Source organism: Marinomonas spartinae (genome assembly GCF_900089775.1).
GTDB classification, from domain to species: Bacteria; Pseudomonadota; Gammaproteobacteria; order Pseudomonadales; family Marinomonadaceae; genus Marinomonas; species Marinomonas spartinae.
The window spans coordinates 115,343-173,013 of sequence record NZ_FLOB01000008.1; the positions used below are offsets into that span (position 1 = coordinate 115,343).

Sequence of the window (57,671 nt, forward strand, 5' to 3'; positions counted from 1 at the left end):
CTAGATTGCCCCTCAACATCCGACACTTCAGATAATACTTCTGCCTCGGACGCAGCTGATTCTGCGGCGGCTTCTAATTTTTCCTTACCAATGTGTTCAATAGCCGCCATACTAGAATCAAGTACGCGCTTAATATTAGACGTCGGCTGAGGGCTACCAGTCACCCTATCCATCACATCACTAAGAATAGAGAAGTGCTCTATTGCTTTTTCGACATCGTTTTTTAGATTAGTAAAAAAGTCGACACTCGTTTCAAGAGCACTCTTTTCAACATCCTCATAGTCAACTGCACCTTGAGCTATTTTTTTTTCGCGCTTATCCTCAGCCATCCTAGAAATATCATAGGCTTGTTGGTACTCCCAAAAGGTAAAGGGGCCATAGTTAATTCCTTCTGTAATAGGAATATTTTTTATTGGCATAACCAACGCACCCTCTTGGGCGATACCATTTAGACCAACCAAAGCGGATAACTTTTCAGATAGCTCTTCACCCTCTTCCAACGTGGGAAAAAGATCCAAGAAATGCTCATCAATGAGAGTGTGGGCAATTTCAAAACCCAAAGCAAGACCTTTAAAGCCCTCTAGACGACATAAAGACTCGATAAGCCAAGCGATGTATTCAATGTCCTTGCTCTCGTTTTTTATTGCTTCCTTACATTGCTCAAAAAGAGGCTGCCACTCCCGAGTTAACAAAGAAAACCCTTCTTCATCGACCAAGGCGTTCCGCTCAGCGGCTCTAAGCTGGTTTCGTAAATCTTTTAATGTGTAGTACGTAGAATTCGGAGAAATATCGGCACGTGGATCAGAGCCTGCAAACTGATCCTCTAAAATCGGAGAAGTACATTCTTCTAGTGTTAACATTCCATCGTCCTGCTCTAGTAGCATTTAATAATTAATACGAATTTTACTAGTCCCTCATCCCCTTTACAAGACAAGCGAAAGTAAAGCTTATACGAAATGTAAGCGACTAAAAAAAGTCAAGCTCAACAAAGAATTAATTAACAAAAAAAGCGAAATAGCATTATCTTTCTTACTTTTTCACTTTACTTTATCAAACATGAAATATAAAAAATAGAGACATATCTCTACAGTATGCCTGTCTTTATAAGCTCCACCTAAAAAACCACATGGGTATTAAGGTAGACGATTTAATTGGCGACCAAATAAAGGCACTGTTTTCTCACTTAGCGAATCAAACTCATCATCCATAACAGGCTTATCCACCCCATTATAAACAACAACAATACAGGTAACGTTGTCTTTAGCCCCCCTTACTAAGGATGAATGCATAAGCGCAAGCCCTGTATCTATAACACTCTGCCCATCAAGCATGGAGCAAATCTCTTGATCAGATAACTCCCCAGTAAGACCATCGGAACACAACAAAAACATATCTTCGCTGCGAACTTCACGCTTTATGACATCAATATTAATATCGTCCGCCACCCCAACTGCTCGAGTAATAACATTCGACAATGGGTGAGAGCCCATTTCACTTTTGCTAATAACGCCTTGGGCAACTAATTCATTCACTTGACTATGATCGCTAGATATTTGAGTAAAATCACCATCACGAAGTAAATAAGCACGACTATCACCAGCCCAAACAACAAAGAACTCATCATTTTTGATAAACAAAATAACAATCGTACTGCCTGCTATTTTCCCTCCTAAATGATAATGGCTATATTGTTTTAGATCATAATTCGCTTTCTTCACAGCCGAAACAATATGATCAACGGTTAACTCTTCATAAGTATAATTTAATACTTTCGCCCTGATTGCATCGACAACCAATTGACTGGCATAGTCACCCGCTTCATGCCCGCCCATTCCATCAGCGACTACCCATAAATTATGACTAGAAATTTCCGCAAATGAGTCTTCATTTAGCTGTCTTACTACTCCCCTATGGGAGATCGCATAACTAGTATTAGTTCTTGTCATTATCCCTAACCTGCACGTGATTCCATTGCCACTGCTGCCATCTACCGTCAAACATAGCCGCGGCCTGATTAACAGAAGGCAACCCTGAAGTAATAATGACAGAGGGACTCAAGAGACATGAGCCATGAGTCCACCAAATACTATAGCTGCCGTATTTTTTATATAATAAGGCGTGCAACATATCTTGCATTGCCCCACCACCAAGCTCTGTTCCTGAAAACTCAAACACCTGGGCGGTTTTATTTTCATCTGGAGAAGTAAAATACTTATAGCGCTTTGATACATCCGCTATTGGCTTAACAGCCTTCTCAACCTCTTTCCTCCAACTAAATAGATCAACCGAATCCTCTAAAACAGCAAGAACCGCATCCTCGTATTCAAGACACAGAGCATCAGATTCCATAACCTCAACGGGTAAATTATCTGTATCCGCCACCAGTGTAAAAGGGTACGGCCTTCCTACAACATCCATGCTAGGCATCACCGTCCCCATTTTGGCGCTATCCCCTGCTATACCGGGAGACATACCAAAATGCCATACTGGACCCGTTAAGAATTTATCCTTCCAAGAATCTCCCATCCTCTCTTTACTAACAGAAAGAACAGCCTGCAACCAACGGTCCCACACTTCCTGAAAGTCGGTATCGACATTATCTTGAAGAAAGTCCCCTACACTGGGTAACTTTCCAAGATAACCAAAACTCACAACTTGTTCGGACATGTAAAACTCTCTAACGAATCATTCCAAAAAGGATTTCTTACGGAGTTAGGCAATAACTTAACCACCGCACTGTTACCCTCAACATCAAAATGCATGCTTAAGTCCTTGGCAGTCTTCGCCCGTTTTCTTTGTAAGGCATCCAGCATTCTGAAAAGTGACCACTCCCCATCATAGTTTTGACTAATTAAACGACCACCACCAATCAAACTAAACTCAACTTTTGTTCCTGCAAGTGGTTTAGGCCCAGGCCAAGACATACTTGTCACACGCTGTGGCCCGTGGCGATAAACAAGAGACTGACCATTAACGTCTAACTTAATACTCGAAACACTTCGATCAAGCTCTTCAGGCTTCAACCCAAAGCCAATATCCAAAGCGCCACTTCCGTTATCGAAGAATGCTTTACGTATTCTGTAGGCCTCATGAAACATCGTCAAAGTAGAAAGACTCATACCAATATCTCTCTTAAATGACCACCTTGTGCTACCCATATTCACACTTGGCGCCACATAGGTTGTAAAGAACTTATCCAGTGTCCCCCCTGGGCCAAAGAAATGGGCAAAGTCCTTCAAGCTGATTTCTTGCTTGCTATTTTTAGCAACAGGATAACGTCCAGCTATGGCTGCCCTGTATTCAGGCAAAACATCATTGCGCCACATTTTATTGATGACTCGGTCTGCATTTAGCTTAACAATATCTGACGTGTCGCCAGCAACACTTTTAAGCCAATCAGAGAATGGGGCAACAATATCACTAGATGACAACTGATTAATAAAATCAGGTTCACCTTTCCCTTTTAACTGCTCCTTAATGGAAGCGGTCATATCATCACTTTGGCTAATTTTATTAAGATAAACATTTAGTGATTTAAGATCGGATTGGACCTTATCAAGTTTTGCGGGATCCAAGCCTAATATCCCCTGGAACGCCTCTTCAACTTCATGACCAGGAAGAAGTTTTTTCGATCCAGGCTGTGTTGCCTCAGGCAAAAACTTATTAATTCGCTCCGCTTTTTCTGCTATGGCAGCATTTGCAGCCCCAGCCAGACCAGCGGCTTTTTTAAGTGCACCATTTGTTTGGCTTTCAGGGGCATTCGTTAAAGCGACATTCCTTTGAACCACTGAAATGATGTTTTTAATCGGTGCCTCTGGACCAGATAAAGCATCCGTTACCTTAATACCTTCAGAAACCGAATTAAAATCCTTAACTTTCAAATTATCCAAAAAGCTTTTCCAATAATAGATGTAATCTTGAAAATAACGTCTTTCAAGCTCTTTTTCTACCTGCTGTTTTGACACATCGTATGTACCAGCAGCCTCTTTACCATATACCCAGTTACTGGAAATCAAAGTCCCTAGCATCTTACTTTTTTCAACATTGAATATGCCGTAAAAGCCATTATAGGTGTACAAACCTGGAATTGTATTAGACGCCTCAGAAGGGTCCTTCAACTCAAACGCATCAGCCGTTTTAGCACTGATAACGTCAGTCAGCCTGAACGGAGGAATACTGCTATTCATATAGTCCGCCCTTAATCGTTGATAGGCTCTTTCTGCCACGGGCAACTTGGTTAAAGCCAGTCGAGCAGCATGTACTGCATCACTATCCATTTGTGTCTGATCTAATTTAATAGACAATAAGGTTGCTAAGTGATGATGTAAATCTGCTCTGATTTGGACATTTTTATCCCCCGGTAATTTACGATCGAAGTAAGCATCAAACCAAGCCTCAACATCACTCGCATCAAAATGATCAGGCATATAAAGCATTAAATAGGTTCTAAGGGTTTCATAAAGATAACTTAGATGCTCTGCATTGTTTTTCATCTCAGACAAAAGCACCTTAACCATATAAGGTTCTAGATACGCTTTAAGTGAACGCTCGTAGGCACTCATCGAGGTTTGTTTTAGGTTAGAAATTTTGTCCAGCCCAACACCTACCAGCGAACCTTGATCTTCTGCTCCGGGTTTGATAGCAGGCAGATCCCGCAAGGCATTGAGACGATCATTTAATACAACTAAATTATTGGTATCAAAAACCCCAGAGTCCACTTTCTTATACTGTGTTACTAGCTTGTCAGTTTGATCTATTAATTTGGAGTTCGACGAATAACTACCATACGCAAGAAAGCCAAAACCCAGCAAACCAACGCACCCTAAAGACACGCCGGCCACCCTAAGCCACTTATTCTGCTTATCGTGATATTTATTAGTACTCGCTAAGTTTTGTTCAGGAAAAACAACACTTTCCAAAACCTTTTTAATAAAGAAGCTTCTAGATTTATTGATATGGCCGCCATTGGCGACTTTTTTGTCACTGAGAAAACTAGAAGGATCTCCTTCTTGAGTTGCACTTGTTAAATAAACGCCGCGAAATACCGGAGGCTGCTCATAAGTATTGGGAGTAAAAATCTCTTTCAAAAAAGAGTACGATACCTCTTGTAGAAACCTAAGCTGATGAGGGAACTCAAAGACTTTAGCTCGTACTGACTCATCCCGTTCATTAATTAACCTACGATTTAACATCTCAGCCAGGTTAGCAATCAAACCATGAAATTCTTTATTAAACTGCTCTATTTGGGTGCCATTTTTTGAATCCATTGGGAAGGTCACCCCCCAAATTTGGTTACTCTCTTCTTCCGTCAACTCGTTAAAAAAATCACGAAAACCATCAATAAGATCGGCTTTTGATAGAATGACATAAACGGGAAAGGTCATACCAAGCTGATTCTGCAGCTCCTGCAAACGTTGCTTAATGGCTCTGGCATGGAGATTCCTTTCCGTTTTGGTTTGCCCCATCAGCTCAGAAATACCCATACTAATAACTACACCATTAATCGGTCTTAATGGGCGATACTTTCTCAAAAGACCAAGAAAGCCTTGCCAAGCTTTCGAATCATGCTTGGCGTGACTATCCTGAGTGGTATAACGGCCTGCCGTATCAATCAAGACAGCTTTATTTGTAAACCACCAGTCGCAGTTACGTGTTCCACCCACACCTTTAATTAAATCAACGCCTAGCTTATCTTTTAATGGATAATCTAACCCAGAGTTATTGATGATTGTGGTTTTACCCGCCCCTGGTGGGCCAATCATAATATACCAAGGTAACTGATATATATTTTTACCTTTAAACAACTTAACGTCTTTTAGAAGCGCAATAGCATCCGACATACGGTTTTTCAGCGTATTGATCTCTTCGTTTATATCGTCATTATCAACACTGTCATCTATCAGCTCTTCTGCCATGTTGGTATTACGCTTACTCTGCTTAGACAGCTGATAAATCTTCGTCACCGCAACACCAAGAACAATGCATAATATTAGAATGACTCGCGCTAAAATACTTTTAAGCGGAACAAAACCAGCAATGGCGATAAGAGGGCCACCGAACCAAATCAAAAGAAACAAACATAAAAACCCAATAATAAGCATCGCTGTTCTTGAGGTTAATATGTAAGAGAGTTTCTTACATCTTTTTATAAAACTCATTTCAACTCCATTTAGAAAAGTAAGTCAATTTCTACTCTGCGATTCATTGCTCGGGATTTACTATCAGTATTAGGTGCTATAGGATCTGCAGCTCCCCTTCCCTCTGGCCAGAGGCGGCCACTTAAATTGGTATTTTTCGCCATCGCATTTGCCACTTCATTTGCTCTAGCAAGAGATAACAACCAATTCGAAGGATATTCTGCTGTCTTTATCGGAGTATCATCTGTGTAACCTGTAATAAGAATACGGCCTTTGGTACCCTCTAAGCTAAGTGCTAGCTTTTGCAAAATAGGCACTACTGAAGGCAGCAAAGAAGCTTCGCCAGGTTTAAACAAATCTCTGTTGTTTATTGTCAAACGAATTCGGTCACTCTTTTTCTGAATACTAATAATGCCCTTTTGAATTTCTGTTTGCAGTAACTGCTCAAGAACCAAAAGCTGCTTATCTTTTTTATCGACCGTTTTTTGTAAGTCAATGGGATGTATTGAAGCCAAAGAGCTATCTACTTTCGAGAGCTGATCATTAAGTTGCGTATTCAAAAAAAGATACAAAGCTAAACCAAGCGCACCAAGAATAGAAAAAACCACCCAGAGAGGGGTTTTCTGTCTTAACTCTCCGCCATTAGCAACTTTTCGCTCCCAATCAGGAGATAGAACGTTTTTTACTGGGCCATCTAATTGATTTAAAACGTTATAAGCCCTATTTCGATAGTCCTCCACACCACCGCTTTGATGATTACCTACTCTAAATTTACCTTTAAAGCCAAGGTTTAAACAATGGTACTGGAGTTCCAAGAAGTCTCGATTATGTTCAGGATAACGAAGCGACTCATCAATTAAAGTATAAAAATACTCTCCGCCAAATGTTTCCTTATGAAAAATAGAGAGCAAACTCTCTTTAGCCCATTCCATTGAGCTCCAGCGGGAGTTTAGTACACTCTCATCTAATAATGCACAAAGACAATAACGTGCATTAAAAATCGTTTTATCTGGAATGCCTGCATCACGAGCCTCAAATTCGAAAGACTTAACCGCATCGGTACACCGATGCTTAAAGCCCGACAAATCAGGCAGGCTTTCAGCCTGATTTACAAAAATAGCCAGTGACAAACAGTCCGACGCAGCCTCTAAGAGGCTGTTTTTGAAAATCGAAACTTTTGGCCCGCTTTGTTTTTGCAACGGAATTGCATTTGATGATATTTGTGTTTTATCAGAGTTATCATCTGTAGAGCCACTGTTTTCAGCATCTCGACCAAGGCGACCAGGTCTAGGCTTTATTTTAGTCTCATCCACTGAAACACACTCCTACTAATAATTAAGTTCTTACTGCCCAAAGCGTAATTTGTAAATCAGGATAGTTACCTGAAATATGCAAAGCGATACCACCACTACTAGACAAACTATCCCATTGATCACCTTGCTTATTTAACTCAAAATAGTGGTAACCAGCATGATATGGCACTTGTCGTGGTGCTGTTGGTAATGTGCTAACTGATATTCCTGGCAGCTGATTATTAACAAGGTTTCTGATTGTTTCTACACTACCAATTTTGATCTGAGACGGCAAAGATCGCCTTAATTCCTCGTGAGGAACGCTGGCTTTTACGGCAAGAATAAACTGACCACTTTTTAGCACCTCTTTGTCTTTTAGTGCACCAAAAGAAATACCATATTTGCTTTTTTCTAGCTTAATCTCTGTGGCAGTTTGCTCTATGACTTGGCTTAAGGATTGATATAAGAAGTTAGTGACCTCTGAAAATATCAACATCAAATTGAGATGATCATATTTAGGTAACTTCGGCACTAGTTTATTCGCTGAGCTAAAGGTTGCTAACTCACCAGACAGCTCAATCAATCTAGAATAAAGGTTATAAGGATGAATATTTTCAACAGCCAACAAACTGTTAAAAATAGCATCATACTTATTCAAAGTTTGCAACATAATAAAATCGGAAACGGAGGTGCTACCAGCATAACCTTGAGATAATCGACCTGCAATATTCTCAGCGCGTTGCTTAATTAAAGCAGAAACTTCCCTTACAATACTAAAAACTGGCTTACAGTGTCCAATATTTAAATGTGGCGGAATATACTTGCTATCTAAACGAATAGCTCCCTCATTACTAACCTCTATAATACGAGCAACTGGCAGAACAACATAGCCAGATACATCATCAGAGCTCAGCATTAGACGGCAATTTAGCTTAGAAATTTGAATCACTTCATCTGAATCACGCCCTAAACAGTCATCAGAAACCGTCAAATCCTCTAATTTAAAACGAGTCACCTGAGAGTCATCAATAGAAGAGACATTAACACTATTATTTTTGTAAGAGGGAACCGCCAAATAAACAAGCTGGTCGACTACATCTTTACCAACAATTAATGGATCAGGAATAAATGCATTGTCTAAGAAACTCAACGGCGTCAGATCCGGCATAATGCCTTTAAAGCCGTCTAAGCAAAACTGCCCTGTATTAAGAAGGCTTACATCAATACTTTGATCCATCATCCCCCAAGCATAATTGACATTCATACCAAGCAGATCTTTCATAGTATTGGCTAAATGTTTATCAGACTGTTGAAAATGCTGAGGTCTCAAGAACATGCCTTCAGTCCAGGCAACGGGAGAAAAATTATTCATATAAATCCTTTTATTCCTCTTTCAAATAGGTTGCGATAGACTCAACATTGACTCGCACATCATCATAGCCAGTTGGATCTGCTTTGACGACACCTCGCCATTTTGCTTTATCAATATCTCTATACGCGACGATTATACCTATAAAGCGTGTGTTTTGATTTAACTTCATTTTGTAATCAAGCTTCTGACCTGGTTGCAGTTCAATTTCATCTTTCTTAAGCAGGTCTGGACCAAGTACCTTTTCTGCATCACCGTAAAGACTAAAGAAGTCCTGTGTATCAAAAACTGCCTTAGAGCTTAATTCGAAAACCCTTATAACCACAGGCGAAGGCCTACCATTTATGTCTGGGTTGACATTTTTTGCAACATTAATTTCTAAATCAGTTGACGGTGGCACAATGTAATTAACAGTTGAGCAGCCCGTTAGGAACAAAAACAGAACAGCTAAAAACATGTATGGCAACTTGATCATTTTCACTTGAGGAAATCCTTTTTTAATTTTGTTTATTAACGTAGTTATCGTATGCACTTAAAAACTCATCAGAAAGCGCCATGACGCCTTTCTGATTCACTTCTTTAGAATATTCTTCAAATAATTCCTGATACAGTTTCCAGCTTATCGCCCCAGAACTTTTCGGCATAAACTTTAACAAGGAATTATTCTCATCTGCTTTTTTACTGACCATCTCAGGCGATAAAAGCTTCAATAGAGCCTCTAAGGAACCAGAAGCGGCAGCTAATATAGCGCCTTCATGCGTATGTAAATCATCAAAACTTTCTTTTATTGACGCAGTAGCTCCGAGAAAACTCCCGCTTTTACGCGTGTATAGATTCTGGATCGCATCATCAATCGTGGCAGAAAACTTCAACGGATTATTTTGCTCCACCTGAAACATCGTACGATTAATCTTCATCTGGTTCTTCATGTTAGCGCGTTGTCTTAACGAATTTATTACACCCATCAAAAGCGCATTCAAACCAACTCCCATCTCGAACCACTGTTTTTCTGTTTCGAGTTCATCTCTAACCGCTGATGAAACCCCTAACCCTTCTAGAAATGCCTGCATATGAGCTTGCTGGTTACTGTTTTGAGGCAATTCATGTCTAATGGGAGTGGTTGTAGTTTGACCACACTCTTTGGATGCTTCTTTTTGGGGCTGCACCTCTGGAGCTTGAGCTGTAGGCGACGTTGCGCTTTCCTTAGGTGGAACAAAAGATGGTTGCGGTTGCGGTTGCGGTTGCGGTTGCGGTTGCGGTTGCGGAGCCATTTGATGATCATTAGCAAACGGATCCAAACTAGTGTTATCGGAAAAAGAAAATGCATCCCAATCTTCGGGAATGAAATTAACATTAGATGAGGTATTATCTACAGAGTCAGCTGTATCAGCAGGTGCCATCTTTGGCGGGATCATCGATTCGTCGAGAATATCCTCACGAGCATAAGCTGGCGCAGGCTCAATTGCAGGGACAGCATCAAAAGAGGAAAAAGAATTTACAGCAGACTCAGTTTGCGCTGGGCTTTCTGCAGGAACATTAGGCTGACCAGCCTCAGATAAATCTTGTTGAGCACCCTGTAATGAGGCTTCAATCTGAAAATCACCCACATTGAAAGTGTCACCATCCACTAACTTATGTTTATTTCCCTTTCCTAAAGGCGACACACTATGATTAATGAACAACCCATTGGTTGAATAATCGTAGACATAGAATAGACCGCCCTCATTAACGACCTCACCATGTTTATTAGAGATTACTTTTTCAGGGTCAGGCAAATGCCAATCACATTCACGAGCACGTCCAAAAGTTAACGAATCCTCAGTAGACTTGGTCGCCTCTATTTCTGGTGAGAGACGATGATAACTAGTAATTTTTAATAAAACTTCCATTCTAATAGTTTCCTTGTATCTACATCCTCAAAATCATAAATGACTTTGCTGCTCACCTCAACAAGAAAGAAAACGGTCGGACGACCTGACTGTGAGGCAACTTCCCACTCTAATCAGCTATTATCAAGGCCTCAGAGCAAATTCCTCTCTTGATGATACCACTATATTTTTTATCCGTTTGTTCAGGTTTTACCCAGTTTAGCCATTATACCGCTTACTATTTACTTAACATCAATAGCAAAAGCTCCCCTCATACATCCTGCTCACTTTCGTAGCGACATACACTGAACCAACAGAAAAGCGTATCTCAATTCAGCTAAGAATAACGCTGAATGACACTAAAAAGAACCTCTTTTCTCTCTGAAAAGTGCACAATAAATGACTCTTACAACATTAAGCATTAAGAGTTTCCATTGTTTGGCCTAGCAGTGGTGTCCATTGCTAAAAATCTTTTTTTTTGTAAAAATGCACTTCCTGTGCAATGGATCCAAAGACAGTATTTGTCCTGGAGCAATATTAATTTGATAATGTGTTTGTTGTAACTAAAGGACTTCAGGATGAGCATTAATGATGATAAAACACAGATAGTATCGGTTAATTCATCAAAAGCAAATATTAGCCATTTCAACAATCAAGACTTTATTGGCAAATTGCTATCTAATAGATATTTAATCGTCGAGCTTATTGGGCAAGGCGGCATGAGCTATATCTATCGAGCCAGAGATACGTTTTTAGAGCACAATTCATTATCTGATTACCCGATCGTCATCAAAATTCTAAGACCAGAATTCTCTCAATCTCCAGAAGCAATTCGATTGCTAAAAGAAGAAGCCGCCCAGACGCAGCCGCTATCTCACCCCAATATTATTAAAGTATTCACTACCAGCACAGAAGACAATACTCATTATATTGTAATGGAATGGGTTAATGGAGAAACGTTAGAACAGCTCATCAAACGCAATAAGCCAACAGGCATTAAATTTAAAACCGCCTATCCAATCATAAAACAGCTCATCAGCGCCTTAGATTATGCGCATAGCCACGGAGTGATACATAACGACCTCAAACCATCCAATATTATTATTACTGGATCCGGGGAGTTAAAAATACTGGATTTTGGAATTGCAAAACAACTTACTAACAATGATGCTTATGCCTTTAGCAAGAAGAATGACAATGAAGTCATTGGTGGCTACACCCCCTCTTATGCCAGCCCAGAGCAGCTTAATGGCTACTCTGCCGATGTAAAAGACGATTTTTTCTCGTTGGGATGCATTATCTATGAGGTTTTAAGCAGCCGACACCCGTATGAAAGAAAAGCATCAAATACTCTTAATGAGAACACCAAAGCTAAGAAGCCTAAAAATAGCCCTTTCTTTTATTGGCGGGCCTTGAAATCAGCCGTTTCATTAAAAGCCGATAAGCGACAAAACATACTACAACGATTAAGCTGTCAACCTTTTCAAGGTTTAACAACAATAGCTACGTCTATACTTATAGTACTCGCCCTTCTCGTTGCTGCCTCCTACGCTTATCAGAATATTCATGCAGCTAATTCGCAGCTTATCGCAGAAAAAAATAATGCCGTTGCGATGAATAATCAAATAACTCAATGGATGTCGTGGGATGCACAAAGAACATTAAATTATTTTAATCAAATCCCCCCCCAATTTAACACAATAAAGCAGGGGCTTTTGAAGATACACCAACAAGAAATCATCCAAATATTTGATGATAGAATTGCCAATGTTAAAAACATAGAAGGGAAGATAAAAAACTACCCCGCCATCTCTAAAATTTATCAGCAGGCTTTAACCTATTACCCGGACTCTAGAGTATTACATACCCAATACAACAATATGCAAGTTGAGCGTCAATCAATTAGCATGGACATCATCACTCGCATTAACAACATGCTTAACCAACAACGTTATTTTGAAAAGGATCAAAATAATATTTTAGTGCTACTTCACAAATTAAGCATTATCGGTGGTGAAAATACATTCACACCAACTAAACAGCAAACTAAAACATTCAAAGCGGCTCTTAAAAAGGCCCAAGCGTCAGGCAATAAAACTCAAACCAAAACACTTATGAGCATTGATAAAGCCCTATTTAATAAGAGTGACTCATAGTGAACAAGTCAGCTAAGCTTAAAGCTTAGCTGACGACTCAACCCTATTTCACAGATGCTAACAAGGCGACCAACAATCGCCAAAACTCTCCTACTGAGGCAATCTCCATTCGCTCAGCTGGAGAGTGAGCACCACGAATATTTGGCCCGAAAGAGACCATTTCCATACCCGAATATTTCGCTCCAATAACACCACATTCCAAACCTGCATGAATAACTTTCACGTTAGCTTCTTTGCCTGTTATTTCTTTATGCACTTCGAGAAAGTGCTTCAATAAACCGGATTGGGGATCAGGGCGCCAGCCTGGGTAAGCATTTTCTAACGCTACGTCAGCGCCAATTAGATTAAATATTGACTTCGCGGTTTGAGCATGGTGTTCAACAGCGGAATCCAGAAGAGAGCGAACAAGTAAACAAGCATCGAAACATTTACTTCCATCGACATCGTTTTTCAGATTAATGACCCCAAAGTTACAAGACGTTTCCGTCACACCAGGCAGTTCTGTGCTCATACGATTAACGCCATTAGGAGCACAGTTAAGCGCATTAATGAGTGCAACCTGATCATCAGAAAACAACTCATTCTCTACCGCTGCCGAGCTAACAAAAACTTCTAATTTTGGCTCAGTCGAGGCAAACTCCGCTTTCATATCATTCGACACTTTACTAATAAGACGCTGAATAGCTGACTGTTCACTTGGTCGGTAGTTGATAGTAAAAGAGGAATCTCGGGGAATAGCATTACGCAATGTCCCTCCCGTAAAACCAGTTAATCCAAAGTGATTAACCTCTTTCAGAGCATTTAATAAGCGCCCTGCTAGTACATTGGCATTAGCCCGCCCTTTATGGATATCCAAACCTGAATGTCCACCACGTAGGCCAGTGATGGATATCGTCATGGCTTTTGCACCCTCACTAGCAGCTTGGGCCTGATATCGTTTAGAAACATTGATATCAACACCGCCAGCGCAGCCTATGTATACATCACCACTATCTTCTGAATCTAAGTTTAGGAGAATCTTGCCATTTAAAATACTCTCCTCTAATTCCAATGCGCCACGTAAACTGGTTTCTTCCTCTATTGTAAATAGAGCTTCAATCGGGCCATGTTGAATGTCAGACGATTCCAATACGGCCAATGCAGCCGCAACACCGATACCATTATCGGCACCAAGAGTCGTGCCTGTGGCATGCACCCACCCATCGACCACTCGAACTACAATGGGATCTTTTTCAAAGTCGTGTTCAACATCAGCACTTTTTTGCGAGACCATGTCGAGGTGACCTTGAAGAATCACTGTCTCGGCGCCTTCCATCCCTTCTGTCGCAGCCTTACGAATCAGCAAGTTCCCAGCCGTATCAACATAAGTGATTAAGCCAATGCTGTGCGCCCAATCAATTAGGTGTTGGCGGATAGAAGCTTCGTGGTAAGAAGGTCTTGGAGTGTTACATAACGTCTGAAAATGCCTCCAAATCGCTTTTGGTTCGAGTGTGGTTAGAATCTCGTTCATGATCTCTCTTATATTATTAAGTCGTTATCTTTGTTGAGGGGGTAAGGAAATGAGATGAATACCTCCTAATATCGATATTTATGCCTCAAAACTCGTCCTTGAGCACAACAAGCTAAAGAGAAAATTAGGAGTGAAACGACACATTTCCCTAACTACATTATAAAAAGCCCAACAATCAGGCAATCGAAATAAAGATAGCCGTTATAGAGAAAACGCATGTACGACTCAGCCTCTACCAGTATGAAGGAACGAGAAAGTAAAGAGTTTCTCAGAGTTTAAACATCTTCCGATAAATACGCTTGCGCTTCATTTTGCCCCATATACTTAGCGAGCGTTGGCAAAGGGACGCTTTTAATATCAACAACGATTAACCCATCCAAACAATCATGAAAAGCGGGATCGATATTAAAACACACGAGCTTGCCATTCATTTTAAGATATTGACGCAATAAAACAGGTACACCTTTCCCTTGATCGAGGCGAGATACGACCTTCGATAAAAGTGACACACTGGTCAAAGAAGACAACAAATTCGGCTGCCAAAATGCATTACCGCTTTTCCTCATGGGAGAAAGTGGCGACACTAAACTGGCTTTTTCCTGATCGTAATAATGAATAGATAAAGTTTCAGCAAGAAGCTGCCTAGAAATCATACTATAGTCATTACTGATACTCACTGGACCAAACAAATGTGTATAGCTTGGATTAAGAGAGACAAATCGAGCAATGCCCTTCCACAGCATTAATAGTGAGTTAAGGCTTTTTTGATAAGGCAGCGCCACAACAGATCGCCCTATTTCAATACTCTTATCAAGAGAGTTAATAAAGGCTTGATCGTAGCTGAACAGACTACGTGAATAAAGGCCACTCAACCCCTTTTGTTCAATTAACTGATCAACTTGACCTAAGCGATACGCCCCAACAATTTGCTTATCTTTTTTATGCCAGACAAATAACTGACGATAATAAGCATCATAATCATCAACATCACAAGACAAACCACTGCCTTCGCCAACTGATCGAAAGCACACTTCTCGAATACGCCCAATCTCTCTCATCAGGTTCGGAATATTTTGAGAATATGAGCAATATACTGCATAGTCACCTTGAACCAACAACAGATCACTACTAGGAAGCTGAGCAATTTCTCTTTCTAATACCACTGAATCTAAGGCATCTATAATAGGCAGATCGTGATTCTGCCCTAAAGCTTGTGGAACATCTTTATGCTGAGCTCCCATTAAATAGGTATTCAGCCGAAAATAGTTCACCATATCTTTGTCATTTTCAAACTCACTGACTTCGGAAAATGAAATAGGGCTACCAATAGAAATCGAAATACGGCTTAACTTTTTATTTAACAGTTCACGAGCCAACAAAGCGGTTCTTAGCAGTGGATGAACTCGGCCCGCCCCATAAAACAGGGCACTGTTTTTTCCATTAATAAAAATGGGGACCGTGGTCGCCTTGCTATGCTTTACAAACTTAGCGACAGAGTTGCGCCATTCGATATCTAGCAACTGTTTAGACCCTTTCGCATAAGAAGAGACCTCTCCGGCTGGAAAAATGATCAGCAGCCCCCCTTCGGCAAGATGTCTATTGGCATCGACAATAGCCAGACTATTGGTCTTTTTCGCCTTAGCTCCACCAAACACATTTACACCAATAAACAACTCCCGAATTTCAGGAAGCCGTTTAAGCATTTCATTTGCTAACACCTTCACATCGGGGCGAACCGAGCCTATCAGCTCGGCCAAGATCACCCCCTCAATGGCACCAAGAGGGTGATTTGCCACAATTACAACAGGCCCTTCTTTTGGAATATTATCTATAGAACCCAGCGACACATCATACTCAATATTGAGCGCGGATAAGGTATAACGCATAAACTCAAAGCTAGACAATCCTTGAGGACGTTGCTGGTAAATACGATCTAACTTGGCTAATCCCGTTGCCCATTCTACTAGGGATTCACCCACACCAAATGGCGTAAAGTGAGGCAAACGAAAAGGACTGCTACTCATTTTTTTCCTTATCCTGTAAAGGTTATATTAAAATATAATTTGATGAAACGACATCTAGTGCCATAAAACATACCTAAACAAAACCTTCCTTAGTCCGCTCATTTTACTTATCGAGCATTTTAAACCATCAAAGCGCGTAGTTACGGCACATACTATGAGCATCGTCATCAATATTAGGGATCGAGAAGGCAATCAGTTGCGAGGCTTCAGCGACCCTTCTGAGAAAGTCACAAACTCTTCAGCACTAGTTGGATGCACTCCGACCGTGGCATCAAAATCTGCTTTAGTCGCACCAGCTTTAAGCGCCACACCCAAACCTTGTATGATTTCGCCAGCGTAATCCCCAACCATATGGGCACCGATCACCCTATCATCCGAATTACTAACCAGCATTTTCATCAGAGCTCGTTCTGTGCTGCCGCTAAGAGTGTGCTTCATAGGACGAAAATCCGTCTGATAGACCCGAAAATCCAAGCCACGAGACTCAGCATCTTGTTCCGTTAAGCCAACCGTACCAATGGATGGCTGACTAAAAACAGCGGTCGGAATATTATCATAGTCAAAATCGATCTCTTTACCATCAAACCAATAAGCAATCAGCGCCATTGCCTCTTTGATCGCGACAGGCGTCAACTGAATATTATCAGTCACATCACCAAGAGCAAAAATGCTCGGCACACTGGTAGTGAAATTATGGTCAACTTTGATCGCCCCACTATTCGATGTTTCCACAGAAGCGTTCTCTAAAGCGAGAGCCTCCACGTTTGGCACACGTCCAGTTGCGTATAAGACCAAACCAAACTCTTCGCTACTGCCATCTTTGAAATACACAACTCGGTGGCTTGATTCGTTTGTTGGATCGGCTAGTTCAATACGCTCAACATCCGTATTTAAACGCACATCGATACCTGATTTTATATATTCTTCGCAAGCAAAATCTCGCACATCTTGATCAAACCCCCGAAGTAGCTGTTCTCCACGATAAATTAACGTGGTGTCGACATTCAAACCATTGAGAATACCAGCAAACTCTACGGCAATATAACCACCTCCAACAACCAACGCTTTTTTAGGAAGTTCTTCTAGGTAGAACATTTCATTGGAACTCACTACCCATTGTTTTCCATCAAACTCAGGAATAAAGGGTTTTGCACCAACTGCAATGAGAATTTTTTCAGCTGTATAATGAACACCATTCACAGACACTGTGTGGTCATCAATAAAAGAGGCAAAACCTGATATTATTTCAACACCTGCTTTATCAAGCATCATTTGATATATGCCATTTAAACGCGCAATTTCATTGGTTTTGTTGTCTCTTAAAGTGGCCCAATCAAAGCTTACACCATCATACATCCAACCGTAACCAGCAGCCTGTTCGACACCATGACCAAACTCCGAACCATAGACGAACAGTTTTTTAGGCACACAACCAATATTGACGCAGGTACCACCTAGCGAACTCCCTTCCGCAACAGCCACTTTATAACCTTTTGAAGCGGCGATACGAGATGCTCGAACCCCACCAGAACCAGCGCCAATAACAAACAAATCAAACTGATAAGACATTCAAAGTCTCCAAAATCATTCACGATGTAATATGACAACAGTTTAACAGTCCTATCCTCTAAGAAGAAGCTAAGAAAAAGGCTCTCAGTCATCCCTTCCTAACTTTGGGTAAGGTGATAACAAAAGCCAAAGAATCATCTTCTGATGTGATATCTATATCCCCTTGATGCAGACCTACAATGCGCTGAACAATGGCCATTCCAAGCCCGACACCATTCACTTTGCTTTGCGCTTGACTCCCGCGATAAAAACGCTCGAACACACGTTCAATCTCTTCCTGAGACATACCTCGTCCATTATCAGTCACCGACACTTGAAAGCTGTTATCCTCCTCTCTAATATCGACACAGATACTGGCACCTTCTCCGGAATATCGGATCGCATTATCAATCAGGTTGCGAAACAAACACCCAAGAAAAATTTCATTTCCTTGAATTTCTGAGGCTTGCCCTTCCGTTTCAAGCATAATTTTTTGATTCTGTTTAAGCGCTAATGGTACCAATTCAGCAACCACCTCCTGTAAAAGTGAAATGAGGTCAACAGTATGACTAAAATCTATTAGCAAACCATTATCCACTTTAGCAAGTGTCAACAACTGCTCTATGGTCCTTTCAGAACGTTTAATACTTCGTTTAATCTGCTCTAGATGATAGGCTCTTTGTTCTAAATCGGTGGTCTGTAAGGCATTCTCTGCATTCAGCATGATCACTGCCAACGGTGTACGTAGCTCATGAGCAGAATCCTGATTAAAACGTTTTTCTCTTTTCCATGCCGCATCCACTTCATGAAATAAAAAGTTTAAGCGCTCAATGAAACTGTAGAGCTCTCTCGGCACATTTTTCGTACTAAGAGGAGTCAGGTTAGTAATAGTCTTTCTGGAGACTTCTTTTTCCAGTCGATTAATCGGAGCAAATAGATAATTTGTTAATAAAACCAGTAACAAACACAGAAAAGGCGTGCTAATAACTAGGGGGACAATCGCAGGAATGACGATTTTTTCCTCTACTTCGGCACGCAAATGCATGTCTTCTCCAAACCAAAGCCACATAGGGAGTCCGGTTTGTGGATCCGTCAGCCTCACTGTTACCCCACGCCACACTCCCTTATGCGTCGGATCTTTTATATTATCGAACCCTAGATGACGCATTTGGACCAGATCTTCTGGAGGCGCATTTTTGGATTTTGCTAATATTTTTCCATTAGAGTCCAGTAGAAGATAAGAATAACTCTGTGAAGTGGGTTCATTTTTCATGCTATCACCAACCACTTTTTCAGCATCAAAATCACAATCTTTCCCTGCAGGTGAATGCGTGATCAAAAGCAGCTTGAGAAGTTTTTCATTAATCTCACGAAAGTGTTCATCATTGACCTCTAAGATGGCTTGGCGTGTACCGATATAAACCCAAATAGCTGAAACGGTAATCACCGCTAAGCAAAGGAGTACACTGGCAAAAACAAGGCGACGCTTAACGGAGTGTAACTTCATGCTCTTGTTGGATGATGTATCCAACTCCTCTTATATTTTTAATCGATCCCTTAGGCATTTTCTTTCTAAGATTATGAATGTGAACTTCTATCGAATTCAGCCCCGCACTTTCATCCCAACCATGCATATTTTGCAAAATTTGCGTTTTACTGAATACGCGACCAGCATTAGTCACCAAATATAAGAGTATCTTGAATTCATTAGGGGTTAAGTTAATTTGCTCATCCGACACCATGACTTTATGAGAGGAAAGAGACACAGCAATATCACCAACAACAATGGTATCATCTGCAATACCAGCTGAGCGCCTAATGATCGCATGAATTCTTGCTAATAATTCTTCAACCTGAAAAGGTTTCGTCAAATAATCATCGGCCCCATGATTAAGCGCATAGACACGATCATTTAATTCATCCCGAGCACTTAGAACAAGTACAGGGGTTTTATTTGCTCTACTCCTAAGCTCTTTTAAAACAGTTAGGCCGTTGATACCGGGTAAAGAAATATCTAGAATAACGAGTAAAAAGGACTCTGTTTGTAAGGCATGTAAAGCACTTTCCCCATCCTTAACCCAATCAGCAGCATACTGATTTTTATTTAAAGAGTCAGCAATAGCTTTCCCTAACATTATGTCATCTTCGACTAATAATATACGCATAGTTATCTATCCTTGTATAACCTATAACGTGTCACAAAAAGTACATTATAAAAATCTGTATAAATAGGTCTTATAAGTTAATTAAAAAATTTATAAAACTGACCTCTCTAAGAGTTTACTTTATCGAATACGAGTGTCATAACCATCTCTCCTTGAATAGAAAACTGACAATTTAGTATTTTTTTGATTCCAGACTTGTTGCTTAAAAAAGGCGATAAAGAAAAATATAATATTTGTTTCTCACGATCAACCTTTACTAAGTTGGCCTCTTCAAAGCCAAAGTATTGGCCAATGAAAGAATACAAAGCTTTAAATACACTCTCTTTAGCTGAGAAAATCAGAGTCAAAGCGACCTCGTCACTAAACCCAACCTCTTTCATATACATCATTTCATCAGAAGTAACAATAGAACTTTCAATTTCCTGACATGTTTCAAGAGTTAATATTTTTTCAGCATCAATTCCTAGGTAATAATCAGCACAAGGCAACTGTGCCATAACACAAGCTGCTATATTTTGACTGTGTGTAATGGATCCAAGCACGCCATTTGGCCAAACAGGACAACGGTCAGGACCTACTATCACCTCAAAGTCTTTCAAATCATCGTTACCGTCTTTTTGCAGCATTTGTTTGGCGAGATAACGACCCGCTAAAAATTCTGCGCGGCGTGACGCCACAGCCTTTTCTAACGATGGTGGAAAACGAACCCCTAATTCAAAAAAGAGAGAGTCACAATATAGCGAAGGGTTAAACTGACAGGAAGAGAGACATATAGGTCCTAAATCAAAATATTGTTCCTTGCAAATAAACTCATCACCACAAATATCTGACCAATCAGAGCAGATCGGCATACAACAATTTGCAGGTAATCTAAAATCCACAGACTAGTTCCTTGTATCAACCGTCACTACAGCAGATAGTCCACTATCTAGATGAACCGGTTTATCAAACACAATTCTAATAGGAACACGCTGTACTACTTTAGTAAAGTTCCCTGTCGCATTATCAGCTGGTAATAGAGCAAAAGTCGATGCGGTTGCAGGGGCAATACTCTCCACTTTGGCCTTAAAGACTTTGCCAGGATAGGCATCAATCGAAACATCAACCGATTGGCCTTTATGCATCCTCGCTTTTTGAGTTTCTTTAAAATTGGCTTTCACCCAAGGAGTTTCATCTGAAACAAGGCTAACGACAGACTGTCCCGGCTGAGTCATCATACCAACCTGAAGATTGCTATTGCTTACGGTACCATCAATTGGAGCAATGATACGAGTATAACCAAGAGATAAAACAGCCTGAGATAAGCTGGCCTTAGCCTGTTTTACCATGGCTCTTGCTTGATCTATTTTGCTTTGCAACACCTTTAGATTATCCTGCTGAGTTTTCAAACTCGCAATGGCTTGCCAATAATCCGCTTGATCAATATGAAAGACGGATGCACTTTGATCAATGTCTTTCTTAGAGACAAAATTTTGCTTTTCCAACGATTGCAAGCGCTTATACTGCTCAAGAGAATTACTGTATTTTGCCTTCATAGAATCCACTTTACTCTGATACTCACTAATCACACTTTTTTGCATCTGGTAAGACGCTCTCGCATTAGATAATTGAGCGACACTTTGATCCAAAGACGCTTCAGCAAGTTTTTTTTTAATAATAAACTCACGATCATCTAATAGTGCTAATAAATCCCCTTTTTTAACTTCCTGGTTATTAATGAAATTAACTTTAACAACTTGAGCATTAATGTGGGAGCTCACATTGGTAATATCAGTTCTGACATAAGCATTATCTGTTGATTGAAAATAGCGGGCATAATAATACCAGTAGGAACCTCCCGCCATGGCCATCAAGACAACAGGAATGACAATTTTAGCTATTTTTTTCACAATAACGCCAACCCACTTTAAAGTTAAATCATATTAAACACGTACTAATGGCTTACCCAAATGCTTTCCTTGTAACATATTGATAAATGCGGTTGGCGCATTTTCTATGCCTTCTGTAATGGTTTCTCGAAATTGAATCACCCCTTTTTCTACAGCATCAACTAACCACAAAACGGCTTCGGGAGACTCATTCATCCATTCAGTAACAAGGAAAAAACGGTTTTCGGGGGATGACGGTAGTGATGAGAAAAAACGAGATAATGTCGCGCTGTCTACATCTTTATCTTTGTCGTATAACGAAGCACTACCACAAATAGGTACTCTAGAACCTTCATTGAGATAACGAGCAACAATAGACGATACTCGTCCTCCTACATTTTCAAAATAAATATCGACACCATTTGGACAGAGTTTCTCAATCGATTCCGCCAAATCATCTTCTTTATAATTAATGCAAGCATCGAATCCCAAGACATCAACAACATAACGGCATTTCTCTTGAGTTCCTGCAATCCCCACGACATGACACCCTGCCATTTTTCCTAATTGACCAGCGACGGCCCCTACCGCTCCGGATGCGGCCGATACCACAAGCGTTTCGCCTTTTTTGGGTTTGCCAATTTTGCGTAACCCAAAGTAAGCCGCCAAACCTGGTGTACCAGCAACCGTTAAAAACAAACTGATAGATAAGCGTGTTTCGGGTAAATGTTTTGTTAGAAAGTCTGCATCACTGGATATATAGTACTTCTGCCACCCTGAGAAAGTCGCAACATAATCACCCACTTTATAATTCGGATTTCGTGATTCTATGACTGTCCCTACCGTTTCCCCTTGGATAGCTTCGCCAAGCTTAATAGGGTCTACATACGCGGTGTACTCATTCAAACGCGGCCGTGTATAAGGATCCATTGAGAGAAAATTGTTCTCCACCAGAAACTCGCCTTCTTTCAACTCACCAACAGGACGATCTTCTAACCGAAAATTATCAATAGATGCCTTACCATTAGGGTGACTATGTAAGATAACAGTCGGGTTTTTAAATTTATTCATCAAGAAACTCCCTTTAAAAATTTATTAAAAACGTAAAAGTCATATTTCACATTTAAGCTATTTTCGTTGTAGACCAACGTAATCTAGGCCAATAAACACTAAACGCAATCATAATCAATGTTAATGGCCAAGAGAAAACAAAAACAAAATCATTTGATAAACTTGGTTGAGTTTTATAAATAAAAATAACCATAACCGCTTTAACAATATAAACAAACACCCATACCAAAGAAATTTCTTGCCACACCCTACAATACTTTGGTGTACCATAAGAGGATAGTTGAGTTAACCTAGGCATAGCATTTTCTGCTTGAGTTCGAATAACAGGACGTCCAATTAAAGAATAAAATGAAAACACTAAAACAACAGAGATCGCCCCACCAACGGATAGAAAAACACCTTCTTTATCGATTCCAAAAAAGCTATAACCATTAAGATAAAAATAATGAATTATCCCAGATACCAGAATAATTGAAATAATAGAAAACGAACCAGGTCGTTTGCTAAAAACTTCCAACAAACCTGAATAACAAGCTGTCAAAACAACTGCCATACCAGCACCAAGCCACCAAAAAGCAATATTATAAATAAGAATAGGAATAATTATAGTCAGTCTCGCTTCCGGTGACATAAGGTAGTTCATAACACCAGATTGCTTTTTATCAATCATTTTTCATTTCCTTTTTAAATAGATTTGAAACTCTCGATTTGAAAACAATACCATCATAGCGGTTCCAAACATCATAACCCCCATAATAAAAAAGAGATTATTGAATGCCATTATTTCTGCTTGTTTAATTATCCTTTTTCCCATTAAGCCTATAGCCACTTTTTGTACATCTGTCTGACTGCTCGCAATACCTTGCGTTATTAAAAGGTGTTTGACGTCGGAAAAATAATGATAAAGCACCTGACTGCCCTTCAATATAACTGATTTTACCCCATCAAAATGAACGTAAACCTGTGCTGAAAAATACGTCGTTAATATTGCTGTTCCCATCGAGCCACCTATACTACGAAAAACATTAATAAGCACAGCAGAAGACATGGCATCCTCAGCTTTAATATTTTGTGTAGCAAGCATAGATAAAGGCACCATAATAAATGGCTGTCCAACCGCACGAATCATCATGGATAAAACCATTTGTGGGCCAGAATAGTTCAAATCCATATGGCAATTCATAAAAGCACTGATAGAAAGCCCTATAAAGCCAATGCATATCAGATACTTAGGGTTGTAAATTCGCACTAAAAAGGGAATTAAAGGTAATACAATCAATTGAGGTAGCCCCATCCAAATAACCACATGCCCTATTTCCGTCGCGTTATAATCATGAACCATTGTCAAATAGTAAGGAACTAAAAATAATGTCCCATATATGGCTACTCCCAGCATAGCAAAAATAATCAAGGCGTAAGAATACTGAAACTCTTTAAATAACCTTATATTGACAAGAGGGTTTATGCTAACTATTTGATCATAAATAAAAACAATAAAGCTAATAAAAGAAACAATCGACAATATACAAATCATATTGGAGTCAAACCAACTCTCCTCTCTTCCTTTTTCTAAAATAACCTCTAGTGCACCTAAAAAAAGCATCACCGAAATCACTCCAACAAAATCTCCCTGCCGGATGATTTTCCAATTAACCTTAGGATGTTGAATTGACTGATATATCAATGTAAAAGCCAGTACAGATGGAATCGCATTTACATAAAAAATCGCCTGCCACGAAAAATGATTGGTTAACCAGCCCCCCAAAGCAGGACCGATTGCCGGTGCAAAAGTGGCAATTACGCTAAACATTGACATGCCAATAGCACGTTTTTCTCGTGGTAAAATCTCAATGATCAATCGAAACGACAAAGGAATCAGTGCGCCCCCTGCAAACCCTTGAATGGCCCGAAAAACAATCATCGAATCCAAATTCCATGACCAGGAACACAAGATAGATGAGACAAGAAAGCCAGTGATACAGCATAATGCATAACGCCCCGTCCCTAATGCTTTTGCCAACCATCCACACAAAGGAATCGCCACAATCTCTGCGGTAAAATATGACGTCATCAGCCATGAACTTTCATCCAAAGACGCCGACAAAGCGCCTTGGATGACCTTCATAGAAGAGTTGGTTATCTGAATATCCAGTATAGCCATGAAGCCGCCAATCAGACCGCCAATGATAGCTAACCACTCTTTTTGAGTGACAGTGACATCCACCTTCGCTTGCTCAGCTGTCATTGTGCTCAAAGCACTTCTCCCTTGCCTATCACGCTAATGACAATGTTATCCATCTATCAACTGAATACCTGACCAAAGTTGCTCAGTCTCGGTTCTGCTTAAAGCAGAACCGACTTAAGCTTCTCAGCTAATGAGCGTATATTGGGTAGATTCATCATCGACAGATGATCACCTTGCGCTGGAATAGTAGTCACTTCTTGTTCACTATAGGCTTGCCATCCTAGGCCAGGTTCATCAAGCTGCGTCCGCCCTTGCAAAATATCATTGGCTTCAGCAACAATGACGGAGCCTGAAAAACGTCTGCCCATGTAGCGATCAGTTGCGGTCATATGTGCCCATAGAATCCCCAAGAAATATTTAAAGTCATCGACACTAATATTATCTGGGACAAGATCTGCTTGCCGGAATCCATCTAAAAACACTTCTGTACGTTGTTCATCTGGCAACGCGGCCAGTGCCGAACTTGAGGTGTTAAACGAAATACCAGTAAAGAGTTCAACCTTATGAGCAAAATAAGCCAGTCTTTCGTGCTCTGACATACTTGCACTATTATCCACATTGACTTGTGGTGCAGGCTGATCAAAAACCACAACCGATGGTTCAATGCCATAAGCCTGATTAATCTGATAAGCCATTTCAAAAGCAATCGTGCCCCCTAGAGACCAACCACCGACTACCAACCGAGAATTAGAAGAAATAATACTTTGAACCTCTTCTAAATAATGGGCAGCCAAAGCCGTAATATCATGGTTGTATTCAGGATTATTTCTAAAGTCAGCAACTTGCACGCCATAAACTGGGTAATCGCTACCTAACTCTTGAACCAATTCGTGATAACAAAAAACATTACCGCCCGCAGGATGAACCAGCACTAAGGTCGGCTTACTATCAACAAGACCCTCATTCAACCTCACTAAAGACGAACCAAATTGATTACCCGACTCACTATTCGTCATCTGCTCAATCAATGCCGATAGCTCAACAATACTGCTATTTTCAAACATTTGACCTAAATTGAGAGCGGTATTGAATGCCTTATTCACCTCAATGATTAATTTAATCGCACTAATAGAATTGCCACCAAGGTCTAAAAAGCCGTCGTGAATATCAATCTTGTCAATGTTTAGGGCATTCTGATAAAGGCCCAATAAGCGTGACTGTACATCCGTTTCAGGCTGGCTTACGGTACGCTGCTCGTCATGTCTTTTGTCTGTATTAGGCAGTGCGTGGTAGTTCACCTTTCCATTTGCCATCAATGGCATTGCATCCAGCCAGATCCACGACTCTGGTAACATGTAATGTGGTAGTAGCTCTTTTAACGACTGCTTTAAAACATCTTGTTGTGCTAAGTTTTCAGCTGGGTTGTTTTCACACACCAAGTAAGCTATCAATGTGGACGTACCATCACGGTATTCTTGATGCTTCACTGCTGCTTGGTGAACACCGGATAACGACATAAGAGCCTGTTCGACTTCTGCTAACTCAACACGGTACCCTCTAATTTTACATTGACGGTCTAAACGCCCTAAATAGGCTAAGTTACCATCCGCGAGTAATCGTCCTTTATCACCTGTCCGATAAAGACGCTCACCCGCAACAAAAGGGTGCTCAATAAAACGTTGATTTGTTTGCTCTGGAAGCCCAACATAACCATTCGATAATTGACTCCCACCAATACAAATCTCACCTGGAATCCCCACAGGAACAAGCGCTTCATTCTCATCCAGGATTAACACATGGCAGCCATCTAACGGTTTACCAATGGGTACGGACTCAATATCCGACGCTAGATCATTAGGTAGTAAGAAAGTAGATACACCCACCGTAGTTTCTGTTGGGCCATAATGATTGATAATACGACAGGTCGGAGTCACGGTTTGGATGCGCTTTATCAGCGATATAGGTAAACGCTCACCACCAAGTACCAGCACGTCTCGAGGTAGAATCGCTCCGGCATCAGGCAAAGCCATTAAGGCGGACAAATGCGTGGGCGTAATCTTCATGCAGTCCAACGGATAAGACGATAGATACTCCACTAGGTAAGTAGGGTTTTCTAGCATATTTGCGGACATCACCACTAACTCTCCCATCTGAATAAGAGATGGGAACAACATGGTATGAGCCAAATCCGTTGTGAAAGAAGAAAACATGCCATAACGCGCGCCCGAAGGCTGATCCAACACTGGAATAATCGCATGGCAATATTGGCTGAGCTGAGCATGAGAGACACACACACCCTTCGAAACACCCGTACTGCCAGAGGTGTAGATAATATAAGCAGGTGAATCAGGGGTTAGCGACGCGCAGTTAAACTCAACTAAGGAAGTCTCGCTGCCAGCCTTATCATTATTCGTAACATCTAACCACTGTATTCCTTGTTTTGAACTCAACCCTGAAAGAGAATCTGGCAGCCCGCCTGCAACCAAGGCAAAAGAGACAGAAGCATCATCTAAAATATACGCTACTTTCGACTCTGGTAATGCAATATCCACAGGGACGTAACAACCACCAGCTTTCATAACTGCTAATAAAGCCGCGACAGAATGCTCACTTTTATCCATCAATATAGCAACAGGCTGCCCCGCTTTTAAACCTAGTGATATTAGCTCTGATGCCAAATGGTTAGCCGCTGCATTAAGCCCACTATAAGTAAAAGAACGCTCTTCACAGCGTACAGCAACCTCTGTAGGGTTTGCTATGGCCTGCTCCTCAAAGAGCCGAAAAACTGGAGGGAATGCCTGAGCCTCGCTTGGTTGACATTTTTCGAGAAGATATTCTCTCTCCTCTGGGGTAACAAGAGATAATGATTTCACAGGTAAATGAGCGCGCTTAACAAACTCCATCAACAAGCTTTTAAAGCTAGCGAGCATTTTTTCAATAGTGTGGCGCTCAAATAAGTCAGTGTTGTAATTCAATGTGAAAACGAGGCCATCACCATCTTCCTCTACCCATAAATTCAAATCTAACTTTGAAACGCCGTAATCGACTTTAATTGGACTAAATGTGAACAATTCATGAGTATTGCGTGAATGTGGGTAAACCTGATAAGTAAGGACAGCTTGATACAGCGGGTTAATGCTTGGATCACTTTTATAGTGCAGCGCTTCTAAAATACGATTGAGTGGAATAGATTGATGTTCTGCCGCACTTTCACTTTCTGCCTTTGCTGCAGATACCAATTCTTCAAGCGTGGTATCTTTATCAATATGAAAACGCAGTGGCAAGGTGTTCATAAACAACCCCATCATCTCCTGCGTTTGAGACAACATCCTATTGGCAAAAGGCACACCCAATACGATGTCTTGCTGCCCACTGTATTTATGCAACAGCAGGTGATAGGCCGCTAACATTAAATGAAAGGTCGTTGCTCCCTTTTTAGCAGCAAACGACTGAATCTCTTGATAGGCCTTTGCCTCCAAGGATAAACTGACAATCCCCCCTTCAAAAGACATCGTCTGCGGACGAGGATGGTCCGTTGCTAACTCAAGCACACCATGCACACCCTCAAGTTTTTTAACCCAATAGTCTAACCCTTGGTTAAACTTACCCTCCTCATACCAACGACTCTCTTCAAGAGCATAATCTGTAAACTGTGGAACTTTTTCGTTCCCACCAAGATCAAAGTAAAGGCTCATAAACTCTTTAATGCACAAGCTCATTGTCCAACCATCTGAAATGATGTGGTGGAACGTTAGCATAATGACAAATTCGCCTTTATTCGTTTTTACCATATGCCATCGTACTAATGGCCCCTTTTCTAGGTCGAAGTTTTTACGCCCTTCTTCTCGAGCGACCTTCATAATCCACTTATCTTTCTCCACCTCAGTCCAATCAGAAATATCATCATAGGCAAAATCAAACCCGGCATTACTGTCGATACACTGGCTAGGCTCATCATCTACCAAGCGAATAGTGGTACGAAAGATATTGTGCTTATTGGCTAAGGTATCGAGTGTTTTGCGGACTTTTTCTGGATCAAATTCATGGTCTAACCGACAGCGAATCGCAAACGGATTATTGTAAGCCTTATTATCATTAAGGAACTGATCTAAAGCCCACATGCCTTTTTGGGCATTAGTTAACGGAAAAACAGTTCGGCTTGATGATGAGTTGGCAGCATTCTGTGCTGCCGCTTTCTCCTTCTTCTCACGAGCTAAACGTTTAAGTTCTTCAAGACCCTTAGAGCGAAGTATTTCATTTGTTTTCATATTCATCGGAAGCATGCCTTTTGCAGAGATGAAAAATGTTGGCTATATGGTGATGCAAATCGGTACACCGATGTTCGCCATATAGCACAACGCTAGGTTTGCCATACGGCCTGAATAAATACTATTCAGGCACTCACGTCACATTAGTCTTCTAGCAAAACTGACTCAAATGCGTCAAAAACCTGCTCTGATAAGCCTTTAATCGTTTGGTTTTTATAGAACAAATCCACCCGAATACCGACTTCGAACTTCGCCGAGACTTTCGACACGACTTGTACCGCTAGCAATGAGTTCCCGCCAAGCTCAACAAAGTTATCGTTCACACCAATGCCTGAAATACCAAGCACCGACTGCCAAACACTCGCTATCTCCTGTTCAATATCGTTTTCTGGAGCCACATACTCAACCGTTAGCTCTGGCCGTGTGTGCCCGCTGCTAACTTGTGCTTCCTGAGTAGCAACCTCGTCTTCTTCATATTCAGGACGCCCTTCAACAACCAACTGATTAAGATCACTTGTTAACACAAAGAGCTGTTCAAATTCTAAGTGCGAAAGTTGACGTTTAAGCGCATCTAACCCTTCGTAGAACAAAATATCCCGATCAGCCAGATCTAACTTCACAGGAGCATTTTGCACCGCTGAATCACCATCAACTTGGTTGTTCTCACTCATTTTGACTAAGGTATAGTTTTCTAATACCAATAGTGGTTTGTTTTCAGCCGATAAGAAGACGACATCCACCATAATGGTATTGTCTTCATCTCTATAGGGCTGTTTCATACGAATATGAGCATAACAATCCACATCTAATGGCGATAAGAAGCTGATATTGCCGTAACTAATAGGTAAGAAGTTCCCTTGTGTGATGTCATTAATACAACGAATTGACACCGCATCTACCAACGCAGGGTGATAAGGATATCGAGAAAAATCCTCTTGGAATTCGCGAGACAAATTCTTATGAATTAACCACTCATCCTTGCCTTTACAAACCTCTTGAACACAATTCCAACGCTCACTGAGCGATAAAAAAGCCTCGCCGGTTAACGCATTCTTATATTCAAGGGAAAGTGGCTCAACAGGTAACTGAGTGGTACAGCGACCACGAATCGCCTCAAGAGAACCCACTTTGTCACTAACCGCCTCTTGTTTATTACCAATACTACCAATAGCATGCTCATCCCACTGAATATCTCGGACGCCACGGCTTCTCAAGCTGAAACTGTATCCCGCGCCTTCCGCTTTCACAAAAAGATGCAGCTGACGAGGCCATGCATGGTGATAAATCACGGGTTTAGTTAATAGCAAGCTTTTCACTTGCAAGGTTTCTTGCGGCTTAAACTCAGTGATTAAGCTATTCAATAACGACAAAATAGTCGTTCCCACTAACGTAGGTTGTTCTGATAAGCGGTGCTCATCAATGACCCAGTCTTCGTTAACCGCTAGGTTAACAACATACTCCTCTTCCATACCTTGACGGTTAAACAATTGCAGCAATGAACCGCTAGAGTCTTTGCTAATTTGATTTTTACCGTCTTTCTCATCCAGCTCTTTGATGTATTTAAACGCCATCCCCACATCGCCCCATTTACCCCAGTTAATCGCAACAGTACGACCACTGCGGCTCTGGTTACGATAATGAGCAAACGCATCTAAAAAGGCATTACCAGAACAGTAATCAATACGCGCACTGTCCCCGACCAATGAGGTAATAGAGGAGAACAAGATCAAAAAGTCTGGCTGACTGTCTTTTGTTAACTCATCAAGAAGCAAAGCGCCTTTGACTTTAGAGTCCAATACACTGGCACAGTCTTCATCTGTTTTAAGAGGGATAATACCGCCACCAGCGATACCAGCTGTATGGAAAATACCGTCGACATGGTAGTAACTTGCAAATAAATCAGACATGCCTTGGTAATCACAAACATCTACCTCAACAAGATCCACCTTATTGCCTTTACTTTCAAGATGCAGTATTCCAGCAAGCTTGGTACTCATTGTATCGTCAACTGGATGCTCTTTTATCCAAGTATGCCACTGATCGCGCGGCGGTAAACTGCTGCGATAAGTCAATACCAAGGTCGCATTACATGTATCAGCAATGTGTTCGGCGACCAATAAACCTAGGCCACCTAGACCCCCAGTAATAAGGTAGACACCATCGTCTTTAAAGTTAGCGGGAAGGCCAGGAATATCTTGGCTGACTTTTACAGGTTGATAGTCTTCTTGGAAACGACAAGCACCACGATAAGCTACCAATTCCCCGTGATTCTCGATCTTGCCTTCAGCAATCAAACAATGCGCGGCTTTTTCTATCGACCAATCCGCTTTCATTGGCCAGTCAATATCAACAAGATGACATTGCACTTCGCCGTATTCATTATTAAAAACACGTCCTGGACCGACTAACAAAGCTTTTTCAGGAGAAGAAACCTTTTCCCCAGCAATACTGAAAATATTATTACCAACAAGAACAAGATGCATATTCTTCAGCACATCTTCGTTTACCAAGGCCTGCTGAAGATATAAAGGACTGTAGAAAGAATCTAATTCTCGTGTTCGGTAACCTTCGATATCAACAGCTTCATTATCAGGGGACAAATTCCAGAGGTGAACCACTCGAACCGAGTCTGCTTCAAACTCTTTAACGGTTCTTAACACTCGAATGTAATCATCTCGAGAGGACGGATTAATGATAAAGCTGCTGGCTTTCCCAGTGGACAGAACATCCACTTGATAACTGTCGCCTTTAAATACGAGAACCACTTGATGACCCGCATCGGAAAGTTGACGATTTAGCTCATTTGCTACACCGTACTCATCAACGAACAATACCCAACAGCTATTTTCGCTATTGTGTCGTTTGCTTGCCAAAAATTCGGCTGGAACAGTTCGTTTCCAAGCTGGCATATAGAACCAATCGGCGATGTCATCTTTTTTGCGTTTTAAAGCTTGTTCATCCACCGCTGAAGAATGGGAAACCTGTTTACTTTCAGGCAATTTGAATGTCTTACGCTCAAACGGATAACCAGGCAATGAAATACGGCGACGTTCTTGTCCACCATAAAATGCAGCCCAATCGACAGCGACGCCACAAGCCCATAATCCGCCAAGGGTTGCAACAAAATGCTCACCTGAAATAGACACTTCTTTTGCCGTCGGTAATGACGCTAAAATGTCCGCAGTAAACTCTTCGTCTTCGCGTAAATGCTGTTTAGCCGCTGACTCTAAGGAACGGCCAGGGCCCACTTCCAAACAAACCAAACCATCAGGATAGTCTGCCATCAATGTTTTAAACGCGTGCGAGAAAAGTACAGGGTTTCTTACATGACGCACCCAGTAGTCACTATTTTGAGCAAGCTCATCCGTAATCCAGTGACCATTCACGGACGATACAAATGGAATGCTAGGCGCATGAAGCGCAATGCCATCAATCACTTCTTTGAAGGCTGGCAACATTGGATCCATCATGCTGGAATGGAAGCCGTGGGAGGTATCGAGGTGTTTACAGAAAACCCCCTCTTCTTCTAGCTCATATTGGAATGCTTTAATCGCCTCTAATTCACCAGCGATCACACATAATTCAGGGTAATTAACGGCAGCAATATCCAAATCACTATTTGCCAAGCGTTTGCTTAATGCCTCTTCATCCATCAATACCGCCAGCATGGCCCCAGCTGGCAGCGCTTGAACCAATTGACCACGAATAGCGACCGCTTTTAATGCGTCTTGCAAAGAGAAAACACCAGACAAGCAAGCGGCAACGTACTCACCAACACTATGGCCAATCATAACATCGGGCTTAATTCCCCAGCTCATCCAAAGCTGTGCAAGGCTATACTCCACAACAAACAGTGAAGGTTGAGTGTATTGAGTTTCGTTGATCTTCCCTGCCATGTCATCGTTTGCAGGGAAAATAATTTCTCTTAAATCTTGCTTTAAGATAGGGGTCAAATAATCACAACACAGATCCATTTGTTGCTTAAACACATCGTACGTTTGGTACAGATCTGCTGCCATGTTCACGTATTGGTTACCCTGACCTGGAAACATAAATACTACAGGTCGACCACGTGACGTACTGGTTGTCGTAATTGGTGAGCTTGTTCCCAATGCCTCAATTAATGAATCTCGGTCTTTACCAACAACCGCCGTTGAAAACTCAAACTGCTTACGTCCCACTTGCATAGTATAAGCAGCATCCGCAAGATTGGTATCAGGATTAGTGGAGAGAAACTGTGCGAAACGCTTTTTCATTTCATTCAGAGCTGAACGGCTGCGAGCTGAAAAAGGAATCACAACAGGAGAAGTATACTGCTCGCTCGGCGTAACTTCTGGTGCGGTTTCGAGAATAACACAAGCATTGGTGCCTCCTACGCCAAAAGAATTGACGAGCGCATTACTTGACTTACCCTCCTCATTAAACGCACCTGTTTCTGTATGAATAACGAAAGGACTGCCTTCAAACTCAATATTAGGGTTGGGTGAGGCAAAATGTAATGAGGCAGGTAATTTACCTGTCTTAAGCGCTAATGAAGACTTAATTAAGCTTGCGACACCCGAAGCGGCATCTGTATGGCCAATGTTTGTTTTAACCGAACCAAGACGGCAAAACTGTTCTTTATCGGTATAATTACGGAATGTTTGTGACAAGGACGAAAACTCAATCGGATCTCCCAGCGCTGTAGCAGTACCGTGAGCCTCGACAAAACGGATATTTTCCACATCAATGTCTGAGTTTTTAATGGCCTGTTTAGCAACACTAACCTGCCCTTCAATACCAGGCGCAGTAAAGCCCGCTTTTAAACTGCCATCATTATTAATCGCACCGCCTTTAATAACAGAATAAATATGATCTCCATCTCGCACCGCATCCGTTAGGCGTTTTAACAAGACAACGCCCACACCACGACTAAAGACCGTACCATTGGCTCTTGAGTCAAAAGCGTAGCAACGACCATCAGCGGATTCCATGCCGCCTTCCATGTATCTATAGCCTTGGCGCTCTGGCGTATCCACAGAAACACCACCGGCGACGATTAAATCACTTTCACCACTGAGTAAGCTGTTGACCCCCATCACAACAGCCACTAATGCTGTTGAACAAGCCGTTTGAACATTGACACTCGGTCCCTTCAGATTCAACTTATAAGAGACACGAGTAGTAACATAATCCTTATCATTATTCGTAACGACTGATGCGCCACTAGCAAACTGGCTGACACTGGGATGTGACTGTACTTTATTAAGGTGCCAAGCCGTTCCTGTACCGCCAAATACCCCGACTTTGCCGGGATATGTGGAAGGCACGTAGCCAGCATCTTCAAAAGCATGCCAACTTGTTTCTAAGAAAATCCGGTGCTGAGGGTCGGTAATTTCAGCATCCCGGGGGGTAAAGTCAAAAAAGTGTGCATCAAAATCTTGCGCTTGGCCAATAATACCGCGACGGGGAATATAATTTGGCGAAGCAATCAGCTCCTCATCAATACCTGATTCACGAAGTTCTTCATCCGTAAATGTACTGATTGTCTCAAGTCCTTCAGAAAGATTATGCCAAAAAGACGTAATGTCTTCTGCCCCAGGAAAGCGACCGGACATCCCTATGATCGCGATATCCCTATCACGTAATGTATTTTTCCCTTTCATTATTACACCTCTTGGTTTTTTATTGTTTAAACATTCATCCAGAATATTCACACACATTTTCTAAAACATAAAAAATGACATTATTTCGTCATCACCTTTGAATATTTCTTATAAATATTATGACTTAATGACTCGATTGTAGGATATTGAAACAATTCTACTATGGTAATAGGCATATTAAATTGTTTCTTCAATTCTCTATGTACTTTTGTCATTAATAATGAATTCCCTCCGGCCTCAAAAAAACTTTCATTAGCCGAAATTTTTTTCGATCCCAAAGTTGTTTTCCAAATAGAAGACACTTTATTTTCAATATCTAACTGTGTTAACAATGATGTATTTTGCATATAGTTGCATCCTTTAATTAAATCAAGCTCAGTGCATTTTTATTAATTTTTCCATTAGGAAGCGTAGGCAAACTATCAAATGAGTAATAACGAGACGGCTGCATATAATAAGGCAGCACTTTCGCCAAGGCTTCTTTAATAGTTTGTAAATCATCAATATCTTTATTCGTAGGCGTATAAAATGCCTTCAAATAAGGAGAGGTTTTATTCGTGTCGTCCACAATAACCGCAGCCAGCGAAATATTTGGCAGGGCTTGAAGCTGTGCTTCAATTTCAGTCAACTCAATTCTATGACCGCGTAATTTGACTTGGTAATCTGCTCGACCATGAAATAACAGTACGCCATCCTCTCGCATACTAACCAAATCCCCTGTGCGGTACATTTTTTGACGAGGGTCTTGAGCAAAAGGGTTGGGGAGAAAACGCTCTTCCGTCAGCTCTTGCTGACCAATATAACCTTTTGCCAATGTATCCCCAGCGAGATATAGCTCCCCACACTCTCCTATAGCGACTTCCTGAAGATTGTCATCCAAAAGGTAAATCTGAGCATAGGGAACGGGTTTACCAATAGGCACCATGGTTTCATTAAGATTAGGCAAACAGCGCCAGTGACAGGAGAATATCGTGGCTTCGGTCGGCCCATATAAATTATGAATCTTACCGGAAAATTGGGCAGCCAATTCGTCCACTAAGCGCTGTGATAATGCCTCCCCCCCAGAAAAAATATGTTCAAGTGAAGAACATTGTTGGAGGATATTGCTATCAACAAGGGTTCGTAGCGAAGTAGGAACAAACTGTGCCATGGTCACCTGATGTCGACGAACGGATTCCACCAGTAGAACAGGGTCGTATTTGGTTTCCTCTGCAATCAGCACACAACTCCCACCAGAAATTAACGGCAAGAAAATTTCCCAAACAGACACATCAAAACTGATTGTTGATAAATTCAATATCCGACTGTTTTCAGACAGCTCAAACTCGCTCTTCATCCACAATAAATAATTGACCACTGTCCGATGGGAAAGCATCACCCCTTTGGGATTACCAGAAGAACCCGAAGTAAAAATCACATAACACATGGCATCCTCATCGAGATAAGACAAGGTTGGCGCCACGGGCAATGTAAAATCGACTTGATTGACGTCCAAACGTAGACAATCGCTATTCAGCCAATCCATCTCCTCAAAATTATCACTTACAACGAGTGTCGTATTAGCGCGATTCACCATATAGGCTAAACGTTCTTCAGGATAATAAGGATCAAGTGGAAGGTAGCAGGCACCGGCTTTTAAAATCCCCAATAACACCGCAACTAAATTTTCGCCTCGGTTCATGTATACGCCAATCACATCGCCACTTTGAATACCACCATTTATTAATATTTGACTAATAATATTGGCGCGTTGATCCAGTTGACGATAGGTCATGCTTCCACTATCACTCCGTAAAGCAATAGCATCTGGCGTATTATTTTTTTGCTCGACAAAATAATGATGAATTAACTTTAACATTCCTATCCATTCCTTTTGATAGATTTGCTAGGAGTAACTAACTATAAAATTTCAATAAAAAACTTACATCCCTAATAAGCTAGAAATCAGCTGCAAATAGCACTGTGCAAACCGAGACATTTGTTCTTTGGTAAAGGTGCTATTTTCATAATCAAAATTCAAAACAAACTCAGGGCAATCGTCGACAGTAAGAATTAAGTCACATCGCCCAAATTGCTCAACAATATGAGTCACATTAAATTCACATTGATCAATTTTAACGGTAGAAATCACATCATTAAGAAAATTAAAAATGACGGGGGAATGAAGCCTGTCAGCCCAACCTTTTTTTCGCAGCTCAGTTGATAACATTTGATATGGAACCATTTGATTTTCCAACATGTTATACAGTTTTTTACTGCTCGCCTCTAATTGCATCACGACATTACTTGTATCTTCGACTGACTCGAAGTACGTCATCATATTGACAAAACAACCAATTTGATTATTTCCTTGAAGCAAGGCTCGGTTTGATACTGGCAGACCAATCGTTGTCTTTTTATAAGGAGTCTCACGATTAAGAGCCAAATTAAATAACGTTAAAAGCAGTACATAAGCAGTGGTATTCTTTTGATGGGCAAAATGACGAATCGCTTGACTGAATGAGTCGGTCAGTGTGATAGATAACCCTTGTCCAGAAGGAGCCGCTTTCATTTCAAAAGCTGAGGCATCCGCCCCTCTCCCTAAGTAGCCTTCTAACGTTGTCAACCAAAAGCGCCATTCCTCCTGGTCAACCAACTTATCACTATGACATGGCTGTGTTTTTTGCCATTTAACATAGGGAGCATATTGATGGTAAACCTCACTGGCGAAGCTGTAATCTCCCGCGATAAAAGCTCGGTACGCCTGAGTAAATTGATCAAAAAACAAACCAATTGAATCATGGTCGAATACTGAGTGATGCACACGACAAATCAGCATATAGACATTTTTAGGAAACATTAATATGGCAAGGCTAATCGCTGGCGTATTTTCCAGATCAATATCAGGCAAATCAGCTAACGCCAACAAGTCTTGATGGCTCAAATGATCACTACTCATCCCCATAGACTGAAAATCACGCTTGGCGATATGAATAGCCTCTGTCGCAATACCGCCCTCTTTAACTGTAAAATGATCAAGATCAAACTGAGAGCGCAATACAGGATTGCTTTCCAATACCCGTTTTACACTCCACTCAATTCCTTGAATATCCGCTTTACCTTGAGCACGAATAAGAAAAGCGGGGTGATAAGCTTTCGGCTGTGAGCTGGTCTGCTCAAGCGCCAAAAAATAAGACTGTTGCGAAGAAAGCTCAGAAAAATCCTCTGCTGGAATAGTGAGTGACTCAGTAAACATCTGACTCGCCATATCTTCGTCATCGATATAGTAAGGTACGACCATTGCCAGTTTGCGTGGTGTGGTGTTATGAAAAAACAAACTAAAATCAATATTGCTGTACAAGCGCTGACGAATTAAGGTGCGAGCCCGCATGGCATGTAATGAATTACCACCTAAATCAAAAAAATCATCCTCAGCACCTAAGTTACAGAAACCTAACACTTCTTGCCAAATATCAATAAGCTCTTGCTCAAGGTCATTGGCGGCAGGTTGAAAAATGGTATCTAAATCAGGTCGAACGGGGGCTGGAGAAGGTAATCGATTGCGATCAAGCTTACCATTTGGTAACTTTGGAAACGCATCAAGACATATAAATTGTGAGGGGATCATCGCCCCCGGACATCTTTCTAACATGAAAGATCGAAGCTCATTCACTTTAACATGCTCCCTGCACAGCAGATAAGCAATCAACCCCATGTCTGTGAACAAAACCACCGCATTGGACACATTAGGATGCTGACGTAAGTTCTCTTCAATATCAGCAAGCTCTATACGCACACCATTGACCTTGACCTGATTGTCTTGTCGTCCTAAATAGAGCAATTCGCCATGATGATTAAATTGTCCTAGATCCCCTGTGCGGTATGCTTTTTGCTGCTGGTGGAGGAAAAAGTGTTTTGCCGTTAACAATGGTTGATTACTATAACCATAAGCGACCCCAGGCCCTGAAACACATATTTCGCCAACCTCACCATCACCAACCAGTAGACCCTGTTTATCCAACAGAAAAATATGACTCCCTTCGATAGCATGACCTAGTGTAACCGGCGTACCTTGCTCCAATTCAGAGAAAGAGCAATTCGCGACCGTTTCTGTAGGGCCATATAGATTAAACAAACGTACATTATCGACTTCTGCAAAGGTACGCTCCTTTAACACTTCAGGTACCGCTTCTCCTGACAAAAACAAGGTTTTTGGTAATACAACATCCCTATCAAGAGATTGTTTATAATCTAATAGCTCACTCCAAATAGTGGGCACGCAATATAAAGCAGCATTTGGCTTATCTTGATACCATTCTAATAGCGCTTCAGGTTGATTAAGTATCCCTGCGGGAAGAATATGTAACGTATCGCCCCTTAGCAGCGGTGTAAAAAGCTGAGTTAACGAAGCCGCAAAACTTAGTGATGATGTAAGAGGTAAAATAGCTTCTGTTTTAGTCCACAAATGAGTGTTAAACCAATGAAGATAATAAGATAAGCTACTGTGTTCAACTTCTACTCCTTTAGGTCTGCCCGTTGATCCAGAGGTATAGAGAGTATACGCAATGGGGTTCTCCTCAGAGTCAATGACAGGTCGATCACTCAAACCATTTGATAAATCAATATCATCCATTATCAAAACAGAGGTCGTTTCTGCCAGCACATTGTATTGTTCGAATAAGCGGCGAGAGGTAATAGTTAGACAAGCCTGTGAGTCATCCAAAATTTGCTGAATACGTCTGACTGGTAAAAAGGATGACAGCGGAACATAGCTTAGCCCAGCCTTCATAATGGCTAGAATAACGACAGGGAGAAACAAGCTAGGCTCAAGAAAAACCGCTATATTTTTTGCATCCGAGCCTTTATTAAAATCTAATTTTTTCGCTGTTTTTATATTAATAATTAAATAATTAGCAAGTCGATTAGAGTAGTATTCAAGCTCAGAAAAGGACAAATTTTCACCTTGAAAAAGGACGGCCTCTTTTGTGGGATTTAAAACCGATTGTTTTGAGATATCATTAAACACTTGATCTTTTTTAAACATAAAAATCTCCTTGATTCATCGGCTTATCAAATAATAAAAAGCCAATCGACTGCTCCATAAATCGACCATACACATAAAATTACAATGCAATACTTAAGATTTAATTAAGAATTCTTAAGTATGAAAATAAAATTAAAAATTTATGAAACCAGAAAGAAGCGAAGAATAAAGCAAGAAGAAAAAACAAATAATAAAAATTTATTATGGTAATAGAAAAAATAAAACCAATAAAAACAACATCTTAACTATAAATAAATCAATAAATAAAACTAACAAATACAATTAAATCACTAAACTGTTTATTATATAAACATTCAACCATAAAAACTATAAACACAAAAAGCATTAAATATTTCGCAAATTAGATGACCTAAATCATACCATCTTAATAAAAATTTAAGTTTTCTCTAATAATATTGCCCCCTTAAAAAAATTTAAAGTTGATAAAACAGGATGGTTTTATGAAAACTATGGAGTCGATAGGGAAAATTTCTGAAATGATGATGCTACCCTTAGCTGCAAAATCATTAAACGTTGCGGCGGAAATTGGTGTAGCAGATATAATCAACGAAAGTACCATACATATTGAGACACTGTCAGAATCTATGGAAGTTGATAAAGTCATACTGCTAAACCTAATAAAAGTTACTAGTCTATTTGGCTTCTTCACAATAGATAGCGATGGTTACGTAAAAAACAGCGACTATTCTATGTTCCTGACGACTGACCATCCACAATCGATGAGACAATTTTGCCGACTATTTGGTCATGAGTATTACAACGCTTATGATGGTTTGTTGCATACAACCAAAACGACCAACTCAGGGTTCAAACATATCTACAGCAAAACCTTATATGAGTATTTAGATGATACACCAGACAGAGCTCTGGTCTATGACCTAGCCATGCGCGACTTCTCCCGTCCTGTCGGCAAAGAAATCACTAAAACCTTTGCAGAAATGTTTTCTAACAGTAAAAAGATCATCGACATTGGCGGCGGTAGTGGCGTGATTACCATCGAAGTACTCAAGCAATTCGGACACCTAACAGGATGCATTTTCGATCGAGAAGATGTTTGTACAAGAAACAAAGATCATCTGCCAAAATCGGTCAGAGACAGAATAACCCTCCACCCCGGCGACTTTTTTGACAGCGTACCATCTGGCTACGATGTCTATATCCTTAAAAATGTCCTACACAACTGGAATGATCAATCCAGTAGCAGCATCCTCAAAACCATATCAAGATCCATCGGCAATGGCCGTTTGCTCATCGTCGAGCCCATTGTCACTAAAAAAGAAGATTCTCCCAGATTAATCTTTAACGCCCTCTTCCAATCCGTCATCTGTGAAGATGGCACACACCCAAGAGACACCTTAGACATTGAAAGCCTGGTAAACGCTACTGGATTTACGATCGCAAGGGCTGAGAAACTCCTCACAGGCCATACGGCTTTTGAACTCGTCAAACCCTCTTCTTTATAAACCTCCTGAAAGCAATGGTGCCCAGAGATAAACACCATTGCTCTCCCCTCGCTAAGATAATGCTATCAAAACAAGATCCAACAATAGACTTTTTGTTTATTGCGCCACATTTTTCCATTGGGTTTCCTCGCATTGCCGCTAAAATAATTTAGCAAACCAACTCATTCCACAGGCAAACTTCTTTATGACCATTCAGCAACTCGGTATCATTAAGCAAATTCGCCAAACAAGGAATCACCGTGAAATTTGTCTCATTTAATATCAATGGCTTACGAGCACGCCCCCACCAAATACAAGCACTAGTGGAAAAACACGCACCCGATGTCATAGGACTACAAGAAATCAAAGTACACGATGATGCTTTTCCCCATGACATCCCTAAATCCGTTGGCTACCATGCGTATTATTATGGGCAAAAGTCTCACTACGGCGTGGCCATTTTCAGTAAAAAACCCGCATTAAAAGTCGAATATGGGTTTCCAGGGGACGAAACAGATGCACAGCGCCGTATGATTATTGCCACCTTCGAAACCTCTGCAGGCCCTGTCAAAGTTCTCAATGGCTATTTTCCTCAAGGCGAAAATCGTGACCACGAGACCAAATTCCCTGCCAAACGCAAGTTTTATGAGGATCTAATGGAATACCTTGCCGGTCACTCCCCTGATGAAAAAATCATAGTGATGGGTGACATTAATATTTCCCCAACGGATTTAGACATAGGCATCGGTGATGCCAACGCTAAGCGTTGGTTAAAATCTGGAAAATGCAGCTTCTTACCAGAAGAAAGAGAATGGTTTAAAACACTAACGGATTGGGGTTTTGACGACACTTACCGAAAACTCAAGCCCAGCATAAATGATCGCTTTAGCTGGTTTGATTACCGCTCCAAGGGGTTTGATGATGAACCCAAGCGAGGCCTACGTATTGATGTGATTTTATCGTCAACAGGACTCACTCCTTATTTAGAGGATTCCGACGTGGATTATGAGCTACGCGCCTTGGAAAAACCGTCCGATCACGCCCCAATTTGGAGTACATTTAACGTCAACTAGCAAACACAATCAGGACGACCTCTGGTTAAAAAACACACAAAAACCAGCAATGGCCGTCCTATCTGGCAAGGATGCCTATTACCTCCTTCTACCCCCAGATTTATCCACAGTCTTTGTGGATGCTTTTCATAAATTCGCAACACTCCCATAAATTAGCCTTCTAACCACCCAAAAAAAACTTTGATTTTTTGGCAAAGCCAGAGGGGTTGTTCTAGAGTCACCATATGGCCACAATGACTGGCGACATACACCTCAACCCTCTTGCCTGCCTGTGTTGCGCTTTTGCATTCTTCTAAAGAACGTCGACTTTGTGCAGAAATCAACGAATCTTCTTCCCCCAAACAAAAGCATAACGGGATACTCAAGTTCAGTAAGTCGCACAGAATATCAGGTCGGTCCAAGCTACTAGCCAATTGCTGTATAAGTACCTTTTCTCCTAACGATGCATCCATCTCTTTGATCAACTCGATCAGATACTCGTGCTGCCTATTACGCTGCGCCAACATGGACATGGCTTTCTTAGGGGGAATCCCTTTATAACCCTTCTTGGCCACCCAATTCAGCGCTAGCTTGCGTTGGGCTATTTCACTTTCTTGTAACCCCTGAGCCGTATTGGAAACAACCATCAACTTAGCCACTCGATCAGGGTATTTAAGCGTAAACGCACTGGCAACATAGCCCCCCATGGAGAAGCCTAAGAGAAAAAACGGCGAAGTTGGCAAACTGGCTGATAACGACTCGACAATCGCTTCAATACTTTCTTCTTGTGGTAACGGGACATGCTTAAGGGTGATACCGACCAGCACCTTTTCAATAAACTGCCAGAGGCGCTCATCACACATCGTGCCAGGCAAACAATAGATCACTTTTTCTTCGGTATTGACTAACGTCATTATTAAAAGTCTCTTATGGATGACAACATCATCACTATGGAATTCATACCACTAAAAGATCATGTTACTAAAAGTAGGAGGAAATACTCATAATAACCCTACTTAGAGGCCGTTGATGATACCTTATCAACAGACGACGGCTTGGTAACGAGCGGCTCTTTGACAGGGTAGCGAACCCGCATAAAACTGGCAAAGCGAGGAATACCGCGTTTAGTAAACCCATGATATTGATAAGTAATCACATCGCCAATATGAGGTGGATTGGCACGTTCTTCATCCGTAAACCCCGTCCCAATTTTAAATTGGGTACCAGAAGGCATTTCAACGATTAATGCCCCCAGCATGCCTTTGTACTTACCTTGCCCCAGTGTCTTACCGATGACGGTTGCTTCATCGTCCATATAAGGCTTGAGCTTCAACAAGTTACCACTACGGCCACTTTGAAACATCGCCGCTTTACGGTGTAACACTAACCCTTCCGCCCCTTTTTTCACATATTCGTCCAGTACATGACTTAATGTTTGGTTATCCGGTACGGTAAATTGTTTGATGGCTTTAACAAAAGGGGTATGAATGCTCTCCACAATACGTACATAACGCTGGCTGCGCTCAGCAAAATTGTGCTCATAATCTGGCGCATCAAACACCATATAATGAATCTTATGCCACTGAGAATCGATGGGCTCATCTTTGGTGACAGCAGAAGCTACAAACTGAAAGTCGTGATGTTTGGACCAAAGCTCCCCATCAAGCCAGACCCCTTTTGGCAATGCCTGAATAAACCAAGCAGGCGCATGAATCGGCTTTCCTTGACGGCTTAATAATTCGGTGCCTGTCCAAATCCCGCGAATTCCATCATACTTCTCACTCACCAGATAATCCGTAACAGGGTAAGCCCCCTTTTCATCCCCGTAACGCTTTGCTAATTGCACATCCATTTGTGCGTTTGAGAAGGATGAAAACCACACTCCTACACTGACAACCAACCCTAGAAACACCTTACTCAACATCGTTCACTCCTTTGAACTATTTGATATGACATGAAAAACATCACGCTAAACAAAATTATCGCACTTTGCAAACCCGCCTCCTCCTTTACGGTATGGGGTTGCAACCATACAAAAAGCCCCTGCTCATCGCTGAGCAAGGGCTTTGATTGGTTTATCGGTTTTAGCTTAACTAATGCCATGCAACGCTAAGATTACCTAAATATATCATCTAAACTAAACCAAATTCTCTAAAGCGTAAATTCAATAGACTATTTACTTAATTGAACAATCAGTTTGTTCATGCGGCTAACAAATGTCGCAGGATCGTCCAACTGACCACCCTCTGACAAAGTAGCCTGTTCAAATAACAACCACGCCATATCCGCAAAACGATCTTCGTCTGTCTCGGCATCCATCTTCGCCACAATAGGGTGATCAGGGTTCACCTCAAGGCTAGGCTTAGACTCAGGTAATTGCTGACCCGCTTGCTCAAGCAAACGACGCATTTGCAGACCCATATCGTACTCACCAACAACTAAGCAGGCGGGTGAATTAGTCAAGCGGTCAGTGCTGTTTACGGCAGTGACTTTCGATTCAAGAACCGTTTTCATGCGATCCAGAAGTGGCTTGATTTGCTCTGCTTTTTCTTCTTTCTCTTTCTTCTCTTCTTCGTTTTCAGAATCAGCTAGATCCAATTTGCCTTTGGTAACATCTTGGAAATGCTTACCTTCAAACTCTTGCAGCGAAGACATCATCCATTCATCGATACGGTCACTCAACAACAAGACTTCAAAGCCCTTCTTACGAAGAATCTCTAAGTGTGGGCTGTTTTTCGCTGTATTGTGGTTCTCGGCATAGATGTAGTAAATTTTATCTTGACCTTCAGCCATACGGGCAATGTAGTCAGCAAGAGAGATTGTCTGCTCTGGTGCATCGGTATGAGTCGTACTAAAGCGTAATAGGCCAGCGATCTTATCTTTATTGCCCATATCATCTGCTGGACCTTCTTTGATCACATTACCGAACTCATCCCAGAACGTCTGGTAGGTTTCTGGATCGTTTTTCGCCATTTTGCCAAGCATATCCAATACACGCTTAGTTAACGCTGCACGCATAGAATCAACGGCATGGTCATTTTGCAAAATTTCACGAGATACGTTCAAAGACAAATCGTTTGAGTCCACTACCCCCTTTACAAAACGCATGTATGGAGGTAGGAACGCCTCTGCTTCATCCATAATAAAGACACGCTGAACATACAATTTCAGACCGCGCTGCATGTCGCGGTTCCAAAGGTCATAAGGCGCTTTGGAAGGAATGTACAACAGACTGGTGTATTCAAGTTTACCTTCTACCTTGTTATGAGACCATTTAAGAGGCTCTTGGTAGTCATGGGAAATATGCTTGTAAAACTCTTTGTATTCGTCGTCGGATACATCGTTGCGCGAACGTGTCCAAAGGGCTTTTGCTGAGTTAACCGCTTCGAATTCCGGCGCTTTGTTTTCGTCAACTGGCTTAGGATTGCCCTCTTCATCCATTTCTGGATAAACCACTTTTTCCATTTCAACAGGAATAGAAATGTGGTCAGAGTATTTTGTCACTAAAGAGCGTAGGCGGTAGTTATCGGCAAACTCTTTCTCGTCGGCTTTAAGGTGTAAGGTGATGCGGGTACCGCGTGTCTCTTTTTCAATGTTTTCAACGGTAAATTCACCGGTACCATCAGATATCCAACGTACCGCTTCGTCTTGGGCTGCTCCAGCACGACGAGTCTCGACCGTCACCTTATCCGCAACGATAAAGGCAGAATAAAAACCCACACCAAATTGGCCTATTAATTGACTGTCTTTCTTCTGATCACCGCTTAATTGCTCAAGAAACGCTGACGTACCAGATTTAGCAATGGTACCCAAGTTAGCAATCGCCTCTTCGCGGGACATACCCACACCATTATCATCGATAATGACTGTATTGGCGTCTTTATCAAATTCAACACGAACGCGTAAATTGGGGTCTTCTGCAAGAAGGTCTGCATTAGCGACAGACTCAAAACGAAGCTTATCAACGGCGTCAGACGCGTTGGAAATCAGCTCACGTAGAAAAATCTCCTTGTTAGAATACAAAGAGTGGATCATCAAATGAAGTAACTGCTTTACTTCCGTTTGAAACCCTAACGTTTCTTTTTGAGTATCAGTTGCCATCTTTAAACTTGCTCCTATTTTAATGAACCTCTGGCAAGCCGCCAAAGGGGGATTTCGTTTCACTGGTGAAACATAAATAAAGCCTCTTGAGGTGATTTCAAGAGGCTCATCCTAAAAAAGCAGGAGAAAGTCTTTAAAAAGAGAGATTTAGAATGAAAACAAGAGAAGCATCTTCAGGCGGTTCTCAACGCTTACGCACTAACGTTAGACCATCACCGATGGGAATCAACGACAAATCCACCGTATGATCGGCATGAATCGTCTCATTCAACGCCCGTACAATATTGGTATCTTTATCAGTGAAAGTATCATCTGCCACATTGCCCCACCAAAGAGTGTTATCAATCAGCAAACACCCACCAGGGCGCAAGAGTTGTTTTGCTCGTTCATAGTAAGCAAGTAAGTTTTTCTTATCTGCATCAATAAAGATAAAATCAAAGCTGTCACTGCCTGTCTCAAGAAGCGACGTCATAACGGGTAAGGCTTTATCGCAGTAGGTCGTCACCCGATCCATCACGCCTGCTTCTTCAAGGTAGCGTGTCGCAATGTCTAACCACATTTGCTTTTTCTCAATAGCGATTAACGACGCGTCTTTAGACATCGCCATGGCCATCGACAGTGTGCTATAGCCAGTAAACACGCCAACTTCAAGAATTTTCTTAGGGGCCTGCAATTTAACCAGCAATGCCAGCAACTGCCCGACTTCCGGTGACAACTGCATACGTGCCATATGATATTGTGCAGTTTCTCGGCGCAGCGCCTTTAAGATATCATTCTCGCGAACCGACACATCCACCAAATACTGATAAAGTCGATCATCCATCTTGACCGTGCGATTGGTAGGACGGTCATCTTCTGGTAACGGTTTTGGGAAATTAGGAAGCATGAGATTTAATCACCAACCCCCGACTCAGCGTTTTAAACGTTTTTGAACGAAATTCACGACGATACAATACCCCCACCACCAACAGACTGGCAACCATGCAAAAATACGGGCCAATAAACCACGCACTAAAGGCCATCGCAAAATAATAAGCTCGCAAACCATAATTAAACTGATTGGCTGCCAGACTACAGACTTTTGCCATGTGCATCGCATACAACTCACGCTCGCTTTCCTCTATCCCTCGCTCTGTGGCCAGAGGCGCGCTCCCCACCAGCACAGAGCAAAAATTATACTGACGAACCGACCAAGTGAAGGTAAAAAAGGCGTAGGCAAAAATCAGCACGAGAATAATGATTTTGATCTCCCATTCCTGCCGACTACTGGGTGCCATTAAGTAAATGTCAGACAGCACCTCTAAGGCTTCTTTAGAATACTTAAAACCAGCAAAGAGCCCCGCAATAATAATCAGAGAACTTGAGGCAAAAAACAAACTACTGCGTTCAAGATTCGCAATCACAGAAGAATCCGCGATACGATTATCCCGCCGTAACAAACGTGACATCCATGCCAAACGAAATTGGTGTAACACACTCACTAAGCAGGACTTACGCTTCGAATTATACAAGGCATAAAAGGCATAGCCCCACCAACAGGAGATAAACACAAAAAACGTTGTTAAATCTAGCGGATCCATCAGGGTAGAAACCGAACTGCTTTCCATCGTGTCACTCAACTAAAACAAACAGATTTAAAGAGGCGGTATTAAAGCATTTTTCCCTGCTCATGTCCCCGTTAGAGACTAGGAAAAAACCTTTCATCGCCGCTGAAACAGCCCCCAAAAGCCAATAAAAAAGCTTGCATCATAAACAAATATCGGTATGATTCTCGCCGTTATCACGACATGCGGATGTGGTGGAATTGGTAGACACGCTGGATTTAGGTTCCAGTGCTTCACGGCGTGAGAGTTCGAGTCTCTCCATCCGCACCATTTTTATACAACATGTGATAAATCAAATTCTCAATCCTGCGGATGTGGTGGAATTGGTAGACACGCTAGCTTCAGGTGCTAGTGGCCTTACGGTCGTGGGGGTTCAAGTCCCCCCATCCGCACCAAAAGGTAAGTGCCATATTCCTACCAAACTTTTGGTAATTCTTCCCATTTGGTTGTATAAGCAGGCGATAGATGATTGCGCTTCATGGCCCATTGTGGTGATACACCTTGTGATGCAAAGAAGACGCTACCATGACCACTGTGGTTGATGCGGTCCACCACCTTCATCAACGCCTGTGAATTGGTTTTCATACTGTTCGTTCGAAACAAATCTTGTTGATAAACTCCATACTCATAGAAATCCGCCAGCATCACGCCGCCTTTCATATAACGAAATCCGTCACGCCATAGGCGACAAAACAACACCTCGGTGACATCCAGTAAGTCCCGCGTATCGTCTGTGGGGTTGGGGAGCTCAACAGACAAAGCATTCCCATAGCGTCCACCTTGAGCATGCGGACTGGTGCGGATGAACACATTCACGACTCGACAAAGACGCTTTTCTCTGCGCAGTTTCTCCGCAGCACGAGTCGTATATTTAGCGATGGCCTCCCGTAATTCCTGTTTTTCCGTAATACGATGACCAAATGATCGACTACAAATAATCTGCTGCTTTGTTGGTCGCACCAACTCAAGATCAAGACAAGACACTCCGTTCAACTCTTGCACCGTCCTCTCCAACACCACGGAAAACTCGCTTCGAATGACCCTAGGGTTAGCATTCGCCAAATCCAATGCCGTGCGAATTCCCCTAGCACGCAACCGCTCGGTGATTCGACGACCTACGCCCCACACATCACTCACATCAACCAACGACAATAGACGCTTTTGACGCTCAGGATTCATCAAATCCACCACGGCCCCTGTTGCTGGGTAGCGCTTCGCTGCCTCATTCGCCAGCTTGGCCAGCGTCTTGGTTGGCGCAATCCCCACTCCTACCGTAATCCCCGTCCACTTATCTACTTTTGCTTTTAACTGCTTACCAAACGTCAGTAAATCCATGACATATTCGATACCCGTTAGATCTAAGAACGCCTCATCGATGGAGTACACCTCAAGCCGTGGAGCCTCTTCCTCTAAGATTGTCATCACTCTATTCGACAAATCTGCGTATAGGGCATAATTCGACGAAAAACACACAATGCCGTACTGCCTTATCATCGCCTGAGCCTGAAACAGCGGCATTCCCATTTTCACCCCCAAAGCCTTAGCTTCTTTGGAACGCGCCACAATGCAGCCATCGTTATTCGACAGCACAACAACAGGTGTGTATTTTAAATCTGGACGGAACAATTTCTCACAACTGGCGTAGAAGTTATTGCAATCAACCAGTGCAAAGGCTGCCTTATTAGCCCCGTGCATACTTACGCACCACCCCAGTTACCACGCCGAATATTTCCAGTTCCGATTCTTCGGTAATATGAATAGCTTTATAAGCCTTGTTTTTCGGACGCAACAGCACATTGGGGTTTAACTCCAACGTTTTCACTGTCATCTCTCCATGAAGGCAAGCAATCACAATATCCCCGTGACGCGCCGTTAGCGAACGGTCGACCACCAACACGTCCCCCGAGTGAATACCTGCCTCAATCATCGAGTCTCCCTGAACACGCACAAAAAACGTCGCCATCGGGCGGGGGATGCATAATTCATTAAGATCAAGCGTCTTCTCAATAAAGTCCTGAGCGGGCGACGGAAAACCTGCCGATACAGACTCAACATAAAGAGGGATCTGGATACGATGATCAGCAATAAAGGAAGCAGAGCTTGAAGATCCAAGATAAGTCACGCGCATAGTTAACACCAAATACTGTATATATATACAGTATAGTTTCAAACAATACCCATGACCAAGTGATTTTTTGTAATAAATGGAATTTAGAGATAGCCAATCCCCCTTACCGCGCCACTAATTAAAGTCCATCTCTGCTGCTGTTGGGTTAAAAATAGCGTTCTCTACAATGATTTGTTCCAAACGGCGAGTGGCTTCGTTCGCTTTTGGTGACACAAACAACGACACTTCCATATCTGGCAAAGCGGGCAAGTCACGATAAATCACTAAGTCATCATCTAACGTTTGATAAGGTACAATGGCAACCCCCACTCCTGCTCGAACGGCTGCCAACACACCCGATCGACTTTGACTGGTAAAAGCAATGCGATAGGGAATGCCGGCAGCATCTAATGATTGGCATGCATACTGGCGATGTTGGCACCCCTCTGAAAACACCACCAAAGGTAAAACAGCTTGCATGTGGACAAAATGCCCTTTAGCACCGACCCACACCAATTCATCGCGGCGCAAACGAACCCCACCTTTCGTATCCGCTAACATTTCCACCAAAGCAATATCCAACTTGCCTTTATTAAGCAGTTCCACCAAATAATCGGGGCGATAATCGCAGAACGCCTCTAGTTGAGCTTCCGGATAGCTCAATATGAAGTCTTGCAAAATCGGCGCAAGCGTTCGACTGGTGTATTGGTCATGAGTACCAAGACGCACTACCCCATCAATGTCCATATTTTGAAAGGAGCCGACTATTTGATCATGCAGATTAAGCAGCTGCTGAGCGTGGTTTTTTAACTGAATCCCTACCGCAGTCAAACGCACGCCATGCTGTCCCCGCACCATCAACGGATTAGCAATCAAATCTTCGAGACGGTTGAGCTGCATGCTCACTGTTGAGGGCGCTTTATGCAGTTGTTTGGCGGCCTCCGTCAGGTTCAGAGTGTCCGCTACAACCATAAATGTGCGCAGTAAATTAATCGGTAAATCACGCATATTTTAGTTTTCAATATTGTTGAACGTAGAGTTTAATATTTATCGATTTACCGAACAAACGCAAGTCCCTAATATGGCGACATTCATTGAGTGTTTTTTATACATCAATCTCATTCGTCACTCTTGCAAGGAGAATTGCAATGCGCCTCGCAGTCACCTTTGGTTTTAATCAGGCTATCAGCCACGGATTTGGTATGTTTTTATTTGCAGCCTTAGTGCCAATGATGCAGCAGACGCTTGATATCAATAGTTGGTATCTTGCGTTAGCAGGTGCACTCACGCAAATTGCGTATCTGTGTGGTGCCATGTTATTAGGCGTGATAGGCCATCGCTTAGATTCAGGTCGTACTTTACTTGTTACGGGCTCACTAACCTCTTCTTTGCTGTTTATCATGGGATGGCTAGATAACCCCGTCATCATGATTTGTTTACTGGCCATTATGGCCATCAGCGCCGCGATGAGCTGGGGTTCCATTGTAGAATTGGTAACACGACATGGACGCGCTGATCGCACAGCAACGAACCTTTCTATCGCCTCCAGTGGTACCGCGTGGGGTTACAGTGTCAACGGTCTGATTATTTTGTTAATCGCACCATTGCTTGGCTGGCGCAGCAGTTGGATGGCAGCGGCAGTGTTGGGTATGCTGGTTGTTTTCACCACTTTCACGCTGCTGAAAAGCATGCGCAACCAAGCACAAAGCCAAGATATTGATGTTAACTTTGCCGTAGCAATGGGCACAAAACAACTATTTAAAACCGTTCTTCGCGAACGAACAGCATTTCTATCATGCTTTATGCTCTTGTTGGTTGGCGCCTCTACCATAACATTCACCACTTGGCTAAACACCTACTTAGCAGAACTGTCCTTACCGTCTGCTTTAGGCGGGTATACTTGGGGTATGATTGGTTTGACTGGTATGATCGCAGGCTTCTTTGTGGGCAAATTGGCTGACAAAAAAGGCCACGGCGTAGCACTCTTAAGCATCTTTGGAGTCTTTGCCTTAAGCTTGGTGGCGTTTTCTTTTCACCCTGCAAAATTCGTAATGCTCGCAGGGTTTGGCTACGGCATGATGTACTTCCCTATTTGGGGCATTGTCGCAGGCTGGGTGAACAAACAATACTCATCGAAAGCCACCATGCAAATCAATGGCATTGGTATGGTTACCTTTGGTCTCGGCGGTACCTTAGGCAACTTATTAGCGGGTATGATCCATGAGGCGACCGGCAGCTTACAAAATGTTTACTGGTTAATTAGCGCCCTTGGGATTGCACTGTTTATCTTAGCTATGTACATCTACCAAAGTGAGCGTCAAACAAAAACCTCCATGGTGGGGGACATCTCGCCAACGGCCTAACCTCGCATCATCCAACGAGTTGGCCTCAAGCTATAAAAAAGCAGAAGGCATCACGCTAAAGTATGCGGCTTTGCTCTCATACTTTAGCGTTTTTCACATCGGGCCTCGCAAAGCAAATTGCTTGGGCCAATCTCGGTGATTAAACACTTGTCCGTGTTGGCGAATGCTGGCGATTTCAGCCAAATCTAGGGTAGCAAATACCCAACCAGCATCAGCATTACCCCCTTGCACCAAAATCCCATTATCTGGAAAGCCATAATCGACTGGCGTATAGACGCTTGCTCGTCCCATATTCACATCCACCGCTTCTGACCAAGACGCATTGCCAATGGTAGGCGACTGTACCACATAACATTGATTCTCCAAGGCGCGCGCTTGGCAACCAATGCGCACCCGATGAAAACCCGCTTGCGTATCCGTACAGCTTGGCACCAACAATAAGTCAGCTCCCGCCGCCACTTGCTGTCTGGCAATCATGGGAAATTCTGAGTCATAGCAAATATGAATACCTAAGCGCCCTAAGTCCGTATCAATCACCTTAATCTGATCACCACTACTAATATGCCATTGCTCGTTTTCAAAGCGTGTCATCATCAGCTTATCTTGGAAATCGATTAACCCCTCAGGGCCAAACAAATTGGCGCGATTAACAAAACAGTTACCGCCTTGCAGAGTTGGAAAGGAACTGGCGAGAATCATCACATTATGACATTTGGCCAGTGCCGCATGCAGATCGAGCCACTTAGGAAGCAGCGTTTGCATAGCGTGAATCTGGCGCTGCAAATCACTGCAAACCTCCTCGCCAAATAAAGACGCCAGCTCCATACTGCCATATTCGGGAAAAACCAATAACTCTGCTCCCTGTTGCGTCGCCTCCGCGACCCAATTGGTGAGCTTATTAGCAAAGTCTTCCCATGCAGAAAAAAAGCCTATGTCGTATTGTGCTGCTGCCAGTTTAAATGCACTCATCGCTTAAAAGTACTCATAAAGAGATTTCATCCAAAATATCATAGGCTTACGGGTTTCTTCATGGTCGCCCCTATCTTTCCAGCTAAAATAGGTCATCAATTCTGGCCGTTTCTCATAACCACGATGCTGCCAAAAAGTATCCAACGGTTGATAATCCGCAGGACGAGCGGGATGATCCTCAGGACGCTGCACGCCGCAAAAGCACGAGTATTTGATCCCCGCAAGGGCTTTTCCATGCGTTTCCCGGTGTTCAAAGAACGCCACCCCCGCCCCTTGTCCTCGATATTCAGACAACAAGACAGATTCACCACAATAGAAAATCTCGTCAATATTAAAGCCAGCGTCGACAAAAGGCTGTTTTACTTCTGCTGTCTCATGTCTAAGCGGCACACCTGTTGACGCCCCCACTACTTTATCGCTATCAAAGGCCAGCACAATGACACTGTTTGGTGCGTCAATATAGGTCTTTAGATAACGCGCTTCGTAAGCCAAATCCCCATCATAAAGATAAGGAAAATCCCGAAACACACGCATTCGCAGCTCAGCAAGTTGAGAAATGTATTGAGTCAATTGCGAGCCCGAGAGAGATTGAAAAGTCAGCATAATGTTATTCCGCCTAGCTTAAGCAGAGACCTGGGCAATCCAGTCTTCAAGATTATAGTAGTTGGTCACACGGGCTACTTTTCCATCGCGGATATCAAAGAAAGCTCCGGCTGGCAGTTTGTAGGTCTGGCCGTTTGCGTCTGGCAACCCGCCATCGGTCCCTAAGTACTCACCCAGCACAGTAAACTCCACCGCCGCACGGTCACCCGCTGGATTCGACATCACCACAATATCGACAATGGTTTCTTTGTAATTGCGATTCATACGCGCCATAAAGGCGGCAAACCTGTCTTTGCCCACTTCACGATTCCCTTGATTAATGTCATGGACCACATCGTCCGTTAGTAACGACAAAAAGGTATCCATATCTTGGGCGTTAAATGCGTCGTAATATTGTTGCAATAATTCAACCGTGGCTTGACTCATGGGCAAGACTCCAAACAAAGAAAAATCAAAGCCCGAATGGTAATAATTTAACTTTGCACGAGAAAGGCTTTTTTAACACGAGTGGCCTAATCAGACAAAAAACTGTCGAGGCTTGAACAAGTTATAAAAAAATCGAACCCATTTCTGAGTTCGATTTTTTTATAGAGCCAACAAACAGTTTTATTTTTTCAACTTCCAAGCCACTGGTTTTCCAGCAAAGAAAGGCACTATAGGCTCGCCATTCGGCAGAGTAATACTATTTGGCACTTCCCATGGCTCGCGAATCAAGGTAACCGTTTGCGTGTTGCGAGGCAGTCCATAAAAATCCGCGCCGTGCAAACTGGCAAAACCTTCTAGCTTATCTAACGCGTCCAGCTCATCAAACACTTGCGCATACAGCTCAAGGGCGGACCAAGCACTGTAGCAACCCGCACAGCCACAGTCGGATTCTTTGCGATGTTTAGCATGGGGCGCCGAATCGGTGCCTAAAAAGAATTTCGGCGAGCCGGATTGGACAGCTGCACGCAAAGCCTCTTGGTGAGTACTGCGTTTGAGCACTGGCAAGCAATAGTTATGGGGACGAATACCACCATCCAACATATCATTGCGATTCAACAATAAATGCTGTGGTGTAATAGTGGCCGCCACACCTTCGCGGGCATTAAGCACAAAATCAGCGGCATCTTTTGTGGTGATGTGCTCAAATACCACTTTTAAATGTGGCACCCGCTCAACAATATTCACCATATGCTGATCGATAAAGGCTTTTTCACGATCAAAAATATCAATGTGTTTTTGTGTCACTTCACCATGAATCAACAACAACATGTCATTGTCTGCTAGCGCCTCAAACACAGGGTAAAGCGACTCAAGGGAATTCACGCCAGAATCGGAATTGGTTGTCGCCCCCGCCGGATACATTTTTGCAGCAAGAACCCCCGCTTTTTTCGCCTCTTGAATATCTTGAACGCTGGTTTTATCTGTCAAATAGATCGTCATCAGAGGCGTAAAAGAACTCCCCTCAGGTCGAGCAGCCATAATGCGCTCTTTATAACTCAATGCTAATTCAGCATTGATCACTGGCGGAACAAGGTTAGGCATAACGACGGCTCTGGCAAAGCAGCGTGCGGTGGCAGGCACCGTTTCGAGCAACATATCCTCGTCACGAAAATGTAAGTGCCAATCATCCGGTTTAATAATAGTAATTTCGTTCATTACAGGCCTTATGTGGTAAAGAAGGGAAAGCCTTTGCATATTAACAGCCGTTTGGATTTTAGCAGAATAAAAACAAAGTCGCAGCGCCCATCTATCGGTTAGGACTGTTCCTTCCACATCACGGACACAAAAAAAACCGAACAAATTGCTCTGCTCGGCTTTTTGATGTCTTCTCAAAACTTATCGTGTATCGAAAACAATAAGCTGATCGGAATGATTAGCTGTCTTTACGTGGCGCTCTTGGGCGACGATCACCGCGATTGTTATCACGATCACGACCACCAGGAGCACGACGGCGTTCACCAGATGCATTAGAAGGACGGCGATCACCAGAAGGACGCTTACGAGCAGAAGGAGCCGCTGCACGCTTGTTCAACGCATCCGCATCTTCTAGCTTGGCAATATCAGATCGCTGACCACAGATACGCGTCTTACCCAACTTACCTAGGGCTTCACCTGTCAAATTAGAAGGCAAATCCACTGTTGCAAAGTCTTCATAAATCTCGATATGGCCAATGTAACGACTTTCAATATCCGCTTCATTGGCAATGGCACCGACGATATTACCAGGCTTAACACCATCACTGTAACCCACTTGAACCACGTAACGTGTCATCGCCGTATCTGGATCATCTTTTAACGGCATCGCTTCCGCTGTCACTGGACGCTGTTTACGAGGAGCACGTTCTGGACGGTCGCCACGCGAGCCACGATCTGAGCGGTCACCACGATCCGAACGTTCACGACGCTCTTGACGTACTTCCATTTCAGACAATAACAACGAGGTTTTACCTTGAGCCATATGAGCCAACGCCGCCGCCATTTTTAATGGATCCACTTCGTTTTCTTTTTGGTACTCTTGAACAAGCTCTAAGAAGAAATCAAGATCTTCGTTGTCCATGGTCTCAGTGATGCGCTGTTTAAAGCGGCTAACACGCTGCTGATTAATGTCAGAAGCAGTAGGCAACTGCATCTTTTCAATGGGTTGGCGAGTCGCACGCTCAATCGCTTGCAACATACGACGCTCACGGTTAGCAACGAACAAAATCGCGGTACCTGAACGACCAGCACGGCCAGTACGACCAATACGGTGAACATAAGATTCTGTATCGTATGGAATGTCGTAGTTTACTACGTGACTAACACGCTCTACGTCCAAACCACGCGCTACCACGTCTGTAGCAACAAGAATATCGATCTGACCATTTTTGATGCGGTCAACCGTACGTTCACGCAAATTCTGGCTAATGTCACCGTTAAGGGCTTCACAAGCATGACCGCGAGCCGTTAGCTTTTCAGCTAACTCAACCGTTGCCGCTTTGGTACGAACAAAGATGATCATGCCATCGTGTTCGTTCATTTCAAGAATACGGGTCAAAGCGTCCAGTTTGTGCAGGCCGCTCACTTGCCAGTATTTTTGCGTAATCGTCATAGCAGTTGATGTTTTCGTTACGATTTTTACTTCTTTTGGATTATTCAAATGGCGGTTTGCCACTTGGCGAATCACAGAAGGCATGGTCGCAGAAAACAGTGCGATTTGGCGCGTAGGCGGTGTTTGCTCTAGGATCCATTCGACATCGTCGATGAAGCCCATGCGCAACATTTCGTCTGCTTCATCCAAAACCAACGCTTTAAGCGT

The 57,671-nt window shown here is 42.3% G+C and carries 40 protein-coding genes and 2 tRNA genes (2 of these 42 running past the window's edge); 6 read left to right on the forward strand and 36 right to left on the reverse strand.

Annotation, left to right across the window (positions count from 1 at the left end):
• From tssA to tagH, 8 genes are all read right to left on the reverse strand, one after another.
• Positions 1–860: the 5' portion of a type VI secretion system protein TssA gene (tssA, locus tag MSP8886_RS15705; protein WP_067018249.1), read on the reverse strand. Its footprint begins 256 nt before the window's first position; 860 of the gene's 1,116 nt are visible here — the first part of the coding sequence; the start codon lies at positions 858–860; the stop codon falls past the left edge of the window.
• A 273-nt stretch (positions 861–1,133) separates the two neighbouring features.
• Complete coding sequence (locus tag MSP8886_RS15710; protein WP_217491354.1) at positions 1,134–1,946, reverse strand: PP2C family protein-serine/threonine phosphatase; 813 nt, start codon at positions 1,944–1,946, stop codon at positions 1,134–1,136.
• On the reverse strand, positions 1,933–2,667 hold the full coding sequence (gene tagF / locus MSP8886_RS15715) for a type VI secretion system-associated protein TagF (RefSeq protein ID WP_067018138.1): 735 nt from the start codon (positions 2,665–2,667) through the stop codon (positions 1,933–1,935). Before tagF ends, MSP8886_RS15710 begins: the two co-directional genes overlap by 14 nt.
• Positions 2,649–6,101, reverse strand: a complete 3,453-nt coding sequence (gene tssM / locus MSP8886_RS15720; RefSeq protein ID WP_217491169.1) for a type VI secretion system membrane subunit TssM — start codon at positions 6,099–6,101, stop codon at positions 2,649–2,651. The genes tagF and tssM overlap by 19 nt, the downstream gene beginning before the upstream one ends.
• A gap of 68 nt (positions 6,102–6,169) precedes the next feature.
• A complete protein-coding gene (tssL, locus tag MSP8886_RS15725; RefSeq protein ID WP_067018142.1) occupies positions 6,170–7,450 on the reverse strand; it encodes a type VI secretion system protein TssL, long form in 1,281 nt (426 codons plus the stop codon).
• Positions 7,451–7,472: 22 nt separating this feature from the next.
• Entirely contained in the window at positions 7,473–8,801 is a 1,329-nt protein-coding gene (gene tssK, locus MSP8886_RS15730; protein ID WP_067018144.1) for a type VI secretion system baseplate subunit TssK, read from the reverse strand.
• Positions 8,802–8,811: 10 nt separating this feature from the next.
• Positions 8,812–9,273, reverse strand: coding sequence for a type VI secretion system lipoprotein TssJ (gene tssJ, locus MSP8886_RS15735; protein ID WP_067018251.1), 462 nt, complete (start codon positions 9,271–9,273; stop codon positions 8,812–8,814).
• 22 nt (positions 9,274–9,295) lie between these two features.
• On the reverse strand, positions 9,296–10,687 hold the full coding sequence (tagH, locus tag MSP8886_RS15740; RefSeq protein WP_067018147.1) for a type VI secretion system-associated FHA domain protein TagH: 1,392 nt from the start codon (positions 10,685–10,687) through the stop codon (positions 9,296–9,298).
• A 557-nt stretch (positions 10,688–11,244) separates the two neighbouring features.
• Between tagH and MSP8886_RS15745 the strand changes: the two genes are divergently transcribed.
• Positions 11,245–12,822, forward strand: a complete 1,578-nt coding sequence (locus tag MSP8886_RS15745; RefSeq protein WP_067018149.1) for a serine/threonine-protein kinase — start codon at positions 11,245–11,247, stop codon at positions 12,820–12,822.
• Between the two features lie 43 nt (positions 12,823–12,865).
• Here MSP8886_RS15745 and MSP8886_RS15750 read toward each other — a convergent pair whose 3' ends face one another.
• The 15 genes from MSP8886_RS15750 to MSP8886_RS15820 all read right to left on the reverse strand — a co-directional run bounded on the left by MSP8886_RS15750 (position 12,866) and on the right by MSP8886_RS15820 (position 40,129).
• The gene (locus MSP8886_RS15750) at positions 12,866–14,332 is read right to left on the reverse strand and encodes an aminoacyl-histidine dipeptidase (RefSeq protein ID WP_067018151.1); all 1,467 of its coding nucleotides are present in this window, start codon (positions 14,330–14,332) and stop codon (positions 12,866–12,868) included.
• 275 nt (positions 14,333–14,607) lie between these two features.
• Entirely contained in the window at positions 14,608–16,356 is a 1,749-nt protein-coding gene (locus MSP8886_RS15755; RefSeq protein ID WP_067018154.1) for a bifunctional lysophospholipid acyltransferase family protein/GNAT family N-acetyltransferase, read from the reverse strand.
• 192 nt (positions 16,357–16,548) lie between these two features.
• Positions 16,549–17,925, reverse strand: a complete 1,377-nt coding sequence (gorA, locus tag MSP8886_RS15760; protein ID WP_067018156.1) for a glutathione-disulfide reductase — start codon at positions 17,923–17,925, stop codon at positions 16,549–16,551.
• Between the two features lie 88 nt (positions 17,926–18,013).
• Positions 18,014–19,411, reverse strand: a complete 1,398-nt coding sequence (locus MSP8886_RS15765; RefSeq protein ID WP_067018158.1) for a sensor histidine kinase — start codon at positions 19,409–19,411, stop codon at positions 18,014–18,016.
• On the reverse strand, positions 19,392–20,069 hold the full coding sequence (locus tag MSP8886_RS15770; protein WP_067018160.1) for a response regulator transcription factor: 678 nt from the start codon (positions 20,067–20,069) through the stop codon (positions 19,392–19,394). Before MSP8886_RS15770 ends, MSP8886_RS15765 begins: the two co-directional genes overlap by 20 nt.
• A gap of 107 nt (positions 20,070–20,176) precedes the next feature.
• Positions 20,177–20,950, reverse strand: coding sequence for a 4'-phosphopantetheinyl transferase family protein (locus MSP8886_RS15775; RefSeq protein WP_067018162.1), 774 nt, complete (start codon positions 20,948–20,950; stop codon positions 20,177–20,179).
• 3 nt (positions 20,951–20,953) lie between these two features.
• Complete coding sequence (locus MSP8886_RS15780) at positions 20,954–21,958, reverse strand: HlyD family secretion protein (protein WP_067018164.1); 1,005 nt, start codon at positions 21,956–21,958, stop codon at positions 20,954–20,956.
• Positions 21,959–21,991: 33 nt separating this feature from the next.
• Complete coding sequence (locus MSP8886_RS15785; protein ID WP_067018166.1) at positions 21,992–23,008, reverse strand: NADP-dependent oxidoreductase; 1,017 nt, start codon at positions 23,006–23,008, stop codon at positions 21,992–21,994.
• A gap of 52 nt (positions 23,009–23,060) precedes the next feature.
• Positions 23,061–23,678: a hypothetical protein gene (locus MSP8886_RS15790; RefSeq protein WP_067018168.1), complete on the reverse strand. Its 618-nt coding sequence runs from the start codon at positions 23,676–23,678 to the stop codon at positions 23,061–23,063.
• A 3-nt stretch (positions 23,679–23,681) separates the two neighbouring features.
• Complete coding sequence (locus MSP8886_RS15795) at positions 23,682–25,253, reverse strand: DHA2 family efflux MFS transporter permease subunit (RefSeq protein WP_067018171.1); 1,572 nt, start codon at positions 25,251–25,253, stop codon at positions 23,682–23,684.
• 98 nt (positions 25,254–25,351) lie between these two features.
• Positions 25,352–29,467 carry a non-ribosomal peptide synthetase gene (locus tag MSP8886_RS15800; RefSeq protein WP_067018173.1) on the reverse strand — a complete coding sequence of 1,372 codons (4,116 nt, stop codon included), beginning with the start codon at positions 29,465–29,467 and terminating at the stop codon, positions 25,352–25,354.
• Positions 29,468–29,604: 137 nt separating this feature from the next.
• Entirely contained in the window at positions 29,605–35,106 is a 5,502-nt protein-coding gene (locus MSP8886_RS15805; protein ID WP_067018175.1) for a type I polyketide synthase, read from the reverse strand.
• 80 nt (positions 35,107–35,186) lie between these two features.
• Positions 35,187–35,453: an acyl carrier protein gene (locus MSP8886_RS15810; RefSeq protein ID WP_067018177.1), complete on the reverse strand. Its 267-nt coding sequence runs from the start codon at positions 35,451–35,453 to the stop codon at positions 35,187–35,189.
• Between the two features lie 17 nt (positions 35,454–35,470).
• The gene (locus MSP8886_RS15815; protein WP_067018179.1) at positions 35,471–36,964 is read right to left on the reverse strand and encodes a non-ribosomal peptide synthetase; all 1,494 of its coding nucleotides are present in this window, start codon (positions 36,962–36,964) and stop codon (positions 35,471–35,473) included.
• A 63-nt stretch (positions 36,965–37,027) separates the two neighbouring features.
• Entirely contained in the window at positions 37,028–40,129 is a 3,102-nt protein-coding gene (locus tag MSP8886_RS15820; RefSeq protein WP_067018181.1) for an amino acid adenylation domain-containing protein, read from the reverse strand.
• Between the two features lie 461 nt (positions 40,130–40,590).
• Here MSP8886_RS15820 and MSP8886_RS15825 point away from each other — a divergent pair, with 461 nt between their 5' ends.
• Complete coding sequence (locus MSP8886_RS15825; RefSeq protein WP_067018187.1) at positions 40,591–41,613, forward strand: methyltransferase; 1,023 nt, start codon at positions 40,591–40,593, stop codon at positions 41,611–41,613.
• Between the two features lie 239 nt (positions 41,614–41,852).
• The gene (gene xthA, locus MSP8886_RS15830; protein ID WP_067018189.1) at positions 41,853–42,665 is read left to right on the forward strand and encodes an exodeoxyribonuclease III; all 813 of its coding nucleotides are present in this window, start codon (positions 41,853–41,855) and stop codon (positions 42,663–42,665) included.
• 152 nt (positions 42,666–42,817) lie between these two features.
• Here the strand turns inward: xthA and MSP8886_RS15835 are convergent, their stop codons facing one another.
• The 5 genes from MSP8886_RS15835 to MSP8886_RS15860 form a co-directional block, all read right to left on the reverse strand.
• On the reverse strand, positions 42,818–43,558 hold the full coding sequence (locus tag MSP8886_RS15835) for an alpha/beta fold hydrolase (protein WP_245659117.1): 741 nt from the start codon (positions 43,556–43,558) through the stop codon (positions 42,818–42,820).
• 98 nt (positions 43,559–43,656) lie between these two features.
• Positions 43,657–44,568, reverse strand: a complete 912-nt coding sequence (locus MSP8886_RS15840) for a DNA ligase (RefSeq protein WP_067018192.1) — start codon at positions 44,566–44,568, stop codon at positions 43,657–43,659.
• Positions 44,569–44,816: 248 nt separating this feature from the next.
• Complete coding sequence (gene htpG, locus MSP8886_RS15850; protein ID WP_067018195.1) at positions 44,817–46,745, reverse strand: molecular chaperone HtpG; 1,929 nt, start codon at positions 46,743–46,745, stop codon at positions 44,817–44,819.
• Positions 46,746–46,929: 184 nt separating this feature from the next.
• On the reverse strand, positions 46,930–47,631 hold the full coding sequence (locus MSP8886_RS15855; protein ID WP_067018197.1) for an O-methyltransferase: 702 nt from the start codon (positions 47,629–47,631) through the stop codon (positions 46,930–46,932).
• Positions 47,621–48,352: a DUF599 domain-containing protein gene (locus tag MSP8886_RS15860; RefSeq protein WP_067018199.1), complete on the reverse strand. Its 732-nt coding sequence runs from the start codon at positions 48,350–48,352 to the stop codon at positions 47,621–47,623. Before MSP8886_RS15860 ends, MSP8886_RS15855 begins: the two co-directional genes overlap by 11 nt.
• Before the next feature lie 182 nt (positions 48,353–48,534).
• Between MSP8886_RS15860 and MSP8886_RS15865 the strand changes: the two genes are divergently transcribed.
• Together MSP8886_RS15865 and MSP8886_RS15870 are read left to right on the forward strand one after the other, a co-directional pair.
• Positions 48,535–48,619, forward strand: a tRNA-Leu gene (locus MSP8886_RS15865).
• 38 nt (positions 48,620–48,657) lie between these two features.
• A tRNA-Leu gene (locus MSP8886_RS15870) sits at positions 48,658–48,744 on the forward strand.
• 19 nt (positions 48,745–48,763) lie between these two features.
• Here the strand turns inward: MSP8886_RS15870 and umuC are convergent.
• From umuC to MSP8886_RS15885, 3 genes are all read right to left on the reverse strand, one after another.
• A complete protein-coding gene (gene umuC / locus MSP8886_RS15875; protein ID WP_067018201.1) occupies positions 48,764–50,044 on the reverse strand; it encodes a translesion error-prone DNA polymerase V subunit UmuC in 1,281 nt (426 codons plus the stop codon).
• Positions 50,031–50,477, reverse strand: a complete 447-nt coding sequence (locus tag MSP8886_RS15880; RefSeq protein WP_067018203.1) for a LexA family protein — start codon at positions 50,475–50,477, stop codon at positions 50,031–50,033. The genes umuC and MSP8886_RS15880 overlap by 14 nt, the downstream gene beginning before the upstream one ends.
• 114 nt (positions 50,478–50,591) lie before the next feature.
• Entirely contained in the window at positions 50,592–51,464 is an 873-nt protein-coding gene (locus MSP8886_RS15885; protein ID WP_067018205.1) for a LysR substrate-binding domain-containing protein, read from the reverse strand.
• A gap of 140 nt (positions 51,465–51,604) precedes the next feature.
• Here MSP8886_RS15885 and MSP8886_RS15890 point away from each other — a divergent pair, with 140 nt between their 5' ends.
• A complete protein-coding gene (locus tag MSP8886_RS15890) occupies positions 51,605–52,819 on the forward strand; it encodes an MFS transporter (RefSeq protein WP_067018207.1) in 1,215 nt (404 codons plus the stop codon).
• A 93-nt stretch (positions 52,820–52,912) separates the two neighbouring features.
• Here the strand turns inward: MSP8886_RS15890 and MSP8886_RS15895 are convergent, their stop codons facing one another.
• The 5 genes from MSP8886_RS15895 to MSP8886_RS15915 all read right to left on the reverse strand — a co-directional run.
• Positions 52,913–53,788, reverse strand: a complete 876-nt coding sequence (locus MSP8886_RS15895) for a carbon-nitrogen hydrolase family protein (RefSeq protein ID WP_067018209.1) — start codon at positions 53,786–53,788, stop codon at positions 52,913–52,915.
• Positions 53,789–53,791: 3 nt separating this feature from the next.
• A complete protein-coding gene (locus MSP8886_RS15900; protein WP_067018211.1) occupies positions 53,792–54,391 on the reverse strand; it encodes a GNAT family N-acetyltransferase in 600 nt (199 codons plus the stop codon).
• Positions 54,392–54,409: 18 nt separating this feature from the next.
• Complete coding sequence (locus MSP8886_RS15905) at positions 54,410–54,817, reverse strand: ketosteroid isomerase-related protein (RefSeq protein WP_067018213.1); 408 nt, start codon at positions 54,815–54,817, stop codon at positions 54,410–54,412.
• A gap of 180 nt (positions 54,818–54,997) precedes the next feature.
• The gene (gene pyrC / locus MSP8886_RS15910; protein ID WP_067018215.1) at positions 54,998–56,032 is read right to left on the reverse strand and encodes a dihydroorotase; all 1,035 of its coding nucleotides are present in this window, start codon (positions 56,030–56,032) and stop codon (positions 54,998–55,000) included.
• A 217-nt stretch (positions 56,033–56,249) separates the two neighbouring features.
• Positions 56,250–57,671: the 3' portion of a DEAD/DEAH box helicase gene (locus tag MSP8886_RS15915; protein WP_067018217.1), read on the reverse strand. Its footprint extends 450 nt past the window's final position; 1,422 of the gene's 1,872 nt are visible here — the last part of the coding sequence; its start codon lies off the right edge, out of view — the gene reads right to left on this strand; it ends in the stop codon at positions 56,250–56,252.

Coding starts and splice junctions, on each gene's coding strand:
- MSP8886_RS15800 (WP_067018173.1), bottom strand. CDS start 29,467: ATGAATATGAAAACAAATGAAATACTTCGCTCTAAGGGTCTTGAAGAA.
- MSP8886_RS15745 (WP_067018149.1), top strand. CDS start 11,245: ATGAGCATTAATGATGATAAAACACAGATAGTATCGGTTAATTCATCA.
- MSP8886_RS15815 (WP_067018179.1), bottom strand. CDS start 36,964: ATGTTAAAGTTAATTCATCATTATTTTGTCGAGCAAAAAAATAATACG.
- MSP8886_RS15790 (WP_067018168.1), bottom strand. CDS start 23,678: ATGATTGATAAAAAGCAATCTGGTGTTATGAACTACCTTATGTCACCG.
- tssJ (WP_067018251.1), bottom strand. CDS start 9,273: ATGATCAAGTTGCCATACATGTTTTTAGCTGTTCTGTTTTTGTTCCTA.
- MSP8886_RS15810 (WP_067018177.1), bottom strand. CDS start 35,453: ATGCAAAATACATCATTGTTAACACAGTTAGATATTGAAAATAAAGTG.
- MSP8886_RS15755 (WP_067018154.1), bottom strand. CDS start 16,356: ATGAGTAGCAGTCCTTTTCGTTTGCCTCACTTTACGCCATTTGGTGTG.
- MSP8886_RS15880 (WP_067018203.1), bottom strand. CDS start 50,477: ATGCGCGTGACTTATCTTGGATCTTCAAGCTCTGCTTCCTTTATTGCT.
- MSP8886_RS15820 (WP_067018181.1), bottom strand. CDS start 40,129: ATGTTTAAAAAAGATCAAGTGTTTAATGATATCTCAAAACAATCGGTT.
- MSP8886_RS15840 (WP_067018192.1), bottom strand. CDS start 44,568: ATGTTGAGTAAGGTGTTTCTAGGGTTGGTTGTCAGTGTAGGAGTGTGG.
- gorA (WP_067018156.1), bottom strand. CDS start 17,925: ATGTCTTATCAGTTTGATTTGTTTGTTATTGGCGCTGGTTCTGGTGGG.
- pyrC (WP_067018215.1), bottom strand. CDS start 56,032: ATGAACGAAATTACTATTATTAAACCGGATGATTGGCACTTACATTTT.
- MSP8886_RS15855 (WP_067018197.1), bottom strand. CDS start 47,631: ATGCTTCCTAATTTCCCAAAACCGTTACCAGAAGATGACCGTCCTACC.
- MSP8886_RS15885 (WP_067018205.1), bottom strand. CDS start 51,464: ATGCGTGATTTACCGATTAATTTACTGCGCACATTTATGGTTGTAGCG.
- MSP8886_RS15710 (WP_217491354.1), bottom strand. CDS start 1,946: ATGACAAGAACTAATACTAGTTATGCGATCTCCCATAGGGGAGTAGTA.
- MSP8886_RS15785 (WP_067018166.1), bottom strand. CDS start 23,008: ATGAATAAATTTAAAAACCCGACTGTTATCTTACATAGTCACCCTAAT.
- MSP8886_RS15895 (WP_067018209.1), bottom strand. CDS start 53,788: ATGAGTGCATTTAAACTGGCAGCAGCACAATACGACATAGGCTTTTTT.
- MSP8886_RS15795 (WP_067018171.1), bottom strand. CDS start 25,253: ATGACAGCTGAGCAAGCGAAGGTGGATGTCACTGTCACTCAAAAAGAG.
- MSP8886_RS15890 (WP_067018207.1), top strand. CDS start 51,605: ATGCGCCTCGCAGTCACCTTTGGTTTTAATCAGGCTATCAGCCACGGA.
- MSP8886_RS15770 (WP_067018160.1), bottom strand. CDS start 20,069: ATGCGTATATTATTAGTCGAAGATGACATAATGTTAGGGAAAGCTATT.
- MSP8886_RS15825 (WP_067018187.1), top strand. CDS start 40,591: ATGAAAACTATGGAGTCGATAGGGAAAATTTCTGAAATGATGATGCTA.
- tagF (WP_067018138.1), bottom strand. CDS start 2,667: ATGTCCGAACAAGTTGTGAGTTTTGGTTATCTTGGAAAGTTACCCAGT.
- tagH (WP_067018147.1), bottom strand. CDS start 10,687: ATGGAAGTTTTATTAAAAATTACTAGTTATCATCGTCTCTCACCAGAA.
- MSP8886_RS15900 (WP_067018211.1), bottom strand. CDS start 54,391: ATGCTGACTTTTCAATCTCTCTCGGGCTCGCAATTGACTCAATACATT.
- MSP8886_RS15765 (WP_067018158.1), bottom strand. CDS start 19,411: ATGAAGTTACACTCCGTTAAGCGTCGCCTTGTTTTTGCCAGTGTACTC.
- htpG (WP_067018195.1), bottom strand. CDS start 46,745: ATGGCAACTGATACTCAAAAAGAAACGTTAGGGTTTCAAACGGAAGTA.
- umuC (WP_067018201.1), bottom strand. CDS start 50,044: ATGCACGGGGCTAATAAGGCAGCCTTTGCACTGGTTGATTGCAATAAC.
- MSP8886_RS15860 (WP_067018199.1), bottom strand. CDS start 48,352: ATGGAAAGCAGTTCGGTTTCTACCCTGATGGATCCGCTAGATTTAACA.
- tssM (WP_217491169.1), bottom strand. CDS start 6,101: ATGCTTATTATTGGGTTTTTATGTTTGTTTCTTTTGATTTGGTTCGGT.
- MSP8886_RS15835 (WP_245659117.1), bottom strand. CDS start 43,558: ATGACGTTAGTCAATACCGAAGAAAAAGTGATCTATTGTTTGCCTGGC.
- MSP8886_RS15805 (WP_067018175.1), bottom strand. CDS start 35,106: ATGAAAGGGAAAAATACATTACGTGATAGGGATATCGCGATCATAGGG.
- tssK (WP_067018144.1), bottom strand. CDS start 8,801: ATGAATAATTTTTCTCCCGTTGCCTGGACTGAAGGCATGTTCTTGAGA.
- MSP8886_RS15905 (WP_067018213.1), bottom strand. CDS start 54,817: ATGAGTCAAGCCACGGTTGAATTATTGCAACAATATTACGACGCATTT.
- MSP8886_RS15750 (WP_067018151.1), bottom strand. CDS start 14,332: ATGAACGAGATTCTAACCACACTCGAACCAAAAGCGATTTGGAGGCAT.